We start from the raw sequence: 57,183 nt of genomic DNA on the forward strand, positions 1-57,183 counted from the left end.
CGCGTCTGGACAGCCAGGCGCAGTCCATGTGGTTTATTCTCGAAAGCCTGCCGTCGATGCCGCTGGCGGCATTACAGGAAGCTGGCGATGAGCTGGTGAGCAATCTGCAAAAGCTGATGCCGGGCGCGACGGCGCGTATTCAGTTGCTGGAGCTGGCGTGAACAACGCCGGGTGGCGCTGCGCTTACCCGGCCTACAAAATCAACACCCCCCGTACCCGTAGGCCCGGTAAGCGCAGCGCCACCAGGCAAAACCGCTACTCCGGCAACAATCCGACAAAGCTGCGTTTTTTGCGCGGCTCCGACATCAGCTCCTCCAGCTTATCCACGCACGCGAGATAGTGCGGGGTTTGCTTATGCGCCAGCACCGCCTCTTCGTCTTTATAGGCTTCGTAGATAAAGAACCGGGTTTTCACCCGTGGGTCCTGCAATACGTCGAAGCGCAGGTTGCCCGGCTCCTTGATCGCCCCCTCGTGGTTGGCGCGAAATACCTCCAGAAACTCGTCCACCCGCTCGGGCTTGATGTTGATCTCCACCAGCGTCACGTTCATTTTGCTTCTCCCTGTTTCTCTTCCTGCCAGAACTGGAACGCCTCCCGGGCGCTCATGTTCTCGTGAACCACTTTCTTCACCGCCTTCAGCATGGCGAGCGGCGCGCTGGACTGGAAGATGTTGCGCCCCATGTCCACGCCGGACGCGCCCTGGTCTATCGCGCGCCAGCACATCTCCAGCGCCTCGTGCTCCGGCAGCTTTTTGCCCCCCGCGATAACGATCGGCACCGGGCAGCTGGCGGTCACTTTTTCAAAGCCCTCGTCCACATAGTAGGTTTTGACGAACTGCGCCCCCATTTCGGCGGCGATGCGGCTTGCCAGCGAAAAATACCGAGCGTCACGCGCCATCTCTTTCCCCACGCCCGTCACCGCCAGCGTCGGCATGCCGTAGCGCGCCCCTGCATCGACCAGCTTGATGATATTGTTGATCGACTGATGCTCAAACTCGCTTCCGATGTACACCTGCGCCGCCACCGCGCAGACGTTCAGGCGCAGCGCGTCTTCCATCGCCACCGCCACGCACTCGTTCGACAGTTCGCCCAGAATCGAGTTACCGCCGGAGGCGCGCAGCACCACCGGTTTGTTCGTCGCGGCAGGTACCTGGCTCCTGAGGATGCCGCGGGTGCACATCAGCACGTCGGTTTCGCCAAACAGCGGCGCGATGGAGAGATCGATACGCTCAAGGCCGGTGGTCGGTCCCTGAAAGTAGCCGTGGTCAAAGGCCAGCATCACCGTGCGGTTGCTCTGCGGGTTGAAAATGCGCGAAAGCCTTGACTGCATGCCCCAGTCGAGCGAGCCGCAGCCCTTCAGGGTGTACGGCACATTCTGCTGCGGCGTACCGATGCCAAAATCCTTGCCGTCTTTGATGTCGTCTAAATCAGCCATTTGCTCCCCCGTCAGAAATCGTATTTGCTGATGTTCTCTTTGGTGAACACCACGCGCTCCGGCAGCAGCACGATGCCGTTGCCCTTCGCCTCATACTGGTAGCCCTGCACGCTGTTCGGCTCGACCTTCAGCGTCCCGATATTTTTCACGTCTACGCTGTCGCCGACGTTAAGATCGCCTTTTTTCAGCAAACGATCGGCGACATTGACCGCAATTTTGCCCTGTTGCACCACGTCCCACAGGCCGAAGGCCTTCACCGTGCCGCGCTCAACGTACGGGCGCATCACATTCGGCGTGCTGAAGCCGACAATCGCCACCCCTTCCCGCTTCAGGTTTTCTGCCGCCTGTGCCGCCGCCGGCAGGGCGTTGGCGTCCGGGGCGATGATCGCATCCAGATCCGGATAAGCCTTTAAGATCCCTTCGGCGGTTTGCAACGATTTGGTGGCGTCGTTATAGCCAAACTGGGTGGTGACGACCTGCCACTGAGGATGATCTTTCTCGATTTTGGCCTTCGCCTCTTTCACCCACTGGTTCTGGTCGGTGACGGTCGGGCTGGAGTAGAAGAACGCCACTTTCGCGTTCGGTTTGGTGACCTGCTTGCCCGCCATCTCCACCAGCAGGCCGCCCAGCTGTTCCGGCGTCCCCTGATTGATGTAGATGCTGCGGCACTCCGGTTTGGTGTCGGAATCCCAGGTCAGGACCTTGACGCCGCGCTGCATCGCGCGCTTCAGCGCCGGGCAGAGACCGTCCGGTGACACGGCAGAGACGATGATGGCGTTATAGCCCTGGTTAACGAAGTTATTGATGAGCTGCACCTGACCGGAGACGCTCGGCTCGGTCGGGCCGTCGTAGGTCACGTCCACGCCAAGATCTTTCCCCGCCTCTTTCGCGCCGTTGCCGCCGCTGGTGAAGAATCCCACGCCTACCAGTTTCGGGATAAAGGCAATGCGGTCCGCCGCCTGCGCCGAAGCGAAGCTGAGGGCCATTGCCAGGACGAGCAGTTTTGTTTTCATCTTACGCTCCGGATAGTTTTCTGAAGAGAGATCGCACCCATTCGCGGTGCAGACTCAGCGAACGCCCCATCACCACCACAACCAGCAGCGCCCCCGACAGCGCGCTCGACACCTGGTTGGGGATGCCGACCATCTGTAAACCCTGTTGCAGATACCCCACCAGCAGCGCCGCCAGCGCCGTACCGACAACAGAACCTGACCCGCCGTAGATATTGGCTCCGCCGAGCACGGCGGCGGTGAGCGCGGGCATCAGCAAATCGCGCCCCAGATCCGAACGCGCAGAGCCGAAATAGGAGACCATCACCAGCGCGGCAATCGCCGAGGCCACGCCCACCAGGCCGTACAGCGCGTAGGGCATGCCGTTCACCGGCAGCGCCGCATAGCGCGCCGCGCGCGGGTTCTGCCCAATCAAAAACAGGTGCCGACCAAAGCGCCCACGGTGGGTAATCAGCCAGAAGAAGGCGGTAATCACCGCGAACAGCACCAGCGGGATCGGCAGCCCCAGCACCGTGAGGTTAGCGAAGGCGGTAAAGCTGTCCGGGAAGCCGCCGATGCCCTCGTAGCCCGTCGCCCCCGCCATGCCGGAGAGCAGCAGCGCGCCGCCGCCGTAGAGGTAGAGCGTGCCGAGGGTAATGACCAACGGGCTGATGCCGGTGTAGTGGATCAGCGCCGCATTCACCAGCCCGCACAGCAGACCCAGCAGCAGCGTAAGCGGAACGGCGACCGCCATCGGCCACCCGGCCTGCATCATCACCCCCAGCGCAATCGCGCACAGGCCGATGGTCGAGCCGAGGGAGATGTCGATCCCGCCGCTGATGATCACCAGCGTAAGCGGCAGCGCCACGATGCCAATACAGATGAAATCGCTGGTGCTGAACAGCAGCATGTTGATATCAAGCATGCGCGGGTTGATGGCGCCGAAGAGCAGGATCTCCAGCACCAGTAAAATCAGCAGCGCGCTTTCCCAGTTAAGCCTCATTTACGCCACCTCTTTTTTGCGTTTGGGAAACGGGGTAACGTGCTTTCCCCCTTTGTTACCGGGCTGGAAACGGCTGTATTTCAGCGCCCGCTGATGCCGCGCCAGTGCCTGACGCAGACGCCCGTCGAGCACCAGCACGCCCAGCAGCACCAGCCCGGCGATAAAGTCGTTCCACCACGCCGGGAGCCTGAACAGCACCAGCACGGTATCGATTTGGGTGAGGAAGAACGCGCCGAGGAACGCACCGACCAGCGTGCCGGTGCCGCCCAGCAGCGAGATGCCCCCCAGCACGCAGGCAGCGATGGCTTTCATCTCCAGCCCGCTGCCGGTCTGGTTGGGCACAAAGCCTATCTGCGCGGCAAACACAATCCCGGCGCAGGCCGCCAGCATGCCGTTGAGGGTAAAGGCGATCATGCGGGTGCGGTTCACCGCCACGCCCAGCTGGCGCGCGGCGGCGAGGTTATCCCCCACGGCGTAAAAATCCCGCCCAAAGGCGGTGCGCGACAGCGTCCACGCGCCGGTGGCCGCGATAATCAACACCAGCATGCCGAGCGGCGAAATGCCGACGGCGGCAGGCTCAGAGAGGGATTTCAGCCCCGGCGGCAGCCCTTCTATCCACTTCCCGCCGGTCCAGAGCAGCATCGCCCCGCGATAAAGCCCCAGCGTGCCGAGGGTGGCGACAATCGCCGGAATGCGCAGGCCCACCACCAGAAAACCGTTGAACGCCCCGGCCAGCGCGCCGATCGACAGCGCGAAGAGAATGGAAACGGGCAGGCTGTAGCCGCTGTTAAGCGCCACGCCGACGGCAATGGCGGACAACCCGACCGTGGAGCCGACGGAGACGTCAATATTGCGGGTCAGCATCACCAGCGCCGCGCCGATAGCCAGCAGGATCAGGATCTGCGAGCTGGCGAAGATCATCCCCAGCGTCTGTAAGCTCAGGTACGACGGGTTCAGCGCCACCAGCACGGCGAACAGCGCCAGAATGGCGAGAAACGCGCTCAGCTCGCGGTTTTTCAGTAAGATCTTCATGATTGCCCTCCAAACGCCAGCGCCATCATCCGGTCGAGGCTGACGGCGTGGCGCGGCAGCTCGCCGCTGAGCACGCCCTGATGCATTACCAGCACCCGATCCGCGAGGCCGGGAAACTCATCGAGATCGCTTGAGATCATCAGCACCGCCACGTTCTGCGCCGCCACGCTTTTCAGCAGCTGATAAATATCGGCGCGCGCCGAGACGTCCACGCCGCGCGTCGGTTCATCGACGATCAGCAGCAGCGGGTTGGCCTCCAGACAGCGCGCCAGCAGCACCTTCTGCTGATTACCACCGGAGAGCGTGCGCACGGTTTGATCCGCATGGTTGAGCTTGATCCCCAGCGCCCGGTGATAGCGTTCCACTACCGCAGACTCCCGCTTTCGCTGCTGCCAGAGCGACGGCTCGTTCAGCGCCACGGTGTTCCAGCGGATCGGCGCGTCGAGAAACAGGCCGGACACCTGCCTGTCTTCCGGCAGATAGACCAGCCCTTTTTCCAGACGTGAACCCACCGGTTCGGTGGTGATCTCCTGGTTCTCCAGCCAGACGCGCCCCCCGCGAACCGGACGCAGGCCGTAGAGCGTTTCGGCAAACTCGGTGCGCCCGGAGCCTACCAGCCCGGCCAGGCCGACGATCTCCCCGGCGTAGATCTCAAGGCTGAGATCGATAAACCCTTCCCCGGTAAGATCCTCCACCCGCAGCACGGGAAAATCCTGCGCCTGGGTGCGGCGGTTGCCCGGCAGCGCCAGCCACAGCTTTTGCGTATCGCTCAGGGAGGTCTCCCGGCTTACCGGCGTCATGGCGGCGATCAGGGCGTTATCGTCAAACTGCGCGGTTTCGCCGCTGAGCACCACGGCGCCGTCGCGCATCACCGAGACGTGACTCGCCAGCTGCCGAATCTCCGGCAGCTTATGCGAGATAAAAACAATCCCGACGCCAAGATCCTGCAAGGCGCGGATCTGGCGAAACAGCCGTTCGGTTTCACCTGGCGTCAGCGAGGCCGTGGGTTCATCGAGGATCAGAATTCTGGCGTTGCGCATCAGCCCGCGCAGGATCTCCACCATCTGCTGGTCAGCCACCTCGAGGGTGCTGGCGGTGGCGTCGAGGTTAAGCTGGCATTGCAATTGCCGGAGTTTTTCCGCCAGACGTTTTTCCCGATCGCGCTCTCGCGGCAGACGAAACAGGATGTTTTCCCGCACCGTCAGGTTGGGAAACAGCAGCGGCTCCTGCGGCACCAGATAAATGCCTAACCTGTGCGCCTGAGCCGGGGTAAGCCGTGTAAAAGACTCACCCGCCACCGAAAGTTCACCGCTATCCGGGGTTTCTACCCCGGCGATGATCTTCATCAGCGTCGATTTTCCCGCGCCGTTACCGCCCATCAGCGCATGCACCTGCCCCGCAAGCAGCGTGAAATCAATGCCTTTTAAGACCGGTACGCCTGAAAACTGCTTGCTGATATCACGCGCGTCGAGAAGTGGTGTCATCATCGCTCCGCTATTGAACAAATGATTTTTAGATTTAATAATGTTCAAAAGCGTAGACGGTGAACTATATTTACAACCGTGCAGGGATCACAATTTTATCGATTGAGATTTAGATAAACCGGAATCGATCGAAATGATCTGTTTTGTCGCGTGGCTCACATTTTCACGTCGCGCCATCACGAACATATGATCTAAATTTTTATAAGAGTTCAATTATGAGCGATAAACGCACTGCGGAAGAAGGACGGTTTGCCGGGCTGGCACTGGCGGAAGAGGAGCTGGTGGCGCGCGTGGCCTGGTGCTACTACCACGACGGGCTGACCCAGAACGACATCGGCGAACGGCTCGGGCTGCCGCGATTAAAAATCTCCCGCCTGCTGGAGAAAGGCCGTCAGTCCGGGGTGATCCGCGTGCAGATCAACTCCCGCTACGAGGGCTGCCTGGCGCTGGAAACCGAGCTACAGCAGCGCTTTGGTCTGAAGCTGGTGCGCGTGATGCCTGCCCTGAATACCCCGCCGATGAACGTGCGGCTGGGCATTGGCGCGGCGCAGTCGCTGATGGGCGTGCTGGAGCCCGGCCAGCTGTTAGCGGTGGGGTTCGGTGAAACCACCATGAGCAGTCTGCAACACTTAAGCGGCTTTATCAGCTCGCAGCAGATCCGCCTGGTGACGCTTTCCGGCGGCGTCGGGCCGTATATGACCGGTATCGGCCAGCTGGATGCGGCCTGTAGCGTCAGCATGATCCCCGCCCCGCTTCGCGTGTCATCCGCTGAAGTCGCCGGGATCTTAAAGCGCGAAACCAGCGTGCGGGACGTGATCCTCGCCGCCACCGCGGCTGACGTGGCGGTGGTCGGGATTGGCTCGGTAAACCAGCGCCGCGACGCAACGATCCTGCGCTCCGGCTATATCAGCGAAGGTGAACAGCTGATGTACGCCCGCAAAGGCGCGGTCGGCGACATTCTCGGCTATTTCCTCAATGCCGAAGGGGAATGCGTCGAGGAGCTGGAGATCCACAAAGAATTACTGGGCGTCACGCTCGATGAACTGGCGCAGCTGCCCACCATTGTCGGCGTGGCCGGAGGGGAAGAGAAAGCCGATGCGATTTATGCCGCACTGAAAGGTCGCCGTATTAATGGCCTGGTGACGGAAGAGACGACAGCCCGCGCGGTGCTGGCTCTGGCCGGATAAGAGCAGCCCTGCGCTAACAGCGAGGCAAGCTCATGAGTTACCTTTTAGCGTTAGATGCAGGGACAGGCAGCGTTCGCGCCGTGATTTTCGATTTACAGGGCAACCAGATTGCCGTTGGCCAGGCCGAGTGGAAGCACCTGAGCGTGGAGAACGTGCCGGGGTCGATGGAGTTCGATCTCGACACCAACTGGCGGCTGGCCTGCCGGTGTATTCAGCAGGCGCTGGAGCGCGCACGGCTTAGCGCGGCGGATATTCAGTCCGTCGCCTGCTGTTCGATGCGCGAAGGGATTGTGCTGTACGACCGCAACGGCGAGGCTATCTGGGCCTGCGCCAACGTCGACGCCCGCGCCAGCCGCGAGGTGGCTGAACTCAAAGAGATCCACGACTACCGGTTTGAATCCGAAGTGTATGAGGTCTCCGGCCAGACGCTGGCGCTGAGCGCCATGCCGCGCCTGCTGTGGCTGGCGCACCACCGTCCGGATATTTACCGCAAGGCTGCGACTATCACCATGATCAGCGACTGGCTGGCGGCGAAGCTTTCCGGCGAGCTGGCGGTGGACCCGTCCAATGCGGGCACCACCGGTATGCTGGATCTCTTCTCCCGCGACTGGCGTCCGGCGCTGCTCGACATGGCCGGGCTGCGCGCCGATATCCTTTCCCCGGTGAAAGAGACCGGCACCGTGCTGGGGGCCGTCACGAAAGAAGCCGCGCAGCAGTGCGGCCTGCGTGAAGGCACGCCGGTGGTGATGGGCGGCGGCGACGTGCAGCTGGGCTGTCTGGGGCTGGGCGTGGTCCGCGCCGGACAAACGGCGGTGCTGGGCGGCACCTTCTGGCAGCAGGTGGTTAACCTGCCGCAGGTGCGCACCGATCCTGAGATGAACATCCGCGTAAACCCGCACGTCATCCCCGGCATGGCACAGGCGGAGTCGATCAGCTTCTTTACCGGGCTAACCATGCGCTGGTTCCGCGACGCCTTTTGCGCCGAGGAAAAGCTGATTGCCGAGCGGATGGGGATGGACACCTATTCCCTGCTGGAAGAGATGGCGAGCCGCGTCCCGGCGGGCTCCCACGGCGTAATGCCAATCTTCTCCGACGCGATGCATTTCAAACAGTGGTATCACGCCGCGCCGTCGTTTATTAACCTCTCCATCGACCCGGAAAAGTGCAACAAAGCGACGCTGTTCCGCGCCCTGGAAGAGAACGCGGCGATCGTCTCGGCCTGCAACCTGGCGCAGATTTCGCGCTTCTCCGGCGTGACGTTTGAGAGTCTGGTGTTTGCGGGCGGCGGGGCCAAAGGCGCCCTGTGGAGTCAGATTTTAAGCGACGTTACCGGCCTGCCGGTGCGCGTGCCGGAAGTTAAAGAGGCAACGGCGCTCGGCTGTGCCATTGCCGCAGGAGCTGGCGCGGGGCTGTTTGCGGATATGGCTTCGACGGGCGAGCGGCTGGTGAAGTGGAGCCGCGAGTTCACGCCAAACCCGCAGCACCGGGAACTGTACGACGGCATGATGCAGAAATGGCAGGTGGTGTACGCCGACCAGCTCGGGCTGGTGGACAGCGGGCTGACCACGTCGATGTGGCAGGCACCGGGGCTGGTGCGGGCATCCCCCTCACCCCGGCCCTCTCCCTAAGGGAGAGGGCATCAGGCCACACCAATATTTGAATCCCATCACATTCACCGCATTCCCCTTTTCCCTTTTACTCCCCGCTGGCTAAATTAGTAACTCATCCGACCACATAACAATAATTTTACACTGGAAGAGACTATGAGCCGCTACCCGTCGTTATTCGCCCCTCTCGATCTGGGGTTCACCACCCTCAAAAACCGCGTGCTGATGGGCTCAATGCACACCGGGCTGGAGGAGCGTCCGGACGGGGCTGAACGTCTGGCAGCCTTCTATGCCGAACGCGCGCGCCACGGAGTGGCGCTGATTGTCACCGGCGGCGTAGCCCCTGCCCCTTCCGGGGTGACGATGGAGGGCGGCGCGGTGTTGAATGATGCGTCACAACTGTCGCACCACCGCATTGTGACCGACGCGGTCCACCGCGAGGGCGGCAAAATCGCCCTGCAAATTCTGCATACCGGGCGCTACAGCTATCAACCGAACCTGGTTGCCCCCTCGGCTATTCAGGCGCCGATTAACCGCTTTACTCCTCACGCCCTTAGCCACGACGAGATCCTGGCGCTGATCGACGATTTTGCCCGCTGCGCCGCGCTGGCAAGGGAAGCAGGCTACGACGGCGTGGAGGTGATGGGCTCTGAAGGCTATCTGATTAACGAATTTCTCGCCGCACGCACCAACCAGCGCGACGACGAATGGGGTGGCGACTATGCCCGCCGCATGCGTTTTGCCGTGGAGGTGGTGCGCGCGGTGCGTGAACGTGCGGGTGCGGATTTTATTATCATCTTCCGCCTGTCGATGCTCGACCTGGTGGAAGGCGGCGGCACCTTCGACGAAACCGTGCAGCTGGCGCAGGCAATTGAAGCCGCCGGTGCCACCATTATCAACACCGGGATTGGCTGGCACGAAGCGCGCATCCCCACCATCGCCACGCCGGTGCCGCGTGCGGCGTTCAGCTGGGTAACGCGCAAGCTGAAAGGCAAAGTCTCCGTTCCGCTGGTAACAACGAACCGCATTAACGACCCGCAGGTGGCGGACGATGTGATCTCCCGCGGCGACGCCGATATGGTCTCGATGGCGCGTCCGTTCCTCGCGGATGCCGAGCTGCTCTCCAAAGCGCAAAGCGGCCGTGCGGATGAGATCAACACCTGCATCGGCTGTAACCAGGCCTGTCTGGATCAAATCTTCGCTGGCAAAGTCACCTCATGCCTGGTGAACCCCCGCGCCTGCCATGAAACCAAAATGCCGGTGGTTACGACGGTCAATAAAAAACGCCTGGCCGTGGTGGGCGCTGGCCCCGCTGGGCTGGCGTTTGCGGTGAATGCCGCCTCACGCGGGCACAGCGTGACGCTGTTTGATGCGCTGGCGGAGATCGGCGGGCAATTTACTATCGCCAGACAGATCCCCGGCAAAGAGGAGTTCTACGAAACGCTGCGCTATTACCGCCGGATGATCGAGGTGACGGGTGTCGATCTGCGGCTTAACCAGTTTGTCAGCGCGGCGGATCTGATCGGTTTCGACGAGGTGATCCTCGCGAGTGGGATCGCCCCGCGCACCCCTGCGATCGAGGGTATCGATCATCCGAAGGTATTGAGCTATCTGGACGTGCTGCGCGACAAAGCGCCGGTTGGCGAGAAGGTGGCGATTATCGGTTGCGGCGGGATCGGTTTTGATACCGCGATGTATTTAAGCCAGCCGGGCGAAGCCACCAGCCAGAACATCGCTGAGTTCTGCGTGGAATGGGGCATTGATACCAGTCTCAGTCAGTCCGGCGGTTTACGCCCGGAAGGGCCGCAGCTGCCAAAAAGCCCGCGCCAGATCGTGATGCTCCAGCGTAAGGCCAGCAAGCCGGGTGAAGGGCTGGGCAAAACTACTGGCTGGATCCACCGCGCCACCCTCCTCTCGCGCGGGGTGAAGATGATCCCGGCGGTGAGCTACCAGAAGATCGACGACGACGGGCTGCATGTGCTGATCGGTGGTGAACCGCAGCTGCTGCGCGTGGATCATGTGATTTTGTGCGCCGGACAGGAGCCAAAGCGCGATCTGGCCGATCCGCTGCGCGAAGCGGGTAAAACGGTGCATTTGATCGGCGGGTGCGACGTGGCGATGGAGCTGGATGCGCGGCGGGCGATTGCGCAGGGCACCCAGCTTGCACTGGTTATTTAGCGACGACGCCCCAGCTTCACCGATTTCAGCACCACGAATTTGTTATTGGTGGCAATGGTGACGCAGTTGCCGAAAATCTTCTTCAGCTTGTGGAAGTAGTCCAGGTGGCGGTTCGCCACGATATACAGCTCGCCGTTGATTTTCAGGCAGCGGCGCGCGTGGTGGAACATCTCCCACGCGACGTTATCCGTCAGGGCGTGCTTCTGGTGGAACGGCGGGTTACAGAATACCGCGTTGAAGCGGAAAGGCTCTACGCCCGACAGCGCGTTATTGATCATAAACTCGCAGCGATCCAGCGCTTCAGGCAGGTTAGTTTCCACGTTCAGACGGCTGGAGGCCACCGCCATTGGCGATTCGTCGCTGAACACCACGCTGGCCTCCGGGTTCTTCGCCAGCAGCGTCAGGCCAATCACGCCATTGCCGCAGCCCAGGTCGACAATCTCACCCTCAAGATTTTCCGGCAGATGTTCCATAAAGAAACGCGCCCCGATATCCAGACCGGTACGGGAAAAGACGTTCGCGTGGTTGTGGATGGTCCATTCGGTACCTTCCAGTTTCCAGCTCAGCGTTTCTGGCGCGTCGGCCAGCGCCGGTGCGCTGAAGGTGCAGTTGATCAGGCGTGCTTTTTTCCAGGCAAGCGTCGTGGTGGTCGGGCCGAGGACCTTCTCGAACAGCTCCAGCGTCGAGGTGTGAATATCGCGCGCTTTGGCACCCGCGATAATGCGGGTTTCTGGCGTGACGACTTTATGCAGCGCGCGCAGTTGCTGCTCCAGCAGCGCCATGGTTTTTGGCACCTTAATCAGCACCACGCCCGGCGCCTGCGGGTAGTCCGCGGTGCTGTCGAGGAACTTCACGCTGGACTCTTCGATGTCGTTATGGCGCAGGTTTTCACGCGTCGCCAGTTCGCTTAAGTAAGAATCGCCGATACTGTAAGGCGCATGTTCCGCCAGCGCGCAGGCCAGCGCGCCAAACGCGTCATTCAGGATCAGAACCGGGCCGCTGATTTCAGTCTCATCCAACTGTTGCAGCAGATATTCATCCGCCGCTTCCCACGCCTGAAGCGGGTTCACGTCGTCCGTTTCCGGGAAACGTTTAAGGTTGAGTGAACGGAAACCGTTGTCTAAGTGGCTCATCGGCCCTCCTGAATGGTAAAATTTGGCGTATCCCTGAAAAGGGTGCGTGAGTATACCCGTTTTCACACTATTTTGGGGTTTTGATGAACCAGCTGACTTATCTCCAGGGCTATCCGGAGCATTTACTTTCCCAGGTTCGTGACCTGATTGCCGCGGGAAAGCTCGGTGCGGTGCTGGAAAAACGCTACCCGGGCACGCATGATTTCGCGACTGACAAAGCCCTCTGGCAGTATACGCAGGATCTGAAAAACCAGTATCTTAAGAGCGCCCCGCCGATCAACAAGGTAATGTACGACAATAAGATCCATGTGCTGAAAAACGCGCTCGGCCTGCATACCGCCATCTCCCGCGTGCAGGGCGGCAAGCTGAAGGCCAAAGCGGAGATCCGCGTCGCGACCGTTTTCCGTAACGCGCCGGAAGCCTTTCTGCGGATGATCGTGGTGCACGAGCTGGCGCACCTGAAAGAGAAAGAGCACGACAAAGCCTTCTATTCCCTGTGCTGCCACATGGAGCCACAGTACCACCAGCTGGAGTTTGATACCCGTTTGTGGCTGACGCATTTATCGTTAAAGAGTAATGCGCAGTAGCGCACGCGAAATGTCATGATGACGTGCTACAGTGGTTTTAAGTTCCCTGCTACGGAGTACGTAAACGTTTATGATACGTTTCGCAGTCATCGGTACGAACTGGATCACGCGCCAGTTCGTCGACGCCGCCCACGAAACCGGCAAATATAAGCTCACCGCAGTCTATTCCCGCAGCCTTGAGCAGGCGCAGAGTTTTGCGAATGACTACCTGGTTGAACATCTGTTCACCTCGCTCGATGAGATGGCGCAAAGCGACGCCATTGACGCGGTCTATATTGCCAGCCCGAATTCTCTGCATTTCCCGCAAACGAAGCTGTTCCTCAGCCACAAAAAACACGTGATTTGCGAGAAGCCGCTGGCCTCGAATATTGAGGAAGTGGAAGCCGCCATTGCGCTTGCCCGCGAAAACCAGGTGGTGCTGTTTGAAGCGTTCAAAACCGCCAGCCTGCCGAACTTCCTGCTGTTGCAGCAGTCCCTGCCGAAAATTGGCAAAGTGCGTAAAGCCTTTATCAACTACTGCCAGTATTCCTCGCGCTACCAGCGCTACCTGGACGGCGAAAACCCGAACACCTTTAACCCGGCCTTCTCGAATGGCTCGATTATGGATATCGGTTTTTACTGCCTGGCCTCTGCGGTCGCCCTGTGGGGTGAACCGCACGGCGTAACGGCCACCGCCAGCCTGCTGGAGAGCGGCGTGGATGCACATGGCGTTGTGGTGCTGGACTACGGTGATTTCAGCGTGACGTTGCAGCACTCGAAGGTCAGTGACTCCGTACTGCCAAGCGAAATTCAGGGCGAAGACGGCTCGCTGGTGATCGAAAAAATCTCCGAATGCCAGAAGCTAAGCATCGTTCCCCGCGGCGGCAAAGCGCAGGAGCTGACGCAGCCTCAGCATATTAACACTATGCTCTATGAGGCAGAGGTCTTCGCCCGTCTGGTAGAAGACAACGAAGTGAACCACCCGGGGCTGGCAATCAGCCGCACCACGGCGAAGCTGCAAACGGAGATCCGCCGACAGACTGGCGTGATTTTCCCCGCAGACGGCGTGAATGTGGAAGCCGTCGCGTAAAGCTGTGTAATGAAATCGTGCAGACCATTGACGAAACCGATGGTCTGACATAATTTGTTACCTGCAAAGGGGAGTAACTTCTTCGCCGGTGGATCGTCATTACGATGCGTGCAAAACCGCATCCGGTCGCCGGGCAACCTTCGAGGTTGTAAGTGAGACCTTGCCGGAAGGCGAGGTCTATGCATAAAAAGCTAACGGCTATCGTCTTCTGACCATAGCCGTTTTTGTTTTTTATGTGTAAGGAAAATAGTATGCATTCTGTCGGCACTCCAATGCTGTGGGGCGGATTCGCGGTTGTCGTGCTCATCATGCTGGCGATCGACCTCTTTTTGCAGGGTCGTCGCGGCGAACACGGCATGAGCGTCAAGCAAGCCGCCGTCTGGTCGCTGGTATGGGTTACCCTCTCACTTCTTTTCTGCGCCGCCTTCTGGTGGTATCTGGCCTCAACCGAAGGCCGCGCGGTGGCCGATCCTCAGGCACTCGCCTTCCTCACCGGCTATCTGATTGAAAAAGCACTGGCGGTTGATAACGTCTTCGTCTGGCTGATGCTGTTCAGTTACTTTGCCGTGCCTGCGGCTCTGCAACGCCGCGTGCTGGTGTACGGCGTTCTGGGCGCTATTGTCCTGCGTACCATCATGATCTTCGCCGGTAGCTGGCTGATTACCCAGTTCGAATGGCTGTTGTATGTATTTGGTGCGTTCCTGCTGTTCACCGGGGTCAAAATGGCGCTGGCGAAAGAAGACGATACCGGTATCGGTGATAAGCCGTTGGTGAAGTGGTTCCGGGGTCATCTGCGCATGACGGACAAGATCGAGAGCGAGCATTTCTTCGTGCGTAAGAACGGCCTGCTGTTCGCCACCCCGCTGCTGCTGGTGCTGATTCTGGTCGAGCTGAGCGACGTGATTTTCGCGGTGGACAGTATCCCGGCTATCTTCGCAGTTACCACCGACCCGTTCATCGTTCTGACCTCGAATCTGTTCGCCATCCTCGGCCTGCGTGCGATGTACTTCCTGCTGGCAGGCGCGGCAGAGCGCTTCTCAATGCTGAAGTACGGCCTGTCGGTGATTCTGGTGTTTATCGGTATCAAGATGCTGATCGTCGATTTCTACCATATCCCGATCGCCATTTCGCTCGGCGTGGTGTTTGGCATTCTGCTGGTGACGCTGATTATCAATACCTGGGTTAACCGCCAGCACGATAAGAAGCAGCAGGTTTAGTGCAACGTTCGGTGCGGGCTGATGCCCTCACCCCAACCCTCTCCCACAGGGAGAGGGGGAAATGCAATGCAGGCCGGGTAAGCGTAGCGCTACCCGGCGCTTTCGTTAACCAATAGTTAAAAAACATGACGCAACACGTAAAATCCAGCATTTTACGCTTCCCTCCTTTCACGTATTCCCTATACTCGACCAGGCAAACATTTACTTACATCCGGAAATAAATGTGACTTAGAGCACATCCAGGATGGAACGCAATTTCACTCAGGAATAACGTATGAGCACACAATCACGCGGTCTGTTCGCGCGCCTGGCGCAGGGCAGTCTTGTAAAACAAATTCTGGTCGGGTTGGTACTGGGTATTCTGCTGGCCATGGTGTCGAAACCTGCCGCGGAGGCCACGGGACTGCTCGGGACGCTGTTTGTGGGCGCCCTGAAGGCCGTCGCCCCGGTACTGGTGCTGATGCTGGTGATGGCGTCGATTGCCAACCACCAGCACGGACAAAAAACCAACATTCGCCCTATTCTGTTCCTGTATCTGCTGGGAACCTTCTCTGCTGCCTTAACGGCCGTTGTGTTTAGCTTCCTGTTCCCGTCTACGCTGCACCTGACCAGCGCGGCCGGTGATATCACCCCGCCGTCCGGGATTGTGGAAGTCCTTCGCGGCCTGCTGATGAGCATGGTCTCTAACCCCATCACCGCACTGATGAGCGGAAACTACATTGGCATCCTGGTCTGGGCGATTGGTCTGGGCTTCGCGCTGCGTCATGGCAACGAGACCACGAAAAACCTGGTCAACGATTTGTCCAATGCCGTGACTTTCATGGTGAAGCTGGTGATTCGCTTTGCACCAGTCGGTATCTTTGGTCTGGTTTCTTCGACGCTGGCCACTACCGGTTTCGACGCACTGTGGGGCTACGCGCAGCTGCTGGTCGTCCTGGTCGGCTGTATGCTGCTGGTGGCGCTGGTGATCAACCCGCTGCTGGTGTTCTGGCAGATCCGCCGCAACCCGTATCCGCTGGTGCTGACTTGCCTGCGCGAGAGCGGCGTGTATGCCTTCTTTACCCGCAGCTCGGCGGCGAACATTCCGGTCAACATGGCGCTGGCGGAGAAGCTGAACCTGGATCGCGATACCTATTCCGTGTCGATCCCGCTGGGTGCGACCGTGAACATGGCGGGTGCGGCGATCACCATCACCGTGCTGACGCTGGCGGCGGTGCATACGCTGGGTATTCCGGTGGATCTGCCAACCGCGCTGCTGCTGAGCGTCGTTGCATCACTGTGTGCCTGTGGCGCATCCGGCGTGGCGGGCGGATCGCTGCTGCTGATCCCGCTGGCCTGTAACATGTTCGGTATCCCGAACGAGATTGCCATGCAGGTTGTCGCGGTCGGCTTCATTATCGGCGTATTGCAGGATTCCTGCGAGACTGCGCTGAACTCCTCTACCGACGTGCTGTTTACCGCCGCAGCCTGTCAGGCGGAAGATGCGCGTTTAGCGAAGAACGCCCTGCGCAGTTAAAAAGAAAAGCCCGGTGGCGGCTACGCCTTACCGGGCCTACAAGGTAAATGCAAAACGGCAACATGTGTTGCCGTTTTTAGTGTTTGCACCCTCTCCCTGTGGGGAGGGTTGGGGTGAGGGCACCAGCCCGCACCCAGCTTACAGCGTCACACCACTCTTAAAAATCGCCAGCTCGCGGAAGTCGTTCTTCTCGTTACAGGTCTGCCTGCCGCTGGCGAACTCTGCGATAGCGTCCACGAACTCGCTCAGCAGCTGCGGCATCGCTTTGCCGTGGATCAGCTGCCCTGCGTCGAAATCGATCCAGTGCTTTTTCTTTGCCGCCAGCTCGCTGTTGGTGGCAATTTTAACCGTCGGCACAAACCCGCCGTACGGCGTACCGCGGCCGGTACTGAACAGCACCATATGGCAGCCCGCCCCCGCCAGCGCGCTGGTGGCGACCGCATCGTTACCCGGTGCGCTCAGCAGGTTCAGGCCGTGGGTTTTCAGGCGTTCGCCGTAGCGCAGAACGTCCACCACCTGGCTGGCCCCCGCTTTCTGGGTGCAGCCGAGGGATTTCTCCTCCAGCGTGGTGATTCCGCCCGCCTTGTTCCCCGGCGACGGGTTCTCGTAAATCGGCTGATTGTGGGCAATGAAGTACTGTTTGAAGTCGTTCACCATGGTGACGGTCTTCTCAAACGTCTCTTCGTCGCGACAGTGGCTCATCAGAATGCGCTCTGCGCCGAACATCTCCGGCACTTCGGTCAGCACCGTGGTGCCGCCGTTGGCAATCACGTAATCCGAGAAGCGGCCCAGCATCGGGTTAGCGGTAATGCCGGAAAGCCCGTCAGACCCGCCGCACTCCAGGCCAAACTTCAGTTCGCTCAGCTTGCCCGGCTCGCGCTTGTCGTGACGCATCACCTCGTACAGCTGGTGCAGTTGTTCAACGCCCGCTTCCACTTCGTCGTCCTGGTGCTGACACACCATAAAGTGCACGCGCTCAGGATCGAACTCGCCCAGCGTATCGCGGAAGGCGTCAACCTGATTGTTTTCACAGCCGAGGCCAATCACCAGCACCGCCCCCGCGTTCGGGTGGCGCACCATATTTTGCAGCATGGTGCGGGTATTGATGTGGTCGTCGCCCAGCTGGGAACAACCATAGGTGTGGCTGAACAGATGCACGCCGTCGGTGCCTTCAGCATTGTTAGTCTCTTTCAGGAAACGCGTCTGAATTTGACGCGCGATCCCGTTCACGCAGCCGACGGTCGGGAGGATCCACAGTTCATTGCGGATCCCCACCTCGCCGCTGGCGCGGCGGTAGATCTGCACCTCACGATCGGCCGCCTGTCCTTCTTCTGCCTGGAAGTCAGGTTGATAGCTGTACTCGTCCAGATCGCTGAGATTGGTGCGGGTATTGTGGGAATGAATGTATTCACCCGGCGCAATATCCGCCAGCGCATGACCGATGGGCAAACCGTACTTCACCACGTTCTCCCCTTTCGCGATGGGGATCAGGGCAAACTTATGTCCACGTCCAATGGCCTGGCGTAACGTCACCGACTGGTTGTCGAAGGTCACTTCCGTCCCTTCGGCTAAATCGGCCAGCGCGACGGCAACGTTATCCAGCGAATGGATTTTGATGTATTGCATATCAACCTCAAACGGCCTTAGTTCAGTTCAATGGCGAAGTAGTCACGCGCATTGTTAAAGCAGATGTTTCTCACCATGTCGCCCAGCAGCTGGATATCCGCTGGCGCTTCGCCCGCGTGCACCCAGCGGCCAATCATCTGGCACAGAATGCGGCGGAAATATTCATGGCGGGTATAGGAGAGGAAACTGCGGCTGTCGGTCAGCATGCCAACGAAGCGGCTCAACAGGCCGAGCTGCGCCAGCTGCGTCATCTGACGCTCCATGCCGTCTTTCTGATCGTTAAACCACCAGCCGGAACCGAACTGCATCTTGCCCGGCATCCCTTCGCCCTGGAAGTTGCCGATCATGGTGCCCAGCACTTCGTTATCGCGTGGGTTCAGGCAGTAAAGGATGGTTTTTGGCAGCAGGTTTTGCTCGTTCTGTTTGCTCAGCAGTTTTGACAGCTCTTCCGCCATCGGACGGTCGTTGATGGAGTCAAAGCCCACGTCCGCGCCCAGCAGTTTGAACTGACGCTGGTTGTTATTACGCAGCGCGCCGATGTGATACTGCTGAACCCAGCCGCGGCGGGCATATTCCGCACCGAGGAATACCAGTACCGCCGTTTTAAACTGCGCCACTTCGTGCTCACTCAGGGCTTCGCCGGAGAGACGACGCGCCAGAATGCTGTCCAGCTCAGCTTCGCTGGATTCCGCGAACAGCACTACGTCCAGCGCGTGGTCAGACACTTTACAGCCGTGTGCGGCAAAGTGATCCAGACGTTTGGTCAGCGCGGTTTGCAGATCGCCAAAGCGACGGATATCGGTGTCAGACACTTCCGCCAGCTTCGCCATGTAGTCGTTAAAGGTCGGCAGCTCGATGTTGAAGGCTTTATCCGGGCGCCAGCTTGGCAGCACTTTGATGTCAAACGTGCTGTCCTTCGCGACAACCGCGTGGTGCTCCAGAGTGTCGACCGGATCGTCGGTGGTGCCCACCATCTTCACGTTCATCTGCTTCATGATGCCGCGCGCCGAGAAGCTATCCTGCGCCAGCAGGTCGTTGCACTGATCCCAGATTTCATCCGCCGTGGCGGGAGAGAGCAGCTTGCCGGTGATACCAAATGGACGACGCAGTTCGAGGTGCGTCCAGTGGTATAACGGGTTACCGATGGTGTGGGGAACAGTAGCGGCCCAGGCGTCAAACTTCTCGCGATCGGTCGCGTCGCCGGTACACAGGCGCTCGGCCACGCCGTTGGTGCGCATTGCGCGCCACTTATAGTGGTCACCCTTCAGCCAGATATCATACAGGTTTTTGAAACGGTAATTTTCGGCAACCTGCTGCGGCGGTAAATGGCAGTGGTAGTCGAAAATCGGCTGGTCTTTTGCGTAGTCGTGGTACAGGCGGCGAGCAAATTCGGTATCTAACAGAAAATCGTCGGTCATAAACGGTGTCATTATCGTCTTCCTCATTACGGGAGCGTCAGAAAGCTTATGTTCAGATGCTGCAAAGTTATCACACCAATTTCCAGAGTCCGACGTTTTTTTCGTGAGTTAGATCAATAAACGTCGACAAATAAATTACCCTCACAGGGGTAAACCCTCTCCCAGACCGCGCCAGTTCTGGCTTTGCGCGTGCCGCATAATGTCCCTACAAAGATTCACACTTTTGTGATGTCACTCACCTTTTAAAGTTGTATGACAAGTTATCTTTTCGCCGTCGCAAACTATAAGCCGACGGAATGCATTACCGGTGTTTGATACATCGGATTTAACGGTACGGAAGCCGACTTAGCACGATTACTAATGGCAAGGTTCGGGCCGTTCCGGGACAGGTTCCCGGTTACGCCCCTCCCGTTACAGAACAGCTCCCGGCAACGGTTGAGTTGTTGCCGTGTCCCGACACGGAAATAACATAACGATGAGGTTTTACATGCGTAAAATTAAAGGGTTACGTTGGTACATGATCGCACTGGTGACGCTCGGCACCGTGCTGGGCTACCTGACACGTAACACCGTGGCAGCAGCGGCGCCAACGTTGATGGAAGAGTTACATATCTCCACGCAGCAATACTCTTACATCATTGCGGCTTACTCTGCCGCTTACACCGTAATGCAGCCTGTTGCAGGTTATGTTCTTGATATTCTGGGTACAAAAATTGGTTATGCCTTCTTCGCTGTAGCCTGGGCCGTCTTCTGTGGGGCGACCGCGCTGGCCGGCAGCTGGGGCGGACTGGCGCTGGCGCGTGGTGCGGTAGGTGCTGCCGAAGCGGCGATGATCCCCGCGGGTCTGAAAGCCAGCTCTGAATGGTTCCCGGCAAAAGAGCGTTCTATCGCTGTCGGTTACTTCAACGTGGGCTCCTCCATCGGGGCGATGATTGCTCCGCCACTGGTGGTGTGGGCGATTGTGATGCACAGCTGGCAGATGGCGTTCATCATCTCCGGTGTGCTGAGCTTTGCCTGGGCCATGGCGTGGCTGATTTTCTATAAACACCCGCGCGACCAGAAAAAGCTGTCTGACGAAGAACGTGACTACATTATTAATGGTCAGGAATCCCAGCATCAGACCGACAACGGCAAAAAGATGTCCGTCTGGCAGATCCTGGGCACCCGTCAGTTCTGGGGTATCGCCCTGCCACGCTTCCTGGCAGAACCGGCCTGGGGTACGTTTAACGCCTGGATCCCACTATTCATGTTTAAAGTTTACGGCTTTAACCTGAAAGAGATCGCGATGTTCGCCTGGATGCCAATGCTGTTTGCAGACCTGGGCTGTATCGTCGGCGGCTACCTGCCACCGCTGTTCCAGCGCTGGTTTGGCGTGAACCTGATTGTGTCCCGTAAGATGGTGGTCACCATGGGCGCTCTGCTGATGATCGGCCCGGGTATGATCGGCCTGTTCACCAGCCCTTACGTGGCTATCGCCCTGCTGTGTATCGGGGGCTTTGCTCACCAGTCTCTGTCCGGTGCGCTGATTACGCTCTCGTCCGACGTGTTTGGTCGTAACGAAGTCGCCACCGCCAACGGCCTGACCGGGATGGCCGCCTGGACCGCAAGTACCCTGTTTGCGCTGGTGGTCGGCGCGCTGGCGGATACGATTGGTTTCAGCCCACTGTTCGCGGTACTGGCTGTCTTCGACCTGTTGGGTGCGGTGGTTATCTGGACGGTGCTGAAAAGCAAATCCGCAGATGAACTTGCGAAAGAGTCCCTCGGGGGACCGGCGACGCAGAGTTAGCGTTGTTGTGCCGGGTGGCGGCTCCGCCTTACCCGGCCTACAAAATCCAATAAAATAGTAGGTCGGGTAAGCGTAGCGCCACCCGGCAAGAACGACGCAAAAGCCGCCTCCGGGCGGCTTTTTTGATGGCGAAATCTGGAGACTGGCACGCAAAAGTGGTATAACAAATCATTCGCCGTACCCTGCCTGGAGCGCATATGGAAATCACCGAATCACGTCGTTTATATCAACAACTTGCCGCCGAGCTGAAAGATCGCATCGAGCAAGGGGTCTATCTTGTCGGTGATAAACTTCCCGCTGAGCGTTTCATTGCGGATGAAAAAAGCGTCAGCCGCACGGTGGTCCGCGAAGCCATCATCATGCTGGAAGTGGAAGGGTATGTTGAGGTACGCAAAGGTTCCGGCATTCATGTGATTTCCAGCCAGGCGAAACACTCCCCCACACCGGACGAAAGTCTGGAATTTGCCAGCTACGGTCCGTTTGAGCTTCTCCAGGCTCGCCAGCTGATTGAAAGCAACATTGCGGAATTTGCTGCGACGCAGGTGACCAAGCAGGACATCATGAAGCTGATGGAAATCCAGGATCACGCGCGTAAAGAAAAATGTTTCCGCGATTCTGAATGGGACCTGCAATTCCACGTCCAGGTCGCCCTTGCGACTCAGAACACGGCGCTGGCGGCAATCGTTGAAAAAATGTGGACTCAGCGCGTTCACAACCCGTACTGGAAGAAATTGCACGATCACATTGATTCCCGCACGGTAGATAACTGGTGTGACGATCACGACCAGATTCTTAAGGCCCTGATTCGTAAAGATCCGCATGCGGCGAAACTGGCAATGTGGCAGCATCTGGAGAACACCAAACAGATGCTGTTTAATGAAACAAGTGATGACTTTGAATTTAACGCTGACCGCTATCTTTTTGCCGATAATCCGGTCGTTCACCTCGATACCGCGACCAATCTCGCAAAATAACGCCCCGAACTGCTGGCAGGCGCACCGCCGCGCCTTCCGGCCAGACAGGGTAAGAAAACCTCTATAGTGTCAGCCTTTGTAAAATTTCTCGCTCCCCTCCGTGGCTTACGCCAAAATCGTGTTTCCCCTCAAATTCTGTGACGCAGAACGTCGGGCTTTGTTACAATTGGATTCACTTCGTTATTTTGTAAGTTAGTGCTTGCTAACCAGCCAATTAACAGGGAACAGTGTTGGCCACACATCAATGTGTCCGCGAGCGACCATAATGAAATCATAACAATGTCGCCGTGCTGTATTTCCCGAATTACAGGCGTGACGTTAACCGATTTCCAGGAACACTGAATGGAACTTTTGACCCAACTACTGAACGCCCTCTGGGCTCAGGATTTCGAAACGCTGGCCAACCCGTCCATGATTGGCATGCTCTACTTTGTATTATTTATGATCCTGTTCCTTGAGAACGGTCTGCTGCCTGCTGCCTTTTTACCGGGCGACAGCCTGCTGGTGCTGGTCGGGGTGCTTTGTGCAAAAGGGGCGATGGCTTTCCCGCAAACGGTCCTGCTTTTAACCATTGCCGCCAGCCTGGGCTGCTGGGTGAGTTACATTCAGGGGCGATGGCTGGGTAACACGCGAATCGTTCAGAACTGGCTTTCGCACCTTCCGGCCCATTACCACCAGCGAGCGCACCACCTTTTCCATAAGCATGGGCTTTCCGCCTTGCTGATTGGCCGCTTTATCGCATTCGTACGCACCCTACTGCCCACCATTGCGGGCCTGTCCGGCCTGAGCAGCACGCGCTTCCAGTTCTTTAACTGGATGAGCGGCTTGCTGTGGGTGCTGATCCTGACCACGCTCGGCTACGCGCTGGGTAAAACGCCGGTCTTTATGAAATACGAAGACCAACTGATGTCTTGCCTGATGCTGCTGCCCGTCGTTCTGCTGGTGTTTGGCCTGGTCGGGTCCCTGGTCGTACTGTGGAAGAAGAAATACGGGGCCAGGGGTTAACGATGGTTATCTCCCCGCTCGCGCTGCGCCGCTTCTCTTACGCCATCGTCGCGCTGATGATGTTCAGCGCTCTTATCCTGCTGTGGTCTGCGCTACAGCATCAGGAGTCGACGCTGGCTATCCGTCCTGTGAGCCAGGGAACCAGCGTGCCGGATGGTTTTTCCATCTGGCATCATCTCGACGCAAACGGGATTCGCTTTAAGAGCATCACGCCGCAAGACGATGTGCTGCTGATAAAATTTGACTCCAGTGCGCAAAGCGCCGCGGCGAAAGCCGTGCTGGACCGCACGCTGCCGCAGGGTTACATCATTGCGCAACAGGATGATGACAGCCACGTCGCCTCCTGGATGTCACGGTTACGCGACACGTCGCATCGATTTGGTTAACGACTAATATTCCGAATATTTTCACCTACTTTGGTGAAACTCCCGTTTACTTACTATGCTTAAGTACGCGGAGCACCCCTCAGATGTTCTCCGCTTAGTTCTGGAACACGGCTTACGCCGTAACACAATGGAAGGTTTCTATAATGAAATACCGCATCACCCTGGCTCTGGCCCTTTTTTCTTTAAGCACAGCTTCCTTCGCTATGTCTCTTTGTCAGGAGAAAGAACAGGATATCCAACGCGAAATCAGTTATGCCGAAAAGCATAACAATCAGCACCGGATCGACGGACTGAAAAAAGCGTTGCGCGAAGTGAAAGACAACTGTACGGACAGCAAGCTGCGTGCCGATCATCAGGAAAAAATCGCTGAACAGAAGGACGAGATAGCCGAGCGCCGTCAAGACCTGCAAGAAGCGAAAGAGAAAGGTGATGCGGAAAAAATTGCCAAGCGCGAGAGGAAGTTGCAAGAGGCGCAGGACGAACTGAAAGCGCTGGAAGCTCGCGATTATTGAGTTAACGGAAATCTCAACAGGAGAGAATCATGTCAAAAGATACAACTTCAGAAAATCTGCGCGCTGAACTGAAATCCCTGGCGGACACCCTGGAAGAGGTGCTGAACTCTTCTGCCGATAAATCGAAAGAAGAAGTCAGCAAACTGCGCAGCAAAGCGGAGCAGGCACTGAAAGAGAGCCGTTACCGTCTGGGCGAAACCGGTGATGCGCTGGCGAAACAGACCCGCGAAGCGGCTGCGCGCGCAGACGAATATGTACGTGATAATCCATGGACGGGTGTGGGTATTGGCGCCGCAGTGGGTGTGGTGCTGGGTGTCCTGCTGACGCGTCGTTGATTATGGAAGATCCACGTCACGCACAAGGGCCTGCTAAAAACGTCCTCGGCATTGGCCAGCGTATTCTTACGACGCTGGTCGGGATTGCCGAAACGCGCGTCCGGCTTGCGGTAGTGGAGCTGGAAGAGGAGAAAGCCAACCTCTTCCAGATGCTGCTCATGCTTGGGCTTACGATGCTCTTTGCCGCGTTTGGTCTGATGAGCCTGATGGTGTTAATCATCTGGGCTATCGATCCACAGTATCGTCTGAACGCGATGATTGCGACTACCGTGGTTCTGCTGGTGGCGGCGCTGATAGGCGGTATCTGGACCCTGCATAAAGCGCGCACGTCGACCTTCCTGCGTCATACGCGCCAGGAGCTGGCCAACGACCGCGCCCTGCTGGAGGATGATAAGTCGTGAGCGACAAAGCCGAACGTCAAAAGCGGAAAGCGTATCTGTTGAGCCAAATCCAGCAGCAGCGACTGGATCTTTCTGCCAGCCGTCGCGACTGGGTTGAAGCCACGCATCGGTTTGACCGCGGCTGGAACACGGTCCTGAGCCTGCGTTCATGGGCGCTGGTCGGCAGCAGCGTGATGGCGATCTGGTCGGTTCGGCATCCTAACATGCTGATCCGCTGGGCACGTCGCGGCTTTGGCGCCTGGAGCGCCTGGCGTCTGGTGAAAACCACGCTGCGACAGCAGCAGTTGCGGTGAAAAAAGCAAAACGGTAACCCTGGTTACCGTTTTTTGTTTTTGCCCCCTCTCCCTGTGGGAGAGGGATGGGGTGAGGGCACCAGCCCGCACGCTCCCTTACTCAATATCTTTGAAGAAGATTAACAGTTTTCCTTGCTAACAATTGCCATCCGCCCCGTTTACACTCCTCTCCATCGACAGCAAAGACGCGGTATCTACCCGAATTTGCACGCAAATAACGTTTAGCCGCTGATGTGGTTCCCTGGAGAGTAAAATGAAAAAATTAGAAGATGTTGGTGTACTGGTAGCGCGTATTCTGATGCCAATTCTGTTCATCACCGCAGGCTGGGGCAAAATTACCGGCTATGCGGGCACTCAGCAGTATATGGAAGCGATGGGCGTGCCGGGGTTCCTGCTGCCACTGACCATTCTGCTTGAGTTCGGCGGCGGCCTGGCAGTGCTGTTCGGTTTCCTGACACGCACCACGGCGCTGTTCACCGCAGGCTTTACCCTGCTGACCGCGTTCATCTTCCACAGCAACTTTGCGGAAGGCGTGAACTCCCTGATGTTCATGAAAAACCTGACCATCGCGGGTGGCTTCCTGCTGCTGGCTATCACGGGCCCGGGCGCCTACAGCATCGACCGTCTTCTGAATAAGAAGTGGTAAGCACGCTATACTGATTACATTCAAAGCGAGGAGACATCTCCTCGCTTTTGCTATCTGACGGAGGAGAAAAAAATGGGACAACTCGTAGACGGCGTCTGGCAGGATGTCTGGTATGACACCAAATCCACCGGTGGACGCTTTAAGCGCTCTGTTTCGGCCTTCCGTAACTGGCTGACCGCCGACGGCGCACCCGGCCCGAGCGGCGAAGGCGGCTTCGCGGCGGAGAAAGATCGTTATCATCTGTACGTTTCTCTCGCCTGTCCGTGGGCGCACCGCACGCTGATTGTGCGCAAGCTTAAAGGCCTCGAATCGTTAATTCCGGTTTCGGTGGTCAACCCGCTGATGCTGGAAAACGGCTGGACGTTCGACAGTGACTTCCCTGCCGCGACGGGTGATGAGCTTTATCATCACGATTTCCTGTATCAGCTCTATCTGCGCGCCGATCCGCACTACACCGGACGCGTAACGGTGCCGGTGCTGTGGGACAAGAAAAACCAGACGATCGTCAGCAATGAATCCGCTGAAATCATTCGCATGTTCAATACCGCGTTTGACGCGCACGGCGCCCGCGCCGGGGATTACTACCCGGTTGAGCTGCGCGAGAAAATTGACGAGCTGAACGGCTGGATCTACGACAACGTCAACAACGGCGTCTATAAAGCGGGCTTTGCCACCAGTCAGGAAGCGTACGACGAAGCGGTCGGCAACGTGTTTGGATCCCTGGAGCGCCTGGAGCAGATCCTCGGCCAGCATCGTTATTTAACGGGCGATCGCCTCACCGAAGCAGACATCCGCCTGTGGACGACGCTGATCCGCTTCGATCCGGTGTATGTCACCCACTTCAAGTGCGACAAGCATCGCATCAGCGATTATCTGAACCTGCACGGTTTCCTGCGCGACATCTATCAGATGCCGGGGATTGCGGAGACGGTCAATTTTGACCATATTCGCACCCATTATTTCCGCAGTCATAAGACCATCAACCCAACGGGCATTATCTCCATTGGCCCGTGGCAGGACCTGGATGAACCGCACGGGCGCGACGTGCGTTTCGGATAATTATTTAGGGAATCAATTGATTCCCTTTTTTAATTCACAGCATACATCTATCCTTACCTCGATCGCTTAGAAAACAAGTGATTGACTGATTAAGAGGCAAGGAAAAATGGACTGGTATTTAAAGGTACTGCGCAACTATTTTGGTTTTGGTGGCCGTGCCCGCCGTAAAGAGTACTGGATGTTCGTTCTGGTGAACTTCGTCCTGATTATGGTGCTGGGCATTGTGGACAAGATCCTCGGCTGGGAACGCGAGGGGGGTGAAGGCATTCTCACCACCATTTATGGTGTGTTAGTTCTGCTGCCTTCATGGGCCGTACTGTTTCGTCGTCTCCACGACACCGATCGTTCGGCGTGGTGGCTGCTGTTGCTGTTGATCCCGCTTATCGGCTGGATCGTGATTTTGATTTTCAACTGTCAGAGCGGAACGCCGGGCGAAAACCGCTTTGGTCCGGATCCTAAGGCAAGCGCGTAAATTCTGCCCGGTGGCGCTTACGCTTACCGGGCCTACGCTTATTTGTTGTGGTGGGCAAAGAGCTTGGGAATTTCACGCAAACACCACGATTTGGCTTCGCCCATGCTATCGCGACGCCACGCCATAATAATATCCACTTCGCTGGTGTATTCCGGGCTGACGACGCGCAGCCGCCCTTCTGCAATGTCCTTTTCGACAAACGGGTACGGCATAGTCGCCACGCCCAGCCCCGCCAGGAGCGCCTGACGCTTATCTTCCAGCGACGTTACCGTCAGTCGCGGCTGTTTATCCAGCAACTGTACCGTTAACACCGGGCGCTCTCGGGCGGTATCCGCGACCGCCACGCCGCGGTATTTCACGCGCGTGACCTCAGAGAGCGGCTCCGGCTCCTGATGGATAGGGTGATCCGGCGCGGCGACGTAGACGTTCATCACGCTGTAGAGCTTGCGCGAATTGATTTCTGACGATGAGCGGAAATGCATGTCTGGCGCAATCACGATATCCGCCCTGCCCGTCTCAAGACGCTCCCATGCCCCGGCCAGCACCTCGGTGATGATCGACAGCTGGGTATTGGCTTTCGCGGCCAGTCTGTCCACCAGCGGAAACAGCGCTTCGGTGGGCACCAGCGCTTCGGTCACTAACGTCAGATGGGTTTCCCAGCCGCGGGCCAGCGCTTCGGCATCGGTCGTCAGCTTATCCGCCGCTTCCAGCAATACGCGGCCGCGCTCCAGCAGCATCCGCCCAACGTTGGTGAATTTTGTTCGATGACCGGAGCGATCGAAGAGCACAACATCCAGCTCCTCTTCCAGCTTTTGCATGGTGTAGCTCAGCGCAGACGGAACGCGCCCCAGTTCATCTGCCGCCGCGGCAAAACTGCCGCGCCTGTCAATCGCGTCCATGACGCGAAGCGCCTCAAGCGTCAATGCTCTCTCTTTAGCCATCTCGTTCTCATTCAGGAAATTTGAACATACCAGGCAGAATATCTGGCTAACAATGCAGCGTCCATACCTTTACCATTGATTTAGTGTAAAGAGAGGTCAAGTTTATGATTACGACAAGAACAGCGAAACAGTGCGGACAAGCCGATTTCGGTTGGTTGCAGGCCCGCTACACCTTTTCCTTTGGACACTACTTTGACCCTAAACTCCTCGGTTACGCTTCACTGCGTGTATTGAATCAGGAAGTGCTCGCCCCGGGCGCGTCCTTCCAGCCGCGCACGTACCCGAAAGTCGATATCCTGAACCTGATCCTGGAAGGCGAGGCAGAATACCGCGATAGCGAGGGCAATCATGTCCAGGCGAAGGCTGGCGAGGCGCTGTTAATTTCCACGCAGCCAGGTATTAGCTACAGCGAGCATAACCTCAGCAAAGATAAAACGCTGACCCGCATGCAGCTGTGGCTGGATGCCTGTCCGGAGCGGGAAAATCCGCTGGTGCAAAAGATCGATCTGAAGGGCGATCAACAGCAGCTGATTGCCTCGCCAGACGGCAGCAAAGGCAGCTTGCAGTTACGCCAGCAGGTGTGGCTGCACCATATCGAACTGAAAAAAGGTGAACAGGCGAGCTTCCAGCTTCATGGCCCGCGAGCCTATTTGCAGTCCATTCACGGAACGGTGCATGCGGTCACGCATACGGAAGAGAAAGAAGCGCTCACCTGCGGTGACGGGGCGTTTATTCGTGACGAAGCGAATATCACTCTGGTTGCCGATACGCCGCTGCGCGCGCTGTTGATTGATTTGCCGGTTTAAGATCAACACGCCCCTCGCTCGATCGGTTCCCTCTCCCTATGGAAGAGGGTTAGGGTGAGGGGTAACGGATTGGATTAGATCACAACACCTTACTCGCCATAATCTCAATGATCTGCCGGTCCGTCGCCTGCATTGAGCGGCACGCCAGGGCGCACAGGTTAGAGATCGACTGTTCCACGTCGTGCGCCACAATCCCCTCGTTACCCGTCACGGCAGTATCATCCAGCGCCATCATCACGGCTTTCCAGGCGCTGGTGACGCTGGTCGAGACCTTCATTGCACAGCTGTTAGAAGCCCCATCGCAGATCATCCCGCTCACGTCGCCGATCATACTGCCGATCGCCATGGCAATGGTCTGGTAAGATCCGCCCATCAGCCACGCCATCCCCGCCGCTGCCCCCATTCCGGCGGTTGTCGCCGCGCACAACGCGGACAAGCGCGGAAGCTGGTAATGGATATAGATAGCCGACAAATGCGAGAGCATCAGCGCCCGCGCCAGCCGTTCGTCATCAGCCTGAACGTGCTCAGCCACCACCACTACCGGCATGGTGGCGGTGATGCCCTGATTCCCGGAACCCGAGTTGCTCATCGCTGGCAGCGTCGCGCCTCCCATGCGGGCATCCGAGGCTGCGCTGGTGCGGATAATAATGTCTGAACCCAGATCCTGCGCCATCCAGCCGCGTGCGCGCTGTTTATTGAGCGTCGCGCCAATATGCAGCCCCCAGTTGCCACGCAAACCTTCGCGGGAGAGCGCATCGTTCAGCCGCCCCGCATCGAGGATAAAGCGGATCGCGTCGAACGGCACCTGCTCCACAAACTCAAGGATCTGTGACAGCGTGGTGGTCGAGAGTACCGCCAGCGGATCGTCGTTGTTCTGGCTCTGACGATCGTCAAGCCTGAAGCACGTTTCGCCCTGACAAACTACCTCCACCACGCGAGTATGCCCGCCAGCGATGGTCACCATCGCCGAGGATTCACCGGCGTAAACGCAGGCGCGTGAATAAAGGATCTCATCGCACGGCTCCTGCAATTTTACCTGCACCAGACCCGCGTTCAGCAGTGCTTTGGCGCGCGTTAGCGCCTCTGCCGACGCGTCTTTCAACACCTCCAGCCCGGCGTGTGCATTACCGCCTGTCGCCCCCAGCGCGGCCGCGATGGGTAAACCGACCATACCGGTGCCGGGCACCGTTACGCCAAGCCCGTTTTTCATCAGGTTCGGCGATACCCACGCCTCGATACGCGTTACCTCACCGGAAAGCTGTCCGGCAGCCATCGCACACGCCAGCGCCAGCGAGACGGGTTCGGTACAGCCCAGCGCAGGCTTTACCTCTTCCTGCACGGCGCGAATAAAATGGTTCCATAAAGGATTAATTTGCTCAGACATCGTTACGACCTTATTTAACCTCATGAGAAGGCGAGGAAAGGAGAAACACAAAGCAGCAGCCCGGTAATTACGATAATTACCAGCGATACGCCTTTATATTTATGAAGTGCGGGCACTTTGTAGACCAGCCACGCCGGAATTAAGCAGCCCACCATCCCGAAAATAGGGCTACAGATGGAGGTGAAGCTCAGCACCGGCGCGTTTAATACAATCGCGCTCCAGGCCAGCAGGATGGCGAACAGCATAATTCCGCGCTGGACGGCATTTTCATTGATTTTTTCCGCCGGCATTTTGCGGCGCAGGATGTTCATCACGATGCCCTGCGTCGCCTCACGAAAGCCGAGATAGACGCCAAAGAACGCGGTCATCACGGCGAAAATGTTGAGGATCACGCTGACGATTTTGACCCAGCCCGCACCGTCACCGCTGATGAACTGTGCTGCGATTGCCAGGGCGGAAATATTCTGCTCGTAGGCTTTTACCGCCTCGTCGTGCCCCATCGCCAGCGTGAAGGAGACCGCGTAGAAAAAGACCGTCACAAACAGCACGCCAAAGGCGATATTCATTGCCCGCAGCGCTTTATGACGCGCCACCGCTACGGATTTTTCCCGTGAACGATAGGAAATCACCATCGGGCTTAAAGTCTGAATAAACAGAATGGAGGTTAAGGTGAAAGGCAGCGTAATAATGGCGTTTTTAATCAGCAGCCCCATCGGCGGCAGCATACCGACGTTGGCTAAATGCCAGAGGCCAATCATCGAAAGACCCAGCGCCGCCACTACAAATAATTTGGTCAGCACCATCAGGCTGGAGACTTTAAACAGCAGTTTTTCACCGCGCGACGAGATAGCGACCAGAATGCAGATCAGGAATAAGCCATAGAACGGATTTTCCGACAGCAAACCGTCGGTTACGCCGAAGGTGTGCAAATAGGAGGCGCTGTCGTTGGTGATAGCCGTGGAATAGACAAACATCCAGATCACCAGCATCACGAAATAAAGCGCACCCAATAAGATGCCCCAGTTTTTACCTAAATAACCGCTAATGACGCTCGGGTAATCTTTGCATTCCGGTGATTCCGCCAGCGTATTAATAAACAGGCGCTGGAACAGGTACATAGCCGGATAACCAATTATCGACGAGAGTAAAAACACCCACAGCCCCATTAACCCGACCTGCACCGGAAGAAAAACGATGCCCGCGCCGATAGCCATCCCGATACTCATGATGACCCAGCCCGTATCGGTGCTGTCAAATTTGATCGCCTCTCGCCATTCGCTTTCGCTCATTCCCGCCCGCCTTGCCGCAGGGGAATCACTCACAATCACACTGCTGTTTGTTGCCATATTCATTGGGCACTCGCTTATTTTGTAGGGTAACTGGTTGTTTTTATAAGGTTCCGATCGCCAGCGATTGCGAGTCAGAGGGTGCAGGTGTGAGTTATTGATATGGGGAGATCATATCCGGAGAGCGGGAGAAAAAAGTCACAAGTTTTATAGGGACTTCATAAGGCGCGAGGAAAATATTACTTCTGAACAGCAGAAAAGAGAGTGAGTTTTCTAAAATCGACCGAGTTCACAAAATTAAAAGCCTCCTCATTAGAGGAGGCTGAAGATGGAGCCTGCATTACATCGCCTGCGTAAACGTCCTCGAAATCACATCCTGCTGCTGCTCGCGCGTCAGAGCATTAAACCGCACCGCATAGCCTGAAACGCGGATCGTCAGGTTCGGATAATTCTCCGGATGGGCGATGGCATCCAGCAGCATCTCCCTGTTCATCACGTTGACGTTCAGGTGCTGACCGCCCTCAATGGTCGCTTCGTGGTGGAAGTATCCGTCCAGCAGCCCGACAAGGTTGGTTTTGCGCACCGGCTCGTCCTTGCCCAGTGCCTGCGGCACGATGGAGAAGGTGTAGGAAATCCCGTCTTTGGCATAGGTGAACGGCAGCTTGGCGACCGAGGTTAACGACGCCACCGCCCCTTTTCTGTCGCGCCCGTGCATCGGGTTGGCGCCAGGCGCAAACGGCGTGCCGCCGCGTCGTCCGTCCGGCGTGTTCCCGGTCTTCTGGCCGTAAACCACGTTGGAGGTGATGGTCAGGATCGACTGCGTCGGTACCGCGTTGCGGTACGTCGGCAGCGCCTGGATTTTCTTCATAAAGCGCTCAACCAGATCGCAGGCGATACTGTCCACACGATCCTCGTTGTTGCCGTACTGCGGATAGTCGCCTTCGATGATGAAATCGACCGCCAGACCAGTGTGGTCGCGTACCGGTTTTACCGTGGCGTATTTGATGGCCGACAGGGAATCCGCCGCCACCGACAGCCCGGCAATGCCGCAGGCCATGGTGCGGTAGACGTCCCGGTCGTGCAGCGCCATCAGCGAGGCTTCGTAGCTGTATTTATCATGCATATAGTGAATGAGATTCAGCGCGCTGATGTACTGTACCGCCAGCCAGTCCATGAAGTGATCGAGGCTCGCCATTACGGTGTCGTAATCCAGTACCTCATCCAGCAGCGGCTCGGTTTTCGGACCGACCTGGATCTTCAGCTTCTCATCCACCCCGCCGTTGATTGCGTACAGCAGCGTTTTCGCCAGGTTGGCGCGTGCGCCGAAGAACTGCATCTGCTTGCCGATCACCATCGGGCTGACGCAGCAGGCAATGGCGTAGTCGTCGCTGTTGAAGTCGGTGCGCATCAGATCGTCGTTCTCGTATTGCAGCGAGGAGGTGACGATCGACACCTGTGCGGCGTATTTCTTGAACGCGATCGGCAGTTTTTCGGACCAGAGGATCGTCAGGTTTGGCTCCGGCGCAGGCCCCATGGTGTGCAGGGTATGCAGGTAGCGGAAGCTGTTTTTAGTCACCAGCGCGCGCCCGTCCAGCCCCATGCCGCCAATCACTTCCGTGGCCCAGATCGGATCGCCGGAGAAGAGCGTGTCGAACTCCGGCGTGCGCAGGAAGCGCACCATGCGGATCTTCATGATGAAGTGGTCGATCAGCTCCTGGGCCTGCACCTCATTCAGCCGCCCAGCCTGCATGTCGCGTTCGATGTAGATATCGAGGAACGAGGCCGTGCGCCCCAGCGACATGGCTCCGCCGTTCTGGGATTTCACCGCCGCCAGGTAGGCAAAATAGAGCCACTGCACCGCTTCCTGGGCGTTCATCGCCGGACGTGATATATCAAACCCATAGTTCGCCGCCATCTGCTGGATCTGCAGCAGCGCGCGCTTGTGCTCCGCCAGCTCTTCGCGCAGGCGGATCGTCGCCTCCAGATCTTCGCCGCGCTCCAGTTTCCCCTGGAGATCGGCGAACTGAAGTTCACGCTCGCGCACCAGATAGCTGATGCCGTACAGCGCCACGCGGCGGTAGTCGCCGATGATGCGTCCGCGCCCGTAGCCGTCCGGCAGACCGGTCAGCACCCCCGATTTGCGGCAGCGCATCATCTCCGGGGAGTAAACGTCAAACACGCCCTGGTTGTGGGTTTTGCGCAGGTCGGTAAAGAGATATTCAAACTGCGGATCCATCTCGCGACCGTAGGCTTCGAACGAGCTGCGGATCATGTTGATCCCGCCGTACGGATGCAGGGCGCGCTTGAGCGGCTTGTCGGTTTGCAGGCCGACGATCGTCTCCAGCTCCTGATCAATATAGCCCGGCCCGTGCGCGGTAATGGTAGTGGCGATGTTGGTGTCGAAATCCACCGGAGCGTGGGTGGCATTCTCCTGACGAATGCCGACCATCACCTTCTGCCACAGCGCCGTCGTTGCTGGCGTCGCCTGCGCGAGGAAAGCTTCATCGCCCTCATAAGGGGTGTAGTTATGCTGAATAAAATCGCGGACGTTGACGGCGTTTTTCCATTCTTCACCGCGAAACCCGGCCCATGCGTCGCTGTAGGGCACGACGCCCGTATCGATTGTTACTTTCATCAGATTCTCGCTTTATCAGGCGTAAGCCGCAGCCGGAGTAACCTTCCCAAGACGGAGGGCGTCCAGCGCGATCATTTTTTCTTCATTGGTAGGGATCACCGCGCAGGCCGCGCGGGACGACTCGGTGGAGATCACGCACTCGCCCGCGCTGCCCGGCAGGGCATTTTTGGACTCGTCGAGGATGATGCCAAACACCTTCAGATGCTCCGCCACCAGCGCGCGGATAAGCACGGAGTTCTCACCGATCCCGCCGGTAAACACCACGCCATCCAGACGGTGCAGGGACGCGGCATGACCGGCGATATGCCGCGCAATCCGGTGGACAAAGGTCTTTATTGCCAGCCGCGCCCGCTCGTTGCCGTCATGCCAGGCTTTCTCCAGCGCGCGCAAATCGGAGGAGATACCGGAGATCCCCAGCAGCCCGGACTCTTTGTTGACCACGCGCTCCAGATCCTCGAACGACTGGCCGGTCTGCCGGGCAATCCACGCCATCGCGCCAAAATCCACGTCTCCGCAGCGCGTGCCCATCACCAGTCCTTCAAGCGGCGTCATCCCCATGGACGTGTCCACGCTTACGCCGTTACGCACCGCGCAGATGGACGCCCCGTTGCCGAGATGGGCGATCACCAGGCCGCTGTCATCGGGAGAGAGCCCGAAAAGCGCGTGCGCCTGCGCCGACACATAGCGGTGAGAGGTGCCATGGAAACCGTAGCGGCGCACGCCCAGCTCTTCAAAATAGCGGTACGGCAAGCCGTACAGATACGCCTGCGGCGGCATGGTCTGGTGGAAGCTGGTATCAAATACCGCCACCTGCTGCACGCCGGGGAACAGGCGCTCGGCGGCTTCCACGCCGCTCAGGTTGGCGTAGTTATGCAGCGGCGCCAGCGGGGAGACCTGGCGGATCTGCGCCATCACCTCTTCCGTGATCAGGGTCGACTCGCTGAAGAGGTCACCGCCGTGGGCAATGCGATGGCCAATCAAAGCCACGCTGCCCATCAGGTTGCGTTTCTCCAGCTCCAGGGCGATGGCGGCCAGCGCCCCTTCGTAGTCCTGGTGAGCCAGTCTGACCGGCTCACCCCCATTCACGGAAATAAAGGCTTTTTCTGTGTTGATGCCGTCCGCAATGCCCGTCATCAGGGCATCGCAGCTTGCGGCGTCCAGCACCGAGAACTTAACAGAGGACGATCCGCAGTTAATGACCAGTACTACCGGAAACTCAATCATGGTATGGCTCCGCTCTTCCTGAGCTTTGGTTTAAAACAGTTTGTACACGATGTTCAGAATGGTCAGCAGGCCGACCACGGTTACGAAGATGTTCTCGGTCCGGCCTTTGTATTTCGCCAGCGCCGGTGCCTTGCGGATGGCGTACATCGGCAGCAGGCACAGCAGAGAGGCGATAATTGGCGCGCCCATGGCTTCAATGAGGTCCAGAATGTTCGGGTTGGCGTAGGCCACAATCCAGGTGGAGCCCATGATGAAGACCATGCTGATGGTGTTCAGCTTGCCGACGGAGACGTTCTTCTTGTCGCCCTTGTAGCCGAACTTGATGATCAGGCCGTTCAGCCCCTCCAGCGTGCCCAGATAGTGGCCGAAGAAGGATTTAAAGATAGCGACCAGCGCGATGATGGACGCGCCGTACTCCAGCACGGTGGCGAACGTGGATTTACTGCCTGACATCGACGCAAAGTGGTTCGCCAGGTAAGAGAGCACCGGAATGTTCTGCGCTTTGGCGTCCGCCATGTTCTGCGGAGAGAGCGTAAACAGGCAGCTAAAGGCGAAGAACATCACCACCGCCACCATCAGCAGGCTGGCGCGACCAATGATTTTGGAACATTTCTGCTCGGTAAACTCTTTCCCGAACTCTGGTTCGTACTCTTCGCGTTTGGAGACCACAAACGAGGAGACGATAGGCGAGAAGTTGAAGGAGAAGACCATGATGGAGATCCCCAGCCACACCGTGACCAGAATGCCGTCATGACCGGTGAAGGCGATATCGCTCAGGTTAACCTGGTCGATCACCGCCGAGTTCCAGTACGGGATCAGCGAGAGAGAAATCAACACCAGGCTGGCGATGAACGGGAACACCAGGTAGCTCATCACTTTCACCATCAGGTCTTTACCGAACCAGATAACAAAGGCCATCAGCAGCAGCAGGAACAGCGCCACCACGCCGCGGTTCAGGGCAGGCATCTGGAGCTGATTTTCCCAGAAGGTCATAAAGGTGTTGGTAATGGTGACGCCGTAAATCCACAGCAGCGGGCAAATGGCAAAGAAGTAGAGGAAGGTGATCACCACCCCGCCGGTCTTACCAAAATGCTCCTCCACCGTTTCGGTGATGTTGCCGGAGACGTTACTGCCGGACAAACACAGACGCGCCAGCGCGCGGTGGCAGTAAAAGGCAATCGGGAACGCGAGTACCAGCATCAGCAGGATGGGGATCAAGCCGCCAAAGCCTGCACGGATAGGGAAGAACAGCACGCCTGCGCCAATGGCGGTACCAAACAGGCCGAGCGTCCAGGTGGTATCAGATTTACGCCAGGAGGACGTTTTTGTCTGGCCAACGATAATGCTTTCTGTGTTGCTCATAAGTCATCCTTTATGCGTCAACGAAGCCGGTAATTTGGGAAACACGGGAGAGATCAATATTGCCGCCGGAAATAATGCAGACGGTTTTACGGCCCTGGATATAGTGGTCCAGCTTGCCGCTTAATAACGCCGCGCACGCCAGTGCGCCAGCACCTTCCGTGACCACTTTATTTCGCTGGATAAGCGCGATCATGCTGTTGCGAATCTCGTCTTCGCTGACCAGCACAATGTCATCGACTAATTCACGAACGATTTCGAAGGTTAAATTACCCGGGCGAGACACGTCGCAACCGTCTGCTAATGTGCCGGTAATGCGGTGGTTCGTTATTTCACCGGCCTGATACGATGCCGCCATTCCGTGCACGTTTTCAGACTGCACGCCGATAATATTGATAGTTGGGTTGATGGATTTAATTGCTGTCGCAATACCGGCAATTAAACCGCCGCCGCCGATGGGGACAATCACGTTATCCACGTCATATAAATCTTCGAGGATCTCCAGGCCGATGGTGCCCTGACCGGCGATCACTTTCGGATCGTCGTAAGGCGGGATAAAAATGCGCCCTTCCATCTCGACGATTTCGCTCACTTTGGCGATGGTGTCGTTAAAGTTCTCGCCGTGTAGCACCACTTCGGCAGAGTAGTCGCGCGTGGCGGCAACCTTGGATTTCGGCGCGCCCATCGGCATCACTACTTTGCCGTCGATGCCGAGCATGGCGCAAGAGAGAGAGACCCCCTGCGCGTGGTTCCCTGCGGAACAGGCCACCACGCCCTTGCGTTTTTCCGCATCGGTCAGCGAGCTTAATTTATTAAACGCCCCACGTATTTTAAACGAACCGGTACGCTGCATATTTTCAAATTTCAGGAATATCTCACCCTTACACCGTTCGCTCAGATAATTTGAGCGCGGCATACCGGTTTTATAGATCTTTCCCGCCAGTCTTTTTCTGGCGTCCTGAATATCTTCAATGGTCACCGGGAGATCGTAAGTAATGTGCATAATATCCTCGTTATAATAATTCATTGTTTTCAGGCAAAGTCAGGGTAACAGAGCGTTAAAAAGCGTCGCTCCGGGTGTTTTAAATCATCATTATTTCTATCGTCGTTTTTCGGTATTCATCGACGAATATTGTTTTGCCAGTTCAACAAATACTGACGCCGATTTTTTAATACTGTAATTTTTTGACCACACGGCGGCATAACGCGCCACGGGTAATTCATCTTCCACCGGCAGGACAATGAACTGGTCCGAGCCGAATGGCGCAATCATGTCACGGGGGATCACCGTCAGGTAATCGGCATTGAGGACAAGGTTATAGATGGTGACGACGGAATCGGTCTGGACGATGTTTTCAATGCTGATGTGGTTGTCTTGCAGGGTGGTCAGAAGTTCGTTGTAGTAGCCCATATCGGTTTGCGGCATCACCCACTGCTCGTGCGTGAGCGATGCCAGTCTGGTCGGGCCGGTGCACGTTCGTGATTTACTCGCCACCAGCACAAACTCGGATTCAAACAGTGGCTCAACGTGAAGATCCTGAAGCTGCATCCCGTCGCTCAGCGTGCCGATGGCGAAATCCAGCCGGCCATCGCGAATGGCGGGCAGGAATGAAGAGAGCTGCGCTTCATACATTGAGACACGCGCTTTCGGGAACACTTCCTTGAATTTTTTGATCATCCCGGACAGGAAGGTGAAGCCAATTAGCGACGGATAGCCGAAGGAGACGTCCATGACGGTACTGAAACTGAGGCTGTTGATCTCGCTCACCATGTTTTTCATTTCGCGGGTGATCGACTCAGCGTAGGACAGCAGCACCTGACCGGCGGCAGTGAGTTTTACGCCGGTGTTCTTACGCACCATCACTTCCACCCCAAAGTAGGATTCGATGTCGCTGATGATTTTGCTGACGGCAGGTTGCGTCAGCCCCAGTTGTCTTGCAGCAGAACCTATGGAGCCACTTTTGATGACTTCCTGAAATACCACGAGGTGCTGAGTTTTCGGTAGAATAATAGTATTCATAATATTCTGCGCTTATTTCCCTATGACGCAGCGGATTCTACCCAATATTGTTTCAGGGGGTATGTGCTGTTACTCACAATTTGCCAGGACGCTCTGTTTTCAGTCGCACCAGAAAACTATTTATATCTTTATAAATCAAAGATTTATCACAATAAAAATACGCATTTACGCTGACATTGATCAATAAAAAACGCGGTAATAAATTTATTTTATGGCAATAACCAGCGTGAATTTTTTTGCCTTAAAAATATTAATAAAGGCTATCTTTCAGGCAATTAAAGATTAATAAAACACCATTATTCCTTTAAAACATTTTTGTGGTTTATCAACTTTACCAGGAGTATTTATTCACTTTCCGGTTAAAGAGTGGGATATATCACACATTCACCAGAAGAATGTTTTTAGATTCAATATTAAATTATCAAATGAATAACATTCGGCATCACTGACTAAACATTTACAACATCTGCTCAACACTAAATTTTTCTAATTTTATAGCGTTAAATTTTGTGATTACGATCATGCGCAGCAGATGAGAGGAACACGCAGCCGAACAAATAGTGAAACGTGCTTAGCGTCGCAAAATTGAGAATTGATGTCGTTTGGCGCTTCGCTTACCCGGCCTGCAACCTTCAGAAAGCAAAAACCCCGCCGAAGCGGGGTTTGGTAAGAAGTTGAAGCTGACCGATAAGCCGGGTTCTGTCGTGGACAGTCATTCATCTAGGCCAGCAATCGCTCACTGGCTCAAGCAGCCTACCCGGGTTCAGTACGGGCCGTACCATGTGAACCCCTATTTGGCCTTGCTCCGGGTGGAGTTTACCGTGCCACGGACTGTTACCAGCCGCGCGGTGCGCTCTTACCGCACCCTTTCACCCTTACCTGATCCCGCTTGCGCGGGCCATCGGCGGTTTGCTCTCTGTTGCACTGGTCGTGGGTTTCCCCCCCAGGCGTTACCTGGCACCCTGCCCTGTGGAGCCCGGACTTTCCTCCCCTCCGCCCGTCTCCCCCGAAAGGGACGACGACGAAGCGGCGACTGTCTGGTCAGCTTCGGCGCGCAGTATAGAGGGTTTGCGCGTCGCTGTCACCCCTGGCTACGCATGCCTACCTGCAATGTGGCCGCGATATTCCGCGAGGCGCGGTAAATGTTGTCATACGCGCCCTGGAACGCCTCTTCCAGTGAGCCGATGCGGGTCAGTACGCTGAACACCGCATCGATGCCGTACTGATGCACCACACCCACATCCTGCGTCAGACTTCCGGCAATCCCTATCACTGGCTTATGGTATTTTTTGGCGACGCTCGCCACGCCGACGGGCACTTTGCCATTTATGCTCTGGCTGTCGATGCGCCCTTCCCCCGTCAGCACCCACGTGCAGTCGTGAATATGTTCTTCAAGATTGAGCGCCTGAGTGACAATCTCAATGCCGCTTTTCAGCTCTGCGCCCAGGAAGGCCATCAGCGCCGCGCCCATGCCGCCCGCCGCTCCTGCCCCCGGAACCCGGTTGACGTCAATGCGCAGCGTTTTTTTGATCACTTCGGCATAGTGGCTAAGACTGGCGTCGAGTTCGAGGATCATCTCCTCCGTGGCGCCTTTTTGCGGTCCAAAGATACGCGACGCGCCGCTTTCACCGACCAGCGGATTCGTCACGTCACAGGCGACACGGATTGCGCACCCCTGAAGACGCGGATCGAGATCCGAAATATCAATCCGGTTAAGCGCCATCAGGCTGCCGCCGCCGTAGCCGATCTCCGTCCCGTTCGCATCCGTAAACTTCGCGCCCAGCGCCTGCATCATGCCTGCGCCCCCATCGTTGGTTGCGCTCCCGCCGATACCGATAATGATGTTGCGCGCGCCTTTATCCAGCGCGCGGAGGATCAGCTCCCCCGTCCCGCGCGACGTCGTGACCAGCGGGTTACGCTGCGCGGGAGGAACAAGCACCAGGCCGCTGGCGGCGGCCATCTCGATAAACGCGGTGGTACCGTCGCCCGAGATCCCCCAGCTGGCCTTCACCTTTTCCCCTAACGGGCCGGTGACGACAGCCTGCTGCCAGGTGCCCTGCGTAGCGGCGATCATCGCTTCAACCGTACCTTCTCCGCCGTCAGCAACGGGAACAGACACGTAATGAGCGTCGGGGAAAATTTCCCGAAATCCTTTTTCTATCGCCTGCGCCACCTCAGTGGCAGACAGGCTTTCTTTATAAGAGTCTGGCGCGATTACGATTTTCATAGTTGTATGCCTGAGCCGTAGGCCCGGTAAGCGTAACGCCACCGGGCGGGACGTCATTAGCGAGCAATTTCAACCTTCGCCAGCTTTTCGTAATAGCACGCCAACGCGCTGTGATCGGCGGTGCCCAGACCGTCCACACGCAGCGCCTGCATCATCTCCATGACGGCGGCAGTCAGCGGCAGCTGCGCGCCCACGCCGTGGGAGGTATCCAGCGCATTCGCCAGATCCTTAATGTGCAGATCGATGCGGAAGCCCGGCCTGAAGTTACGATCCATCACCATCGGCGCCTTGGCATCCAGCACGGTGCTGCCCGCCAGACCACCGCGAATGGCCTGATAGACCAGATCCGGATTAACGCCCGCTTTGGTGGCCAGCGTCAGCGCTTCGGACATGGCCGCGATGTTCAACGCCACAATCACCTGGTTTGCCAGCTTGGTGACGTTGCCTGCGCCAATTTCACCGGTGTGCACCACGGAGCCAGCCATGGCTTTCATCAGGTCGTAGTATTTGTCAAACACGGCTTTATCGCCCCCCACCATCACCGACAAGGTGCCGTCGATGGCTTTCGGTTCGCCGCCGCTGACTGGCGCATCCAGCATCTCCACACCTTTCGCTTTCAGCGCCTCGCTGATTTCGCGGCTTGCCAGCGGTGCGATAGAGCTCATGTCGATCACCACCAGACCCGGCTTCGCGCCATCGATAATGCCGTTCTCACCCAGCGCCACCTCTTTCACGTGCGGGGAGTTTGGCAGCATGGTGATAATCACGTCGCACTGCTCAGCAATTGCTTTTGCGGTTGTCGCCGTTTCTGCGCCAGCCGCAATCACCTCTGCCACCGCGTCTGAATTACGATCTAAAACCACCAGTGAGTAACCTGCTTTGATGAGGTTTTTGCTCATTGGTTTGCCCATGATACCCAGGCCAATAAAACCCACTTTCAGCGTCATAATCTGTTTCCTCAATGATGGTTATTTTTTAAAAGCGTCCGCTAATTTCTGCGTGGCGGCGCGGAATACGCCGAGATCGCTGCCGACGGCGACAAACGTTGCGCCCCATTCCAGGTAACGGCGGGCATCGGCTTCCATTGGCGCCAGAATGCCGCACGGTTTACCGTGCGCTTTGGCACGGGCAAAAATGTGCTGAATTGCGCGCTGCACATCCGGATGGCTGGCGTTACCCAGATGACCAAAGGCGGCCGCCAGATCGCTCGGGCCGACGAAAATGCCGTCGACGCCCTCCGTCGCGGCAATAGCGTCGACGTTATCGACCCCCTGCTGGCTCTCGATCTGAACCAGAATGGTGATGTTCTTGTTGGACTGGGAGAAATAGTCCGGCACGGTGCCAAACATGTTGGCGCGGTGCGAGACGGACACGCCGCGGATCCCTTCCGGTGGATAGCGGGTCGCCGCCACGGCCAGCACCGCTTCTTCTTCCGTTTCAACAAACGGGATCAGAAAGTTGTAGAAGCCGATATCCAGCAGACGCTTGATGATCACCGGCTCGTTGGTGGGCACACGCACCACCGGCGCGCTGTGGCTGCCTTTCAGCGCCATCAGCTGCGGAATAAACGTGTTGATATCGTTTGGCGCATGTTCGCCGTCCAGCACCAGCCAGTCGAACCCGGCCAGGCCCAGCACTTCGGTGCTGATGGGGTTGGCCAGCGCAGACCAGCAGCCAATCTGAATCTGGTGCGCCGCGAGGGCCGCTTTAAATTTATTCGGGAAGATGTCGTTACTCATTACTTATACCTTTTTTAATTCCGCAGTTTTAGCCAGTAACTTTTCTTATTTATTCCGACTCAGCGTCAGCGTTATATTTATTTTCCTGACTGAATTTTGGCGTTATAAAATCGTCATTCAGTATAATCGTCACCACCCGGCAGCACATTGTCTCAATGCTCAATTATCCAGCGGGAGTAACACGCTATTTTGAGCATTTGCCCAATGCAGTGGGCGCTGATGCACAGAATCAACGATTAGTGTTTCGGGAGCGATCGCGATCACATTCTCACTTTTCCTCTCCTGACATTCTTTATTTCCTCAATAAGAAACGATTAACCATCTGGCTATATTTAGTATCAGATATTTTGCTGGAGAAGAGTGAACAATGGCCGATATTGAAATTCGACAGGCGTCGCCGACGGCGTTCTATATAAAAGTGCACGATACTGATAACGTGGCGATTATTGTCAACGACAATGGCTTAAAAGCTGGCACCCGCTTTCCGGATGGCCTGGAGCTGATTGAGCACATTCCGCAGGGGCATAAAGTCGCACTGGTCGATATCCCGGCTCACGGTGAAATCGTGCGCTACGGCGAAGTCATCGGCTATGCGGTGCGCGCTATCCCGCAGGGTAGCTGGATTGAGGAGTCGCTGGTTGAGCTGCCCACCGCCCCGCCGCTGGAGACGTTGCCGCTGGCTACCCGCGTCCCTGAGCCGTTGCCTCCGCTGGAGGGTTATACCTTCGAAGGTTACCGCAATGCGGATGGCAGCGTGGGAACCAAAAACCTGCTTGGCATCACCACCAGCGTGCATTGCGTGGCGGGCGTAGTGGATTACGTTGTGAAAATTATTGAGCGCGATCTGTTGCCGAAATACCCCAACGTTGACGGCGTGGTGGGTCTTAACCACCTGTACGGCTGCGGCGTGGCGATCAACGCGCCGGCAGCGGTCGTGCCGATCCGTACGATTCACAATATCGCCCTTAACCCAAACTTTGGCGGTGAGGTAATGGTGATTGGTCTCGGCTGTGAAAAATTGCAGCCAGAACGCCTGTTGCAGGGTACTGAGGATGTGAAAGCCATTCCGGTTGACGATGCCAGTGTTGTGCGTCTTCAGGATGAACACCATGTCGGCTTCAGATCGATGGTCGACGACATTTTACAGGTGGCAGAGCGCCATCTGGAGAAGTTGAACAAACGCCAGCGTGAAACCTGCCCGGCCTCTGAACTGGTCGTTGGGACACAGTGTGGCGGCAGCGATGCGTTTTCCGGCGTCACCGCTAACCCGGCGGTAGGCTATGCCTCCGATCTGTTCGTGCGCTGCGGCGCCACGGTGATGTTCTCCGAAGTCACCGAAGTACGTGATGCTATCCACCTGCTCACGCCGCGCGCCGTCAACGAAGAGGTGGGCAAACGCCTGCTGGAGGAAATGGCCTGGTACGATAACTATCTCGACATGGGCAAAACTGACCGCAGCGCCAACCCGTCTCCGGGTAACAAGAAAGGCGGCCTCGCGAACGTGGTGGAAAAGGCCCTCGGGTCGATTGCCAAATCCGGCCAGAGCGCGATTGTGGAAGTGCTCTCCCCTGGCCAGCGACCAACCAAACGCGGCCTGATTTACGCGGCAACGCCTGCCAGTGATTTCGTTTGCGGCACCCAGCAGGTGGCTTCCGGCATTACGGTACAGGTCTTTACCACCGGGCGCGGAACGCCGTACGGCCTGATGGCGGTACCGGTGATCAAAATGGCGACCCGCACCGAGCTGGCAAACCGCTGGTATGACTTAATGGATATCAACGCGGGCACCATCGCCACCGGGGAAGAGAGTATTGAAGAGGTGGGCTGGAAGCTGTTCCACTTCATTCTGGATGTGGCAAGCGGGCGGAAGAAAACCTTCTCCGATCAATGGGGATTGCATAACTCGCTGGCGGTGTTTAACCCGGCGCCGGTGACGTGAATTCATAGTGAACCTTGCTTAGCATGGCTTCGGCCATGCTTTTTTTTACTTTCGATTCTTTCGCATGCTTACTTTCGCTTTCGATTCTTTCATTTTTAAGATGTAAATCACAAAAAAATATTCCGAAACCCTATACCTTCTTTCGCACAAACAAAACGAAAGGTTTCGGAGGAAAGATGTTTATCATCTCATCGAAAGCGATGCTGCTGAAGGCACAAAGGGAAGGTTACGCCGTCCCGGCATTCAATATTCATAATCTCGAAACGTTGCAAGTGGTTGTTGAAACTGCCGCTGAAATGCGTTCTCCGCTAATTGTTGCGGGCACTCCCGGCACGTTCAGCTACGCCGGAACAGGAAATGTTGTTGCCATTGCCAGCGATCTGGCAAAAACCTACAACCAGCCGCTGGCGATCCATCTCGATCACCATGAAGATTTCGACGATATCGCACAAAAAGTCCATGCAGGTATCCGCTCAGCGATGATCGACGGCTCTAATCATCCGTTCTCTGAAAATGTCGCACTGGTGAAGCAAGTGACGAATTACTGTCACCGCTACGATGTAAGCGTTGAAGCCGAGCTAGGCCGCCTTGGCGGTCAGGAGGATGACCTCATCGTCGACAGCAAGGATGCCCTATACACCAATCCGCAACAGGCTCGCGAGTTTGTTGAATTAACGGGTATCGACTCTCTGGCCGTTGCTATCGGTACCGCTCACGGTCTGTACACTGACACACCAAAACTTGATTTTGAACGTCTGGCAGCGATCCGCAATCAGGTCGACGTACCGCTGGTTCTGCATGGCGCGTCAGGTTTATCAGCTGTGGATATCCGTACCGCGATTAGCCTGGGCATTTGTAAAGTCAACGTCGCCACAGAACTGAAAACCGCCTTCTCGAATGCCCTCAAAACCTATCTCTCTTCACATCCTGATGCCAGCGACCCGCGTCACTACATGGTGCCTGCCAAGACCGCTATGAAAGAGGTGGTGCGTAAGGTGATTGCTGACTGTGGCTGTGAAGGCAAACTCTAAATACGAAAGCCTGTTGTCCCGAACTGGAGGAAACGTGAAAGATATTATTGCTCGCCATAAGGCGGGAGAACACCTCGGCATTTGCTCAGTTTGCTCAGCCCACCCGCTGGTGATTGAGGCCGCCTTGCGCTTCGATTTGCAAACAAACAATAAAGTCCTGATTGAGGCCACCTCGAATCAGGTAAACCAGTTCGGCGGTTATACCGGCATGAAACCGGCTGACTTCCGTGACTTTGTCCTCAAAATCGCTAAGGAAGTCGGTTTTCCACAGGAACGCCTGATTTTGGGCGGCGACCATCTGGGGCCAAACTGCTGGCAGAATGAACCCGCAGAGGCGGCGATGGAAAAGTCCGTAGAGCTGATCAAAGCCTATGTCGCGGCTGGGTTTAGCAAGATCCATCTGGATGCCTCAATGTCTTGCGCCGACGACCCTGTCCCGCTAGCGCCAATGGTCGTAGCCCAGCGCGCGGCGCGTCTGTGTCAGGCGGCAGAGGAGACGGCAACCGACGCGCAAAAAGCGGTGCTGACCTATGTCATTGGCACAGAAGTTCCAGTACCGGGCGGTGAAGCCAGCAGTATAAACAGCGTACACGTTACTCGCGTGGAAGATGCCGCGCAGACGATGGAAACGCATCGCGTGGCCTTTGGTGCGCTCGGCCTGGACGACGCTATGTCGCGCGTCATTGCGATGGTTGTTCAGCCTGGGGTGGAGTTTGACCATACGCAAATTATTCACTATCAGCCACACGCAGCAGAAGCTCTCTCCGGCTGGATCCGTCAGACCCCGGTAGTTTACGAAGCGCATTCAACCGACTACCAGACCCGTCAGGCCTATCGAGCTCTGGTTCGCGATCACTTTGCGATTCTGAAAGTCGGCCCGGCGCTCACCTTTGCCCTGCGCGAAGCCATCTTCGCCCTCGCGCAGATGGAGGAAGCGCTCATCGCCCCGGAGCAACGCAGCCATGTGCTTGAGGTCATCGATGAAGTGATGCTGAACGAACCTGGCTACTGGAAAAAGTACTACCGCCCAACCTGGAGCCAGGCGATGGTGGATATTCACTTTAGCCTGTCCGACCGCATTCGTTACTACTGGCCGCACCCGCGTATTCGCCAGAGCGTAGAGAAACTGATCGCTAACCTGAGCGCAGCATCCCTGCCTCTGGGGCTAATCAGCCAGTTTATGCCCGTCCAGTTCGAGCGATTGTCGATGAATGAGATCCCGGCAACACCGCAAAACCTCATCATCGACAAAATACAGGATGTATTACGTGCCTATCGTTTCGGCTGTACCCCTGAACACGTTTGATACCGGAGAGTGTATGAGTCACGTTTTTGTCCGTACCGGAATTGAGTTTGAAGATTGCCAGCAGGCACTGGCGCATATTGGCGAGGAGATGCTGAGAAAAGGTGTCGTCCACGCCACCTATCCAGCGGCACTCCAGGAAAGGGAGATGAACTACCCCACCGGCATTGCCCTTGAGCGTCATGCGGTCGCAATTCCGCACTGTGAAGCCGTACATGCGAAAAGCCCCGCCATTTACCTGATTCGCCCGGACAAACCGGTCAACTTTCAGCAGGCAGATGATGATGGTGACGTCGCCGTTTCGCTCATTATCGCCCTTATTGTTGAAAACCCTGCGGCACAAATGAAATTGCTGCGCCGCCTTTTTAGTGAGCTGCAAAACCCGGACACGCTCGACATGCTCTTAGCGACCCCAGCTGAACATCTGGCGGATCGTTTCCGGACGGCGATCCTTGAGCCTGAGGCCTGTGCTCAGGCTTCATAACATACTGATAATAAGAAGGTGTACCCTATGAAACGTAAAATTATCGTCGCTTGTGGCGGCGCTGTTGCCACCTCAACTATGGCCGCAGAAGAAATTAAAGAGCTTTGTGAGGCCCACCACATTGAGCTGGATCTGGTGCAGTGTCGGGTAACCGAAATTGAGACCTACATGGATGGCGCGGATCTCATCTGCACCACGGCGAAAGTCGACAGATCTTTTGGCGACATTCCTGTGGTACACGGCATGCCGTTTGTATCCGGCGTTGGTATCGAAGCCCTGCAACAAAAAATCCTGACCATCCTCGAGGGGTAAGATTATGTTTACCGAAATCATGCGGTATATCCTCGATCTGGGGCCAACCGTAATGCTGCCTATCGTCATCATCATCTTCTCTAAGCTGCTGGGGATGAAGCTGGGTGATTGTTTTAAATCCGGTTTGCATATTGGCATTGGTTTCGTGGGGATCGGGCTGGTTATCGGCCTGATGCTCGACTCCATCGGCCCGGCAGCCAAAGCGATGGCAGAGCAGTTCCAGATTAATCTCCACGTGGTTGACGTTGGCTGGCCGGGTTCATCACCGATGACCTGGGCTTCGCAAATAGCACTGGTGGCGATCCCGGTGGCCATTGGTGTCAATATTCTCATGCTGGTCACCCGAATGACCCGCGTAGTGAACGTGGATATCTGGAACATCTGGCACATGACCTTCACCGGTGCGATGCTGCACCTGGCAACCGGCTCTTACTGGCTGGGGATCCTGGGGGTGGTGGTACATGCAGCCTTTGTTTACAAACTCGGGGACTGGTTTGCCAAAGACACGCGAGACTTTTTTGGTCTGGAAGGGATCGCTATCCCTCACGGCTCATCAGCGTATCTCGGCCCGATCGCGGTTCTGGTCGATATGATTATCGACAAAATTCCTGGTCTGAAGCGCATCCACTTTAGCGCTGACGACGTACAGAAACGCTTTGGTCCGTTTGGCGAACCTGTAACCGTTGGGTTTGTCATGGGACTGGTTATCGGCATGCTGGCAGGCTATGACGCTAAATCCGTTCTACAACTGGCAGTAAAAACCGCCGCCGTTATGCTGCTGATGCCGCGCGTGATTAAGCCGATTATGGACGGCCTGACACCGATCGCCAAACATGCCCGTAAACGTCTGCAAGCTAAATTCGGCGGCCAGGAGTTTTTAATTGGGCTCGATCCCGCACTGCTGCTGGGTCATACATCCGTGGTCTCCGCCAGCCTGATTTTTATCCCGCTCACCATCCTGATTGCAGTGCTGGTGCCGGGAAACCAGGTGCTGCCGTTCGGCGACCTCGCCACTATCGGCTTCTTTGTGGCAATGGCGGTCGCGGTTCACCAGGGCAACCTGTTCCGAACGCTTATCTCCGGCGTCATTATCATGGGCATCACGCTGTGGATTGCGACCCAGACTATTGGCCTGCATACCCAGCTTGCGCAAAACGCTGGCGCGCTGAAAGCAGGCGGGCTGGTGGCCTCTATGGATCAGGGCGGATCACCGATCACCTGGCTGATGATTCAACTCTTTACCTGGCAAAACGTAGTAGGGTTCATCGTGATTGCTGCGATTTACTTTACGGGCGTATTGCTGACATGGCGTCGTGCCCGCACATTTATTGCGGCAGAAAAACTCGCCGCTAATCCTCAAAGCCAGACGGTATCTTAATAACAGGGGGGGCGATGCTCCCCTCTTTTTTCTGGAGTCAATCATGAAATCAGTGGTAATTCACGCTGAGGGTAGCGTGCGGGTTGAAGAACGCCCCCTCCCTTCCATTCAGGCCGCAGATGATGTGCTGGTACGCGTTATCTGTTCCGGGTTATGTGGCTCGGATATTCCACGAATTTTCGCCAAAGGCGCACACTACTATCCCATCACGTTAGGCCATGAATTCAGTGGATACGTCGAAGCATATGGCACTGACGTAGCCGATCTTAAGGTTGGTGATGGTGTGGCGTGTGTTCCGCTACTTCCCTGTTTTTCCTGCCCCGAATGTGAAAAAGGCTACTACTCATTATGTAAGCATTACCAGTTCGTTGGTTCACGCAGTGAGGGCGGCAATGCGGAATATATTGTTGTTAAGCGCGCAAATTTGTTCCGTCTTCCAGAGGCGATGACGATTGAAGATGGTGCATTTATTGAGCCGATTACCGTCGGGTTACATGCGTTCCACCTGGCTTCAGGCTGCGAGGGGAAAAATGTCATCATTGTCGGCGCAGGCACCATCGGTCTGCTGGCGATGCAGAGCGCGCTGGCGCTGGGTGCCAGCAGTGTGACCGCAATCGATATTAACGACGAAAAGCTTGCCCTGGCATCCCGTCTGGGAGCGACACGGGTATTTAACAGCCTTTCTCTGAGCGCTGATGACATCCACAATGCACTCAGCGAAAGCCGGTTCGAACAACTGGTACTGGAGACTGCCGGAACCCCACAAACCGTCACGCTTGCCATTGATATTGCCGGGCCGCGAGCCCAGATTGCACTGGTAGGTACTCTGCATCATGACCTGAACTTACCCGCTGCGACTTTCGGCAAAATTCTGCGTAAGGAATTGACGCTGCTGGGAAGCTGGATGAACTATTCCGCTCCATGGCCTGGGGAAGAATGGGAAATAGCAGCCCGTCTGCTCGCAGATAAAAAACTACAGTTAGCTCCGCTTGTCACACACAGTGGCGATAGTGAAAGCTTTGCCCAGGCCGTGCAGGCACTGAACGGTTCGCCTATGCAGGGTAAAATTATGCTCCGCTTCGCATAACCTCGCGAGCCAGCAAACCAGAGCTGGCTCACATTTACTTTCGGATATTAACGTACACCTTTCGCATACCTTCGATTAGAATAGGAGGCAGTTAATTATCAGGCAATTCAATATGAACTCATTTGAGCGAAGGAATAAAATCGTTGACCTCGTCAACGCACATGGCAGCGTAATGGTGCTGGATCTGTCGAATATGTTTGGAATTTCAGAAGTGACTATTCGAACAGATCTGCGCCTGTTAGAAGAAAAAGGACTGGTCACTCGTTTTCACGGTGGCGCCGCAAGGCCTGGCAGCAATCTGGCCGAAAGTGAAAATCAGGAAGTCGTGCTGGAAGACCGTTACCAGCTGGCGAGCGATCCGAAAAAACGCATCGCACAAGCAGCGGCGGCCATGATTGAAGAAGGGATGACGATTATTCTGGATAGCGGAAGCACCACGATGCTGATCGCCGAAGCGCTGACCAAAAGAGCCAATATCACAGTCATCACCAACAGTCTGCCAGCCGCTTTCGCCCTCTCAGAGAACAAAGACATTACGCTTGTAGTCTGCGGCGGCACGGTACGTCATAAAACGCACTCTATGCACGGTACCATCGCCGAGCGTTCACTGACGGGCATCAGCGCCGATTTAATGTTTGTCGGGGCTGATGGTATTGATGCCACTAACGGTATTACCACCTTCAATGAGGGATATTCGATCAGCAGCGTGATGGCCGCTGCCGCGCATAAGGTGATTGCCGTACTGGATGCCAGCAAGTTCAATCGTCGCGGGTTCAACCAGGTGCTGCCGATGGAAAAAATAGACTGTGTGATTACGGATGATGGGATCGGAAAGCACGAAAAAGAACTGTTGGGTAAAACGGGCACCGAGATCATTACGGTTTAGCGAATGACGCAGGTTCACGTATGACATGCGTAATTAGCTTTTCCGACATTTATACCGACATTTTATAAAGTTGTAGGCCGGGTAAGGCGAAGCCGCCACCCGGCAAAACAGGCAGCAGGGGCTTACTCCCCCTGCTGCTCCAGCGCATATTTATACAGTGCATTTTTCTTCACGCCGTGGATCTCCGCCGCCAGCGCCGCCGCTTTTTTCAGGGGGAGTTCAGCCTGTAGCAGAGCCAGCGTACGCAGCGCATCGGCAGGCAGAGCGTCTTCCTGCGCTTTGTGCCCTTCAACAATCAGCACCATTTCGCCCTTGCGGCGGTTTTCATCCTCTTTCACCCACGCCAGCAGTTCGCCAACCGGCGCACCGTGAATGGTTTCCCACGTTTTGGTCAACTCACGCGCCAGCACCACGTAGCGCCCTTCGCCCCAGACGGTCACCATATCTTCCAGGCTTTCCAGCAGACGGTGAGTTGATTCGAAGAAGATCAACGTACGCGGTTCAGCTTCCAGATCCTTTAACACATCGCGACGGCCTTTGGATTTAGCAGGCAGGAAGCCTTCGTAGCAGAAACGATCGGACGGCAGGCCCGCAGCGCTTAACGCCGCAATCGCCGCGCACGGCCCGGGCAGCGGCACAACGCGGATGCCTGCTTCACGGCAGGTGCGTACCAGATGGTAGCCCGGATCGTTGATCAGCGGCGTTCCCGCATCGGAGACCAGCGCGATGTTCTGCCCTTCTTTAAGCTTCGCCACCAGCGATTCGGCTTTTTGTTGCTCATTGTGATCGTGCAGGGCAAACAAACGGGCGTTAATGGCAAAGTGTTGTAGCAGTAAACCGGTATGACGGGTGTCTTCAGCAGCAATTAAATCAACAGCTTGCAATACGGTGAGCGCACGTTGGGTAATATCAGACAAATTCCCGATAGGAGTAGGTACAATATAAAGCTGGCCTTGAGAATTATCTGCCGTTTCGTGTTGTTTCATTGTTTCGTCCGTATTGCCGATTTAATATTGAGCATTGCGTAAAAAAATCACTGGATACAGTATGGTACCGTTAACGTTTCTTCAAAAAAAAGCCGCGCACAGCGTGCCCCTCCTGCTGGCAGCCCTGATCTTTACCGGCTGCGGCACCCAGGCACCTGACCAGAGCACTGCTCATATGCAGGGATCCGCTCAGGCTGATTCTGGCTTTTATCTGCAACAAATGTCGCAGAGTACAAATGATACCAGGATCAACTGGCAATTACTCGCCATTCGTGCACTGCTGAAAGAAGGGAAAACCCAGCAGGCCGCCGAGCTGTTCAGCCAGCTGCCGCAGGATCTTAACGACACTCAGCGCCATGAGCAGACGCTGCTGTCAGCAGAACTGAAGGTCGCGCAAAAAGATTACGACGGCGCGAAGAAGATCCTCGGCACCATCGATCTCAGCACGCTGGATAAAAACCAGCAGGCCCGTTTCTGGCAGGCCGGTATCACCGCTGAGCAGGGCCGCCCTTCCCTGACGCTACTCCGCGCGCTGATAGCCCAGGAGCCTCTGCTCGCGGGTGCGGACAAGCAGAAAAATATTGATGCAACCTGGCAGGCGCTCGCCTCCATGACCCAGGATCAGGCCAAAGCGCTGGTAATCAACGCCGATGAAAATGTTCTGCAAGGCTGGCTGGATCTGCAACAGATGTGGTTCAACAACCGCAGCGATCCGAACATGCTGAAAGCTGGCATTACCGACTGGCAAAAGCGTTACCCGCAAAACCCGGGAGCGAAAATGCTGCCAACGCAGCTGGTGAACGTGCAAAACTTTAAGCCCGCCTCCACCAGCAAAATCGCCCTGCTGCTGCCGTTAAACGGTCAGGCAGCGGTGTTTGGTCGCGCCATTCAGCAAGGTTTCGAAGCCGCGAAAAACGGCACTACCGCCGTCAGCGGTAGCGCGGTTCCGACCCAGGCAGCACAGGCGGCGAATGTGAATAACGTTGTCAGCCCGTCCGCCGCCGAAACCAGCGACCTGACCACCGCGCAAACCCCTGCGCAGGGCACCATGCAGAATCCGGTTACCGCCCCAACGACGCAGCCCGCTCCCCCTGCGCCTGCGGCAACACAGGCCCCGGCTGAAACACCGGCGCCCGTGACGGCAGAACAACCTCAGCCGCAAACCGCGCAGCCGGAACAGCAGCCAGCAACCCAGCCGCAGGCTGTGGCCACCACCAGCGCTAACCCTGGTGCAGTGTTGAAAATCTACGACACCAGCGCCCAGCCGCTTGACCAGGTGCTGGCGCAGGTTCAGCAGGACGGGGCCAGCATCGTTGTCGGCCCGCTGTTGAAAAACAACGTGGAAGCGCTGATGAAGAGCGACACCACGCTGAACGTGCTGGCGCTTAACCAGCCTGAGCAGGTTCAGAACCGCGCCAATATCTGTTACTTCGCCCTCTCTCCGGAGGATGAAGCCCGCGATGCGGCCCGTCATATTCACGAGCAGGGCAAGCAGGCGCCGCTGCTGCTGATCCCACGCAGCACGCTGGGCGATCGCGTTGCCAACGCGTTTGCGCAAGAGTGGCAGACCCTTGGCGGTGGCGTGGTGTTGCAGCAGAAATTTGGCTCAGCTGCCGAACTGAGAGCGGGCGTGAACGGCGGGGCAGGTATTGCCCTCAACGGTAGCCCGGTATCCGCCAGCCTGCCGCAGCAGCAGAGCGTCACCATCGGCGGTCTGACGATCCCAGCGCCCCCTACCGACGCGCAAATCAGCGGCGGCGGTAAAGTGGATTCGGCGTACATCGTCGCTACGCCGGAAGAGATCGCCTTTATCAAACCGATGATCGCCATGCGTAACGGCAGCCAGAGCGGCGCAACGCTCTACGCCAGCTCACGCAGCGCACAGGGTACCGCAGGCCCGGATTTCCGTCTGGAAATGGAAGGACTGCAATACAGCGAGATCCCGATGCTGGCAGGCAGCAACCCGCAGTTGATGCAGCAGGCGCTGGGCGCGGTGCGCAATGACTATTCCCTGGCGCGTCTGTACGCGATGGGCGTCGATGCCTGGGCGCTGGCAAACCACTTCACCCAGATGCGCCAGGTACCGGGCTTCGAGCTTAACGGGAATACCGGCGATCTGACCGCCGATCAGGATTGTGTGATTAACAGGAAGTTATCATGGCTCAAATACCAGCAGGGGCAGATTGTCCCGGCCAGTTAAGCCGTAAACAGACCGGCGACGCGTGGGAGTTAAAGGCGCGTCGCTGGCTTGAAGGCAAAGGACTGCGCTTTGTCGCCGCCAACGTTCGCGGGCGCGGCGGCGAGATTGACCTGATCATGAAAGACGGTCAGACCATCGTGTTTGTTGAAGTTCGCTACCGACAGTCGTCCCGTTTTGGCGGTGCTGCCGCCAGCGTGACGCTCGCCAAACAACAAAAATTATTACAGACTGCCCACTTGTGGCTTGCCCGCCATAATGGGAGTTTTGATACTGTGGATTGCCGTTTCGATGTGGTAGCCTTCACCGGAAATGCGATCGACTGGCTTAAAAACGCGTTTGGCGAAGACGCATAAATAAGATTTTAAAGGGATACCGTGCTCGAACGAATTAAAGTGTGCTTCACAGAAAGCATTCAAACGCAGATTGCCGCGGCGGAAGCCCTTCCGGACGCGATCTCGCGTGCAGCGATGACACTGGTTCAGTCGCTGCTCAACGGCAACAAAATCCTCTGTTGTGGCAATGGCACGTCCGCCGCCAACGCACAGCATTTTGCTGCCAGCATGATCAATCGCTTCGAAACCGAGCGCCCAAGCTTACCTGCCATTGCACTAAACACCGATAACGTGGTCTTAACTGCGATTGCCAACGATCGTCTGCATGACGAAATCTACGCCAAGCAGGTGCGCGCCTTAGGCCATGCCGGAGACGTGCTGCTGGCGATCTCCACGCGCGGTAACAGCCGGGATATCGTTAAAGCGGTTGAAGCGGCAGTGACCCGGGATATGACGATTGTCGCCCTGACCGGTTACGACGGCGGTGAGCTGGCTGGCCTGCTGGGGCCGCAGGATGTGGAGATCCGCATTCCTTCGCACCGTAGCGCCCGCATCCAGGAGATGCATATGCTCACGGTGAACTGCTTATGCGATCTGATCGATAACACGCTTTTCCCTCACCAGGATGATTAAGGAGTTCTCATGAAGGTTTTATCGGCCCTTGCAGTCGTGATGTCTGCATTACTGCTTCAGGGATGCATCGCTGCCGCTGTAGTCGGTACCGCAGCGGTCGGCACCAAAGCAGCGACCGATCCGCGTACCGTTGGGACGCAGGTGGATGACGGTACGCTTGAGCTGCGCGTAAACAGCGCACTGTCGAAAGACGAGCAGATCAAGAAGGAAGCACGCATCAACGTGACGGCTTATCAGGGCAAAGTGCTGCTGGCAGGCCAGGCGCCAAATCCTGAACTCGCCTCGCGCGCCAAACAGATCGCGATGGGTGTGGAAGGCACGGCGGAAGTGTATAACGAGATCCGCCAGGGCCAGCCGATTGGTCTCGGCACCGCGTCATCTGATACCTGGATCACCACCAAAGTGCGTTCCCAGCTGCTGGGTACCGACCAGGTGAAATCCTCAAACGTGAAAGTGACCACGGAGAACGGCGAAGTGTTCCTGCTGGGTCTGGTGACGGAACGTGAAGGGAAAGCGGCAGCGGATATCGCCAGCCGGGTGAGCGGCGTGAAACACGTCACCACCGCCTTTACTTACATTAAGTAATTCCCACCTGGCTACAGGCCCGGTAAGCGCTAGCGCCACCGGGCTTTTTTTCACACAAGCGCCATACTCCCCACAATCACTCCACTCAACGCCACCAGCCCCGCAGTCAGCCACAGCGCTTTCGCCGGGAATGATTTACGCAGCATGATAAGCGACGGCAGACTCACCGCCGGCAGCGTGATGAGCAGCGCCAGCGCTGGTGCGGTCCCCATACCGGCCATCATCATGGTCTGAATAATCGGGATCTCCGCCGCGGTTGGGATCACGAACAGGCAACCGGCCACCGCCATCGCAATCACCCACATCAGCGTGTTGTCGATAGCGCCATCCGCATGCGGGAACAGCCAGACGCGCGCGGCCCCCAGCACCAGTACGGCCAGGATATAGACCGGAATGGTGCTCCAGAAAAGCTGCCACAGCGCTTTGCCCCAGCGAGCAAAGAAACTGCCCTGCGGCTCGCTGACGTCCAGCTCAACGGAAGCAGACCCGGCCTCGTTGTCTTTCACCAGGTGCTGCACCAGCGTAGCGACAAGCACCACCGTCAGCAGGCCAGCCGCCAGACGGATAAACGCGAAATGCCAGCCGAGAACGAAGCCCATAAACACCAGCGTTGCCGGATTCAGCAGTGGGTTACCCATCCAGAAGGCAAGCGCGCCGCCCATCGACACGCGCTGTCGGCGCATACCCGCCGCCACCGGTGCGGCGCAGCAGGAACACATCATGCCCGGCAGGGAGAAAATCGTCCCCAGCAGCGTGCCCTGCAAGCGCGGCTGTCCCAGGGTTTTCACCAGCCAGTTACGCGGGATAAGTACCTGAATCAGCGAGCCCAGCAATACGCCCAATACCGCCGCTTTCCAGACGGCAAGAAAATAGACCATTGCGTAATCCCACGCCGCGCGTAGCGGGCTGGAATCGGCCTGCGCGAGAATCGATTTACCGATGCTGTGGGTGTCGGCGGCGGTGAAGGCTTTACCGTAGTACGGCTGCCATTTCACATACCAGAGGCCAATGATGACCACGAGAAAGAAGAGTGCGGGCTTCCACCACTGAACAGGTGT

The 57,183-nt window shown here is 56.9% G+C and carries 54 protein-coding genes and 1 other RNA gene (2 of these 55 running past the window's edge); 32 read left to right on the forward strand and 23 right to left on the reverse strand.

All coding sequences use genetic code 11. The annotated features are described in order from the left end of the window. Nucleotides 1–161: the 3' portion of a B3/B4 domain-containing protein gene (locus tag SK53_RS13830; protein WP_003862604.1), read on the forward strand. 529 nt of this gene lie to the left of the window's left edge; only the last 161 of its 690 coding nucleotides appear in the window; its start codon lies beyond the left edge, outside the window; the stop codon is at nt 159–161. A 94-nt stretch (nt 162–255) separates the two neighbouring features. On the opposite strand, the gene lsrG is transcribed toward SK53_RS13830, so the two are convergent. The 6 genes from lsrG to lsrA are packed head-to-tail and all read right to left on the reverse strand — an operon-like array spanning nt 256 to nt 5,941. Beyond that, complete coding sequence (gene lsrG, locus SK53_RS13835; protein WP_003862606.1) at nt 256–549, reverse strand: (4S)-4-hydroxy-5-phosphonooxypentane-2,3-dione isomerase; 294 nt, start codon at nt 547–549, stop codon at nt 256–258. Continuing rightward, a complete protein-coding gene (gene lsrF, locus SK53_RS13840; protein WP_032660401.1) occupies nt 546–1,433 on the reverse strand; it encodes a 3-hydroxy-5-phosphonooxypentane-2,4-dione thiolase in 888 nt (295 codons plus the stop codon). Before lsrF ends, lsrG begins: the two co-directional genes overlap by 4 nt. 11 nt (nt 1,434–1,444) lie before the next feature. Beyond that, nucleotides 1,445–2,446, reverse strand: coding sequence for an autoinducer 2 ABC transporter substrate-binding protein LsrB (gene lsrB / locus SK53_RS13845; protein WP_003862610.1), 1,002 nt, complete (start codon nt 2,444–2,446; stop codon nt 1,445–1,447). A 1-nt stretch (nt 2,447) separates the two neighbouring features. Further along, nucleotides 2,448–3,425 carry an autoinducer 2 ABC transporter permease LsrD gene (gene lsrD, locus SK53_RS13850; RefSeq protein ID WP_003862612.1) on the reverse strand — a complete coding sequence of 326 codons (978 nt, stop codon included), beginning with the start codon at nt 3,423–3,425 and terminating at the stop codon, nt 2,448–2,450. Beyond that, nucleotides 3,426–4,457 (reverse strand): autoinducer 2 ABC transporter permease LsrC, encoded by a 1,032-nt coding sequence (gene lsrC / locus SK53_RS13855; protein WP_003862614.1) that lies wholly within the window; start codon nt 4,455–4,457, stop codon nt 3,426–3,428. Then, entirely contained in the window at nt 4,454–5,941 is a 1,488-nt protein-coding gene (lsrA, locus tag SK53_RS13860) for an autoinducer 2 ABC transporter ATP-binding protein LsrA (RefSeq protein WP_022651885.1), read from the reverse strand. Before lsrA ends, lsrC begins: the two co-directional genes overlap by 4 nt. A gap of 215 nt (nt 5,942–6,156) precedes the next feature. Here lsrA and lsrR point away from each other — a divergent pair, with 215 nt between their 5' ends. From lsrR to SK53_RS13875, 3 genes are all read left to right on the forward strand, one after another. Next, nucleotides 6,157–7,128, forward strand: coding sequence for a transcriptional regulator LsrR (gene lsrR, locus SK53_RS13865; RefSeq protein WP_023295481.1), 972 nt, complete (start codon nt 6,157–6,159; stop codon nt 7,126–7,128). A gap of 32 nt (nt 7,129–7,160) precedes the next feature. Beyond that, the gene (lsrK, locus tag SK53_RS13870) at nt 7,161–8,756 is read left to right on the forward strand and encodes an autoinducer-2 kinase (protein WP_048209639.1); all 1,596 of its coding nucleotides are present in this window, start codon (nt 7,161–7,163) and stop codon (nt 8,754–8,756) included. Between the two features lie 135 nt (nt 8,757–8,891). After that, nucleotides 8,892–10,913 (forward strand): NADPH-dependent 2,4-dienoyl-CoA reductase, encoded by a 2,022-nt coding sequence (locus SK53_RS13875; protein ID WP_047053996.1) that lies wholly within the window; start codon nt 8,892–8,894, stop codon nt 10,911–10,913. On the opposite strand, the gene rlmG is transcribed toward SK53_RS13875, so the two are convergent. Continuing rightward, complete coding sequence (rlmG, locus tag SK53_RS13880) at nt 10,910–12,046, reverse strand: 23S rRNA (guanine(1835)-N(2))-methyltransferase RlmG (RefSeq protein ID WP_048209641.1); 1,137 nt, start codon at nt 12,044–12,046, stop codon at nt 10,910–10,912. The genes SK53_RS13875 and rlmG overlap by 4 nt on opposite strands. 83 nt (nt 12,047–12,129) lie before the next feature. On the opposite strand from rlmG, the gene SK53_RS13885 reads away from it, so the two are divergent. From SK53_RS13885 to sstT, 4 genes are all read left to right on the forward strand, one after another. Next, nucleotides 12,130–12,633 carry a YgjP-like metallopeptidase domain-containing protein gene (locus SK53_RS13885; RefSeq protein ID WP_003862622.1) on the forward strand — a complete coding sequence of 168 codons (504 nt, stop codon included), beginning with the start codon at nt 12,130–12,132 and terminating at the stop codon, nt 12,631–12,633. A gap of 70 nt (nt 12,634–12,703) precedes the next feature. Then, entirely contained in the window at nt 12,704–13,702 is a 999-nt protein-coding gene (locus SK53_RS13890; RefSeq protein ID WP_003862623.1) for a Gfo/Idh/MocA family protein, read from the forward strand. Nucleotides 13,703–13,953: 251 nt separating this feature from the next. Then, nucleotides 13,954–14,919 carry a TerC family protein gene (locus tag SK53_RS13895; RefSeq protein ID WP_003862625.1) on the forward strand — a complete coding sequence of 322 codons (966 nt, stop codon included), beginning with the start codon at nt 13,954–13,956 and terminating at the stop codon, nt 14,917–14,919. Nucleotides 14,920–15,193: 274 nt separating this feature from the next. Next, the gene (sstT, locus tag SK53_RS13900; protein WP_003862628.1) at nt 15,194–16,435 is read left to right on the forward strand and encodes a serine/threonine transporter SstT; all 1,242 of its coding nucleotides are present in this window, start codon (nt 15,194–15,196) and stop codon (nt 16,433–16,435) included. Between the two features lie 138 nt (nt 16,436–16,573). Here the strand turns inward: sstT and SK53_RS13905 are convergent, their stop codons facing one another. Both SK53_RS13905 and uxaC read right to left on the reverse strand, forming a co-directional pair. Next, the gene (locus tag SK53_RS13905; protein WP_003862630.1) at nt 16,574–18,061 is read right to left on the reverse strand and encodes a UxaA family hydrolase; all 1,488 of its coding nucleotides are present in this window, start codon (nt 18,059–18,061) and stop codon (nt 16,574–16,576) included. Nucleotides 18,062–18,078: 17 nt separating this feature from the next. After that, the gene (gene uxaC, locus SK53_RS13910) at nt 18,079–19,491 is read right to left on the reverse strand and encodes a glucuronate isomerase (protein ID WP_048209643.1); all 1,413 of its coding nucleotides are present in this window, start codon (nt 19,489–19,491) and stop codon (nt 18,079–18,081) included. A 475-nt stretch (nt 19,492–19,966) separates the two neighbouring features. Between uxaC and SK53_RS13915 the strand changes: the two genes are divergently transcribed. The 11 genes from SK53_RS13915 (at nt 19,967) to SK53_RS13965 (ending at nt 27,348) form a co-directional block, all read left to right on the forward strand. Further along, nucleotides 19,967–21,265: an MFS transporter gene (locus tag SK53_RS13915; RefSeq protein WP_003862634.1), complete on the forward strand. Its 1,299-nt coding sequence runs from the start codon at nt 19,967–19,969 to the stop codon at nt 21,263–21,265. A gap of 197 nt (nt 21,266–21,462) precedes the next feature. Continuing rightward, nucleotides 21,463–22,239 carry a transcriptional regulator ExuR gene (gene exuR, locus SK53_RS13920; protein ID WP_003862635.1) on the forward strand — a complete coding sequence of 259 codons (777 nt, stop codon included), beginning with the start codon at nt 21,463–21,465 and terminating at the stop codon, nt 22,237–22,239. Nucleotides 22,240–22,581: 342 nt separating this feature from the next. Continuing rightward, complete coding sequence (yqjA, locus tag SK53_RS13925; protein ID WP_003862638.1) at nt 22,582–23,244, forward strand: DedA family general envelope maintenance protein YqjA; 663 nt, start codon at nt 22,582–22,584, stop codon at nt 23,242–23,244. 2 nt (nt 23,245–23,246) lie between these two features. Further along, nucleotides 23,247–23,630, forward strand: coding sequence for an EnvZ/OmpR regulon moderator MzrA (gene mzrA, locus SK53_RS13930; protein WP_003862640.1), 384 nt, complete (start codon nt 23,247–23,249; stop codon nt 23,628–23,630). Nucleotides 23,631–23,773: 143 nt separating this feature from the next. Then, on the forward strand, nt 23,774–24,142 hold the full coding sequence (locus SK53_RS13935) for a DUF1090 domain-containing protein (RefSeq protein WP_003862642.1): 369 nt from the start codon (nt 23,774–23,776) through the stop codon (nt 24,140–24,142). A gap of 29 nt (nt 24,143–24,171) precedes the next feature. Continuing rightward, nucleotides 24,172–24,477: an ElaB/YgaM/YqjD family protein gene (locus SK53_RS13940; protein WP_003862645.1), complete on the forward strand. Its 306-nt coding sequence runs from the start codon at nt 24,172–24,174 to the stop codon at nt 24,475–24,477. 2 nt (nt 24,478–24,479) lie between these two features. Then, a complete protein-coding gene (locus SK53_RS13945; RefSeq protein ID WP_003862647.1) occupies nt 24,480–24,878 on the forward strand; it encodes a phage holin family protein in 399 nt (132 codons plus the stop codon). Beyond that, nucleotides 24,875–25,171: a YqjK-like family protein gene (locus SK53_RS13950; protein WP_003862649.1), complete on the forward strand. Its 297-nt coding sequence runs from the start codon at nt 24,875–24,877 to the stop codon at nt 25,169–25,171. The genes SK53_RS13945 and SK53_RS13950 overlap by 4 nt, the downstream gene beginning before the upstream one ends. 253 nt (nt 25,172–25,424) lie before the next feature. Next, entirely contained in the window at nt 25,425–25,817 is a 393-nt protein-coding gene (locus SK53_RS13955) for a DoxX family protein (protein ID WP_003862651.1), read from the forward strand. 72 nt (nt 25,818–25,889) lie between these two features. Beyond that, nucleotides 25,890–26,876 (forward strand): glutathione S-transferase family protein, encoded by a 987-nt coding sequence (locus tag SK53_RS13960; protein ID WP_003862653.1) that lies wholly within the window; start codon nt 25,890–25,892, stop codon nt 26,874–26,876. A 106-nt stretch (nt 26,877–26,982) separates the two neighbouring features. Continuing rightward, nucleotides 26,983–27,348, forward strand: coding sequence for a DUF805 domain-containing protein (locus SK53_RS13965; protein WP_000384149.1), 366 nt, complete (start codon nt 26,983–26,985; stop codon nt 27,346–27,348). A 38-nt stretch (nt 27,349–27,386) separates the two neighbouring features. Here the strand turns inward: SK53_RS13965 and yhaJ are convergent, their stop codons facing one another. After that, nucleotides 27,387–28,289, reverse strand: a complete 903-nt coding sequence (gene yhaJ / locus SK53_RS13970) for a DNA-binding transcriptional regulator YhaJ (protein WP_003862655.1) — start codon at nt 28,287–28,289, stop codon at nt 27,387–27,389. Between the two features lie 104 nt (nt 28,290–28,393). On the opposite strand from yhaJ, the gene SK53_RS13975 reads away from it, so the two are divergent. Then, nucleotides 28,394–29,095: a pirin family protein gene (locus SK53_RS13975; RefSeq protein ID WP_003862658.1), complete on the forward strand. Its 702-nt coding sequence runs from the start codon at nt 28,394–28,396 to the stop codon at nt 29,093–29,095. Between the two features lie 79 nt (nt 29,096–29,174). On the opposite strand, the gene SK53_RS13980 is transcribed toward SK53_RS13975, so the two are convergent. From SK53_RS13980 to garL, 11 genes are all read right to left on the reverse strand, one after another. Next, nucleotides 29,175–30,479 (reverse strand): L-cysteine desulfidase family protein, encoded by a 1,305-nt coding sequence (locus SK53_RS13980; RefSeq protein ID WP_022651889.1) that lies wholly within the window; start codon nt 30,477–30,479, stop codon nt 29,175–29,177. 20 nt (nt 30,480–30,499) lie between these two features. Then, nucleotides 30,500–31,831 carry an SLC5/6 family protein gene (locus SK53_RS13985; protein ID WP_032607965.1) on the reverse strand — a complete coding sequence of 444 codons (1,332 nt, stop codon included), beginning with the start codon at nt 31,829–31,831 and terminating at the stop codon, nt 30,500–30,502. A gap of 274 nt (nt 31,832–32,105) precedes the next feature. Beyond that, entirely contained in the window at nt 32,106–34,400 is a 2,295-nt protein-coding gene (pflB, locus tag SK53_RS13990) for a formate C-acetyltransferase (RefSeq protein ID WP_048209647.1), read from the reverse strand. A gap of 15 nt (nt 34,401–34,415) precedes the next feature. Then, on the reverse strand, nt 34,416–35,624 hold the full coding sequence (gene tdcD, locus SK53_RS13995) for a propionate kinase (RefSeq protein WP_023323774.1): 1,209 nt from the start codon (nt 35,622–35,624) through the stop codon (nt 34,416–34,418). Nucleotides 35,625–35,654: 30 nt separating this feature from the next. Continuing rightward, on the reverse strand, nt 35,655–36,986 hold the full coding sequence (gene tdcC, locus SK53_RS14000; RefSeq protein ID WP_003862666.1) for a threonine/serine transporter TdcC: 1,332 nt from the start codon (nt 36,984–36,986) through the stop codon (nt 35,655–35,657). Between the two features lie 10 nt (nt 36,987–36,996). Continuing rightward, entirely contained in the window at nt 36,997–37,986 is a 990-nt protein-coding gene (tdcB, locus tag SK53_RS14005; protein ID WP_022651901.1) for a bifunctional threonine ammonia-lyase/L-serine ammonia-lyase TdcB, read from the reverse strand. Between the two features lie 96 nt (nt 37,987–38,082). Continuing rightward, complete coding sequence (tdcA, locus tag SK53_RS14010; protein WP_048209650.1) at nt 38,083–39,003, reverse strand: transcriptional regulator TdcA; 921 nt, start codon at nt 39,001–39,003, stop codon at nt 38,083–38,085. A 672-nt stretch (nt 39,004–39,675) separates the two neighbouring features. Next, nucleotides 39,676–40,052: RNase P RNA component class A (gene rnpB / locus SK53_RS22300), an RNA gene on the reverse strand. Between the two features lie 32 nt (nt 40,053–40,084). Next, a complete protein-coding gene (garK, locus tag SK53_RS14015; RefSeq protein ID WP_003862672.1) occupies nt 40,085–41,230 on the reverse strand; it encodes a glycerate 2-kinase in 1,146 nt (381 codons plus the stop codon). A gap of 56 nt (nt 41,231–41,286) precedes the next feature. After that, complete coding sequence (gene garR / locus SK53_RS14020) at nt 41,287–42,177, reverse strand: 2-hydroxy-3-oxopropionate reductase (RefSeq protein WP_003862674.1); 891 nt, start codon at nt 42,175–42,177, stop codon at nt 41,287–41,289. A 21-nt stretch (nt 42,178–42,198) separates the two neighbouring features. Continuing rightward, on the reverse strand, nt 42,199–42,969 hold the full coding sequence (gene garL, locus SK53_RS14025) for a 2-dehydro-3-deoxyglucarate aldolase (RefSeq protein ID WP_048209652.1): 771 nt from the start codon (nt 42,967–42,969) through the stop codon (nt 42,199–42,201). A 367-nt stretch (nt 42,970–43,336) separates the two neighbouring features. On the opposite strand from garL, the gene garD reads away from it, so the two are divergent. The 8 genes from garD (at nt 43,337) to SK53_RS14065 (ending at nt 51,389) form a co-directional block, all read left to right on the forward strand. Next, nucleotides 43,337–44,908 carry a galactarate dehydratase gene (garD, locus tag SK53_RS14030; RefSeq protein ID WP_003862678.1) on the forward strand — a complete coding sequence of 524 codons (1,572 nt, stop codon included), beginning with the start codon at nt 43,337–43,339 and terminating at the stop codon, nt 44,906–44,908. A gap of 176 nt (nt 44,909–45,084) precedes the next feature. Continuing rightward, nucleotides 45,085–45,939, forward strand: a complete 855-nt coding sequence (locus SK53_RS14035; RefSeq protein WP_048209654.1) for a tagatose bisphosphate family class II aldolase — start codon at nt 45,085–45,087, stop codon at nt 45,937–45,939. A 34-nt stretch (nt 45,940–45,973) separates the two neighbouring features. Further along, a complete protein-coding gene (gatZ, locus tag SK53_RS14040) occupies nt 45,974–47,245 on the forward strand; it encodes a tagatose-bisphosphate aldolase subunit GatZ (RefSeq protein WP_045895483.1) in 1,272 nt (423 codons plus the stop codon). A gap of 13 nt (nt 47,246–47,258) precedes the next feature. Continuing rightward, nucleotides 47,259–47,726, forward strand: coding sequence for a PTS galactitol transporter subunit IIA (gatA, locus tag SK53_RS14045; RefSeq protein WP_045895484.1), 468 nt, complete (start codon nt 47,259–47,261; stop codon nt 47,724–47,726). 27 nt (nt 47,727–47,753) lie between these two features. Beyond that, nucleotides 47,754–48,038 (forward strand): PTS galactitol transporter subunit IIB, encoded by a 285-nt coding sequence (gene gatB / locus SK53_RS14050; RefSeq protein ID WP_000823261.1) that lies wholly within the window; start codon nt 47,754–47,756, stop codon nt 48,036–48,038. A gap of 4 nt (nt 48,039–48,042) precedes the next feature. Continuing rightward, nucleotides 48,043–49,416: a galactitol-specific PTS transporter subunit IIC gene (locus SK53_RS14055; RefSeq protein ID WP_048209657.1), complete on the forward strand. Its 1,374-nt coding sequence runs from the start codon at nt 48,043–48,045 to the stop codon at nt 49,414–49,416. Between the two features lie 43 nt (nt 49,417–49,459). Beyond that, entirely contained in the window at nt 49,460–50,503 is a 1,044-nt protein-coding gene (gene gatD, locus SK53_RS14060) for a galactitol-1-phosphate 5-dehydrogenase (protein ID WP_048209659.1), read from the forward strand. A gap of 112 nt (nt 50,504–50,615) precedes the next feature. Further along, nucleotides 50,616–51,389: a DeoR/GlpR family DNA-binding transcription regulator gene (locus SK53_RS14065; RefSeq protein ID WP_032660466.1), complete on the forward strand. Its 774-nt coding sequence runs from the start codon at nt 50,616–50,618 to the stop codon at nt 51,387–51,389. A 122-nt stretch (nt 51,390–51,511) separates the two neighbouring features. Here the strand turns inward: SK53_RS14065 and rsmI are convergent, their stop codons facing one another. After that, the gene (rsmI, locus tag SK53_RS14070; protein ID WP_032607975.1) at nt 51,512–52,375 is read right to left on the reverse strand and encodes a 16S rRNA (cytidine(1402)-2'-O)-methyltransferase; all 864 of its coding nucleotides are present in this window, start codon (nt 52,373–52,375) and stop codon (nt 51,512–51,514) included. Nucleotides 52,376–52,436: 61 nt separating this feature from the next. Here rsmI and SK53_RS14075 point away from each other — a divergent pair, with 61 nt between their 5' ends. From SK53_RS14075 to dolP, 4 genes are read left to right on the forward strand one after another with little or no spacing between them, the layout of a single operon-like run. Then, on the forward strand, nt 52,437–54,575 hold the full coding sequence (locus SK53_RS14075) for a penicillin-binding protein activator (RefSeq protein WP_048209661.1): 2,139 nt from the start codon (nt 52,437–52,439) through the stop codon (nt 54,573–54,575). After that, nucleotides 54,533–54,928 carry a YraN family protein gene (locus SK53_RS14080; protein WP_003861751.1) on the forward strand — a complete coding sequence of 132 codons (396 nt, stop codon included), beginning with the start codon at nt 54,533–54,535 and terminating at the stop codon, nt 54,926–54,928. Before SK53_RS14075 ends, SK53_RS14080 begins: the two co-directional genes overlap by 43 nt. A 21-nt stretch (nt 54,929–54,949) precedes the next feature. After that, complete coding sequence (gene diaA, locus SK53_RS14085; protein WP_003861754.1) at nt 54,950–55,540, forward strand: DnaA initiator-associating protein DiaA; 591 nt, start codon at nt 54,950–54,952, stop codon at nt 55,538–55,540. 9 nt (nt 55,541–55,549) lie between these two features. Continuing rightward, a complete protein-coding gene (gene dolP / locus SK53_RS14090) occupies nt 55,550–56,125 on the forward strand; it encodes a division/outer membrane stress-associated lipid-binding lipoprotein (RefSeq protein ID WP_003861756.1) in 576 nt (191 codons plus the stop codon). A gap of 50 nt (nt 56,126–56,175) precedes the next feature. Here dolP and SK53_RS14095 read toward each other — a convergent pair whose 3' ends face one another. After that, nucleotides 56,176–57,183 carry the 3' portion of a permease gene (locus SK53_RS14095; RefSeq protein WP_003861758.1) on the reverse strand. The gene runs 30 nt beyond the window's last position, so 1,008 of the gene's 1,038 nt are visible here — the last part of the coding sequence; its start codon lies off the right edge, out of view — the gene reads right to left on this strand; its stop codon occupies nt 56,176–56,178.

It is taken from the genome of Enterobacter sp. MGH119, from assembly GCF_001037675.1.
Lineage (GTDB): Bacteria > Pseudomonadota > Gammaproteobacteria > Enterobacterales > Enterobacteriaceae > Enterobacter > Enterobacter hormaechei_C.

What these genes read in the sequence shown, in the direction of transcription:
- SK53_RS14055 (WP_048209657.1), top strand. Translation starts at nt 48,043, where the DNA reads ATGTTTACCGAAATCATGCGGTATATCCTCGATCTGGGGCCAACCGTA.
- SK53_RS13975 (WP_003862658.1), top strand. Translation starts at nt 28,394, where the DNA reads ATGATTACGACAAGAACAGCGAAACAGTGCGGACAAGCCGATTTCGGT.
- mzrA (WP_003862640.1), top strand. Translation starts at nt 23,247, where the DNA reads ATGGTTATCTCCCCGCTCGCGCTGCGCCGCTTCTCTTACGCCATCGTC.
- SK53_RS13985 (WP_032607965.1), bottom strand. Translation starts at nt 31,831, where the DNA reads ATGAATATGGCAACAAACAGCAGTGTGATTGTGAGTGATTCCCCTGCG.
- SK53_RS13965 (WP_000384149.1), top strand. Translation starts at nt 26,983, where the DNA reads ATGGACTGGTATTTAAAGGTACTGCGCAACTATTTTGGTTTTGGTGGC.
- pflB (WP_048209647.1), bottom strand. Translation starts at nt 34,400, where the DNA reads ATGAAAGTAACAATCGATACGGGCGTCGTGCCCTACAGCGACGCATGG.
- SK53_RS13955 (WP_003862651.1), top strand. Translation starts at nt 25,425, where the DNA reads ATGAAAAAATTAGAAGATGTTGGTGTACTGGTAGCGCGTATTCTGATG.
- SK53_RS14065 (WP_032660466.1), top strand. Translation starts at nt 50,616, where the DNA reads ATGAACTCATTTGAGCGAAGGAATAAAATCGTTGACCTCGTCAACGCA.
- lsrA (WP_022651885.1), bottom strand. Translation starts at nt 5,941, where the DNA reads ATGACACCACTTCTCGACGCGCGTGATATCAGCAAGCAGTTTTCAGGC.
- SK53_RS13935 (WP_003862642.1), top strand. Translation starts at nt 23,774, where the DNA reads ATGAAATACCGCATCACCCTGGCTCTGGCCCTTTTTTCTTTAAGCACA.
- tdcC (WP_003862666.1), bottom strand. Translation starts at nt 36,986, where the DNA reads ATGAGCAACACAGAAAGCATTATCGTTGGCCAGACAAAAACGTCCTCC.
- sstT (WP_003862628.1), top strand. Translation starts at nt 15,194, where the DNA reads ATGAGCACACAATCACGCGGTCTGTTCGCGCGCCTGGCGCAGGGCAGT.
- dolP (WP_003861756.1), top strand. Translation starts at nt 55,550, where the DNA reads ATGAAGGTTTTATCGGCCCTTGCAGTCGTGATGTCTGCATTACTGCTT.
- SK53_RS14080 (WP_003861751.1), top strand. Translation starts at nt 54,533, where the DNA reads ATGGCTCAAATACCAGCAGGGGCAGATTGTCCCGGCCAGTTAAGCCGT.
- garR (WP_003862674.1), bottom strand. Translation starts at nt 42,177, where the DNA reads ATGACGCTGAAAGTGGGTTTTATTGGCCTGGGTATCATGGGCAAACCA.
- SK53_RS13895 (WP_003862625.1), top strand. Translation starts at nt 13,954, where the DNA reads ATGCATTCTGTCGGCACTCCAATGCTGTGGGGCGGATTCGCGGTTGTC.
- lsrR (WP_023295481.1), top strand. Translation starts at nt 6,157, where the DNA reads ATGAGCGATAAACGCACTGCGGAAGAAGGACGGTTTGCCGGGCTGGCA.
- lsrC (WP_003862614.1), bottom strand. Translation starts at nt 4,457, where the DNA reads ATGAAGATCTTACTGAAAAACCGCGAGCTGAGCGCGTTTCTCGCCATT.
- SK53_RS13915 (WP_003862634.1), top strand. Translation starts at nt 19,967, where the DNA reads ATGCGTAAAATTAAAGGGTTACGTTGGTACATGATCGCACTGGTGACG.
- gatA (WP_045895484.1), top strand. Translation starts at nt 47,259, where the DNA reads ATGAGTCACGTTTTTGTCCGTACCGGAATTGAGTTTGAAGATTGCCAG.
- uxaC (WP_048209643.1), bottom strand. Translation starts at nt 19,491, where the DNA reads ATGACACCGTTTATGACCGACGATTTTCTGTTAGATACCGAATTTGCT.
- tdcD (WP_023323774.1), bottom strand. Translation starts at nt 35,624, where the DNA reads ATGATTGAGTTTCCGGTAGTACTGGTCATTAACTGCGGATCGTCCTCT.
- SK53_RS13980 (WP_022651889.1), bottom strand. Translation starts at nt 30,479, where the DNA reads ATGTCTGAGCAAATTAATCCTTTATGGAACCATTTTATTCGCGCCGTG.
- lsrK (WP_048209639.1), top strand. Translation starts at nt 7,161, where the DNA reads ATGAGTTACCTTTTAGCGTTAGATGCAGGGACAGGCAGCGTTCGCGCC.
- lsrD (WP_003862612.1), bottom strand. Translation starts at nt 3,425, where the DNA reads ATGAGGCTTAACTGGGAAAGCGCGCTGCTGATTTTACTGGTGCTGGAG.
- SK53_RS13890 (WP_003862623.1), top strand. Translation starts at nt 12,704, where the DNA reads ATGATACGTTTCGCAGTCATCGGTACGAACTGGATCACGCGCCAGTTC.
- SK53_RS13875 (WP_047053996.1), top strand. Translation starts at nt 8,892, where the DNA reads ATGAGCCGCTACCCGTCGTTATTCGCCCCTCTCGATCTGGGGTTCACC.
- SK53_RS14035 (WP_048209654.1), top strand. Translation starts at nt 45,085, where the DNA reads ATGTTTATCATCTCATCGAAAGCGATGCTGCTGAAGGCACAAAGGGAA.
- SK53_RS13960 (WP_003862653.1), top strand. Translation starts at nt 25,890, where the DNA reads ATGGGACAACTCGTAGACGGCGTCTGGCAGGATGTCTGGTATGACACC.
- garK (WP_003862672.1), bottom strand. Translation starts at nt 41,230, where the DNA reads ATGAAAATCGTAATCGCGCCAGACTCTTATAAAGAAAGCCTGTCTGCC.
- SK53_RS13885 (WP_003862622.1), top strand. Translation starts at nt 12,130, where the DNA reads ATGAACCAGCTGACTTATCTCCAGGGCTATCCGGAGCATTTACTTTCC.
- SK53_RS14075 (WP_048209661.1), top strand. Translation starts at nt 52,437, where the DNA reads ATGGTACCGTTAACGTTTCTTCAAAAAAAAGCCGCGCACAGCGTGCCC.
- rsmI (WP_032607975.1), bottom strand. Translation starts at nt 52,375, where the DNA reads ATGAAACAACACGAAACGGCAGATAATTCTCAAGGCCAGCTTTATATT.
- lsrF (WP_032660401.1), bottom strand. Translation starts at nt 1,433, where the DNA reads ATGGCTGATTTAGACGACATCAAAGACGGCAAGGATTTTGGCATCGGT.
- SK53_RS13945 (WP_003862647.1), top strand. Translation starts at nt 24,480, where the DNA reads ATGGAAGATCCACGTCACGCACAAGGGCCTGCTAAAAACGTCCTCGGC.
- rlmG (WP_048209641.1), bottom strand. Translation starts at nt 12,046, where the DNA reads ATGAGCCACTTAGACAACGGTTTCCGTTCACTCAACCTTAAACGTTTC.
- SK53_RS13905 (WP_003862630.1), bottom strand. Translation starts at nt 18,061, where the DNA reads ATGCAATACATCAAAATCCATTCGCTGGATAACGTTGCCGTCGCGCTG.
- lsrG (WP_003862606.1), bottom strand. Translation starts at nt 549, where the DNA reads ATGAACGTGACGCTGGTGGAGATCAACATCAAGCCCGAGCGGGTGGAC.
- exuR (WP_003862635.1), top strand. Translation starts at nt 21,463, where the DNA reads ATGGAAATCACCGAATCACGTCGTTTATATCAACAACTTGCCGCCGAG.
- tdcA (WP_048209650.1), bottom strand. Translation starts at nt 39,003, where the DNA reads ATGAATACTATTATTCTACCGAAAACTCAGCACCTCGTGGTATTTCAG.
- garD (WP_003862678.1), top strand. Translation starts at nt 43,337, where the DNA reads ATGGCCGATATTGAAATTCGACAGGCGTCGCCGACGGCGTTCTATATA.
- yhaJ (WP_003862655.1), bottom strand. Translation starts at nt 28,289, where the DNA reads ATGGCTAAAGAGAGAGCATTGACGCTTGAGGCGCTTCGCGTCATGGAC.
- SK53_RS13940 (WP_003862645.1), top strand. Translation starts at nt 24,172, where the DNA reads ATGTCAAAAGATACAACTTCAGAAAATCTGCGCGCTGAACTGAAATCC.
- yqjA (WP_003862638.1), top strand. Translation starts at nt 22,582, where the DNA reads ATGGAACTTTTGACCCAACTACTGAACGCCCTCTGGGCTCAGGATTTC.
- garL (WP_048209652.1), bottom strand. Translation starts at nt 42,969, where the DNA reads ATGAGTAACGACATCTTCCCGAATAAATTTAAAGCGGCCCTCGCGGCG.
- lsrB (WP_003862610.1), bottom strand. Translation starts at nt 2,446, where the DNA reads ATGAAAACAAAACTGCTCGTCCTGGCAATGGCCCTCAGCTTCGCTTCG.
- gatD (WP_048209659.1), top strand. Translation starts at nt 49,460, where the DNA reads ATGAAATCAGTGGTAATTCACGCTGAGGGTAGCGTGCGGGTTGAAGAA.
- tdcB (WP_022651901.1), bottom strand. Translation starts at nt 37,986, where the DNA reads ATGCACATTACTTACGATCTCCCGGTGACCATTGAAGATATTCAGGAC.
- gatB (WP_000823261.1), top strand. Translation starts at nt 47,754, where the DNA reads ATGAAACGTAAAATTATCGTCGCTTGTGGCGGCGCTGTTGCCACCTCA.